General features: G+C 44.5%; 52 protein-coding genes, 1 tRNA gene and 1 riboswitch (1 of these 54 running past the window's edge). Of the genes, 21 read left to right on the forward strand and 32 right to left on the reverse strand.

Features of this window, described 5'->3' with window-relative positions; genetic code table 11:
- The 7 genes from ACVBDU_RS21370 to ACVBDU_RS21400 all read right to left on the reverse strand — a co-directional run.
- Positions 1–2,144 (reverse strand): ABC transporter permease (locus ACVBDU_RS21370; protein WP_447181726.1); only part of this gene is annotated, 2,144 nt, incomplete at its 3' end.
- A gap of 70 nt (positions 2,145–2,214) precedes the next feature.
- Positions 2,215–4,605 carry an ABC transporter permease gene (locus ACVBDU_RS21375; protein WP_447181727.1) on the reverse strand — a complete coding sequence of 797 codons (2,391 nt, stop codon included), beginning with the start codon at positions 4,603–4,605 and terminating at the stop codon, positions 2,215–2,217.
- A gap of 231 nt (positions 4,606–4,836) precedes the next feature.
- Complete coding sequence (locus ACVBDU_RS21380) at positions 4,837–7,182, reverse strand: ABC transporter permease (protein ID WP_447181728.1); 2,346 nt, start codon at positions 7,180–7,182, stop codon at positions 4,837–4,839.
- Positions 7,183–7,193: 11 nt separating this feature from the next.
- Positions 7,194–9,587 carry an ABC transporter permease gene (locus tag ACVBDU_RS21385; RefSeq protein ID WP_447181729.1) on the reverse strand — a complete coding sequence of 798 codons (2,394 nt, stop codon included), beginning with the start codon at positions 9,585–9,587 and terminating at the stop codon, positions 7,194–7,196.
- 24 nt (positions 9,588–9,611) lie between these two features.
- The gene (locus ACVBDU_RS21390; RefSeq protein WP_447181730.1) at positions 9,612–10,289 is read right to left on the reverse strand and encodes an ABC transporter ATP-binding protein; all 678 of its coding nucleotides are present in this window, start codon (positions 10,287–10,289) and stop codon (positions 9,612–9,614) included.
- Positions 10,290–10,373: 84 nt separating this feature from the next.
- Complete coding sequence (locus ACVBDU_RS21395) at positions 10,374–10,622, reverse strand: four helix bundle protein (RefSeq protein ID WP_447181731.1); 249 nt, start codon at positions 10,620–10,622, stop codon at positions 10,374–10,376.
- Positions 10,623–10,788: 166 nt separating this feature from the next.
- The gene (locus ACVBDU_RS21400; RefSeq protein WP_447181732.1) at positions 10,789–12,039 is read right to left on the reverse strand and encodes an efflux RND transporter periplasmic adaptor subunit; all 1,251 of its coding nucleotides are present in this window, start codon (positions 12,037–12,039) and stop codon (positions 10,789–10,791) included.
- Between the two features lie 260 nt (positions 12,040–12,299).
- Between ACVBDU_RS21400 and ACVBDU_RS21405 the strand changes: the two genes are divergently transcribed.
- From ACVBDU_RS21405 to ACVBDU_RS21460, 12 genes are all read left to right on the forward strand, one after another.
- A complete protein-coding gene (locus ACVBDU_RS21405; RefSeq protein ID WP_447181733.1) occupies positions 12,300–12,695 on the forward strand; it encodes a four helix bundle protein in 396 nt (131 codons plus the stop codon).
- A gap of 121 nt (positions 12,696–12,816) precedes the next feature.
- Positions 12,817–14,163, forward strand: a complete 1,347-nt coding sequence (locus tag ACVBDU_RS21410; protein ID WP_447181734.1) for a sigma-54-dependent transcriptional regulator — start codon at positions 12,817–12,819, stop codon at positions 14,161–14,163.
- Positions 14,153–15,496, forward strand: coding sequence for a sensor histidine kinase (locus ACVBDU_RS21415; protein ID WP_447181735.1), 1,344 nt, complete (start codon positions 14,153–14,155; stop codon positions 15,494–15,496). Before ACVBDU_RS21410 ends, ACVBDU_RS21415 begins: the two co-directional genes overlap by 11 nt.
- A 535-nt stretch (positions 15,497–16,031) precedes the next feature.
- Positions 16,032–16,448 carry an SRPBCC domain-containing protein gene (locus ACVBDU_RS21420; protein WP_447181736.1) on the forward strand — a complete coding sequence of 139 codons (417 nt, stop codon included), beginning with the start codon at positions 16,032–16,034 and terminating at the stop codon, positions 16,446–16,448.
- A 6-nt stretch (positions 16,449–16,454) separates the two neighbouring features.
- On the forward strand, positions 16,455–17,966 hold the full coding sequence (locus tag ACVBDU_RS21425) for an MFS transporter (protein ID WP_447181737.1): 1,512 nt from the start codon (positions 16,455–16,457) through the stop codon (positions 17,964–17,966).
- A gap of 492 nt (positions 17,967–18,458) precedes the next feature.
- Positions 18,459–18,851 carry a DUF5684 domain-containing protein gene (locus ACVBDU_RS21430; protein ID WP_447181738.1) on the forward strand — a complete coding sequence of 131 codons (393 nt, stop codon included), beginning with the start codon at positions 18,459–18,461 and terminating at the stop codon, positions 18,849–18,851.
- A gap of 74 nt (positions 18,852–18,925) precedes the next feature.
- The gene (locus ACVBDU_RS21435; protein ID WP_447181739.1) at positions 18,926–19,249 is read left to right on the forward strand and encodes a DUF2752 domain-containing protein; all 324 of its coding nucleotides are present in this window, start codon (positions 18,926–18,928) and stop codon (positions 19,247–19,249) included.
- Between the two features lie 269 nt (positions 19,250–19,518).
- A complete protein-coding gene (locus tag ACVBDU_RS21440) occupies positions 19,519–19,875 on the forward strand; it encodes a nuclear transport factor 2 family protein (RefSeq protein ID WP_447181740.1) in 357 nt (118 codons plus the stop codon).
- A 175-nt stretch (positions 19,876–20,050) separates the two neighbouring features.
- Positions 20,051–20,247: riboswitch (cobalamin riboswitch) on the forward strand.
- 120 nt (positions 20,248–20,367) lie between these two features.
- Positions 20,368–22,368: a TonB-dependent receptor plug domain-containing protein gene (locus ACVBDU_RS21445; protein WP_447181741.1), complete on the forward strand. Its 2,001-nt coding sequence runs from the start codon at positions 20,368–20,370 to the stop codon at positions 22,366–22,368.
- On the forward strand, positions 22,365–23,570 hold the full coding sequence (locus ACVBDU_RS21450; RefSeq protein WP_447181742.1) for a DUF5074 domain-containing protein: 1,206 nt from the start codon (positions 22,365–22,367) through the stop codon (positions 23,568–23,570). Before ACVBDU_RS21445 ends, ACVBDU_RS21450 begins: the two co-directional genes overlap by 4 nt.
- A gap of 47 nt (positions 23,571–23,617) precedes the next feature.
- Complete coding sequence (locus ACVBDU_RS21455; RefSeq protein WP_447181743.1) at positions 23,618–24,793, forward strand: cell surface protein; 1,176 nt, start codon at positions 23,618–23,620, stop codon at positions 24,791–24,793.
- A gap of 21 nt (positions 24,794–24,814) precedes the next feature.
- Positions 24,815–26,182, forward strand: coding sequence for a DUF5074 domain-containing protein (locus ACVBDU_RS21460; protein WP_447181744.1), 1,368 nt, complete (start codon positions 24,815–24,817; stop codon positions 26,180–26,182).
- Positions 26,183–26,268: 86 nt separating this feature from the next.
- On the opposite strand, the gene ACVBDU_RS21465 is transcribed toward ACVBDU_RS21460, so the two are convergent.
- The 4 genes from ACVBDU_RS21465 to ACVBDU_RS21480 all read right to left on the reverse strand — a co-directional run bounded on the left by ACVBDU_RS21465 (position 26,269) and on the right by ACVBDU_RS21480 (position 29,352).
- Entirely contained in the window at positions 26,269–27,060 is a 792-nt protein-coding gene (locus tag ACVBDU_RS21465) for an anti-sigma factor (protein ID WP_447181745.1), read from the reverse strand.
- Complete coding sequence (locus ACVBDU_RS21470) at positions 27,060–27,590, reverse strand: RNA polymerase sigma factor (protein WP_447181746.1); 531 nt, start codon at positions 27,588–27,590, stop codon at positions 27,060–27,062. Before ACVBDU_RS21470 ends, ACVBDU_RS21465 begins: the two co-directional genes overlap by 1 nt.
- A gap of 145 nt (positions 27,591–27,735) precedes the next feature.
- Positions 27,736–28,578 carry a ferritin-like domain-containing protein gene (locus ACVBDU_RS21475; RefSeq protein WP_447181747.1) on the reverse strand — a complete coding sequence of 281 codons (843 nt, stop codon included), beginning with the start codon at positions 28,576–28,578 and terminating at the stop codon, positions 27,736–27,738.
- Between the two features lie 33 nt (positions 28,579–28,611).
- Entirely contained in the window at positions 28,612–29,352 is a 741-nt protein-coding gene (locus tag ACVBDU_RS21480; protein ID WP_447181748.1) for a ferritin-like domain-containing protein, read from the reverse strand.
- A gap of 494 nt (positions 29,353–29,846) precedes the next feature.
- Here ACVBDU_RS21480 and ACVBDU_RS21485 point away from each other — a divergent pair, with 494 nt between their 5' ends.
- Complete coding sequence (locus tag ACVBDU_RS21485) at positions 29,847–30,626, forward strand: hypothetical protein (protein ID WP_447181749.1); 780 nt, start codon at positions 29,847–29,849, stop codon at positions 30,624–30,626.
- Positions 30,627–30,799: 173 nt separating this feature from the next.
- Entirely contained in the window at positions 30,800–32,824 is a 2,025-nt protein-coding gene (locus tag ACVBDU_RS21490; protein ID WP_447181750.1) for a sensor histidine kinase, read from the forward strand.
- Positions 32,825–32,835: 11 nt separating this feature from the next.
- Here the strand turns inward: ACVBDU_RS21490 and ACVBDU_RS21495 are convergent, their stop codons facing one another.
- From ACVBDU_RS21495 to ACVBDU_RS21515, 5 genes are read right to left on the reverse strand one after another with little or no spacing between them, the layout of a single operon-like run.
- On the reverse strand, positions 32,836–33,552 hold the full coding sequence (locus ACVBDU_RS21495; RefSeq protein WP_447181751.1) for a sterol desaturase family protein: 717 nt from the start codon (positions 33,550–33,552) through the stop codon (positions 32,836–32,838).
- 1 nt (position 33,553) lies between these two features.
- Positions 33,554–34,456, reverse strand: coding sequence for a DUF6999 family protein (locus ACVBDU_RS21500; RefSeq protein WP_447181752.1), 903 nt, complete (start codon positions 34,454–34,456; stop codon positions 33,554–33,556).
- A complete protein-coding gene (locus tag ACVBDU_RS21505) occupies positions 34,453–35,265 on the reverse strand; it encodes a fatty acid desaturase (protein ID WP_447181753.1) in 813 nt (270 codons plus the stop codon). Before ACVBDU_RS21505 ends, ACVBDU_RS21500 begins: the two co-directional genes overlap by 4 nt.
- A gap of 32 nt (positions 35,266–35,297) precedes the next feature.
- Positions 35,298–37,169 carry a beta-ketoacyl-ACP synthase III gene (locus tag ACVBDU_RS21510; protein ID WP_447181754.1) on the reverse strand — a complete coding sequence of 624 codons (1,872 nt, stop codon included), beginning with the start codon at positions 37,167–37,169 and terminating at the stop codon, positions 35,298–35,300.
- Entirely contained in the window at positions 37,166–37,972 is an 807-nt protein-coding gene (locus ACVBDU_RS21515) for a sterol desaturase family protein (RefSeq protein ID WP_447181755.1), read from the reverse strand. Before ACVBDU_RS21515 ends, ACVBDU_RS21510 begins: the two co-directional genes overlap by 4 nt.
- A gap of 131 nt (positions 37,973–38,103) precedes the next feature.
- Here ACVBDU_RS21515 and ACVBDU_RS21520 point away from each other — a divergent pair, with 131 nt between their 5' ends.
- On the forward strand, positions 38,104–39,375 hold the full coding sequence (locus tag ACVBDU_RS21520) for an IgaA/UmoB family intracellular growth attenuator (protein WP_447181756.1): 1,272 nt from the start codon (positions 38,104–38,106) through the stop codon (positions 39,373–39,375).
- Positions 39,376–39,430: 55 nt separating this feature from the next.
- A complete protein-coding gene (locus tag ACVBDU_RS21525; RefSeq protein ID WP_447181757.1) occupies positions 39,431–39,769 on the forward strand; it encodes a hypothetical protein in 339 nt (112 codons plus the stop codon).
- Between the two features lie 209 nt (positions 39,770–39,978).
- Here the strand turns inward: ACVBDU_RS21525 and ACVBDU_RS21530 are convergent, their stop codons facing one another.
- Together ACVBDU_RS21530 and ACVBDU_RS21535 are read right to left on the reverse strand one after the other, a co-directional pair.
- A complete protein-coding gene (locus ACVBDU_RS21530) occupies positions 39,979–40,602 on the reverse strand; it encodes a response regulator (RefSeq protein ID WP_447181758.1) in 624 nt (207 codons plus the stop codon).
- 189 nt (positions 40,603–40,791) lie between these two features.
- Positions 40,792–41,151, reverse strand: a complete 360-nt coding sequence (locus tag ACVBDU_RS21535; protein WP_447181759.1) for a winged helix-turn-helix transcriptional regulator — start codon at positions 41,149–41,151, stop codon at positions 40,792–40,794.
- Between the two features lie 193 nt (positions 41,152–41,344).
- Between ACVBDU_RS21535 and ACVBDU_RS21540 the strand changes: the two genes are divergently transcribed.
- The 3 genes from ACVBDU_RS21540 (at position 41,345) to ACVBDU_RS21550 (ending at position 43,699) form a co-directional block, all read left to right on the forward strand.
- Complete coding sequence (locus ACVBDU_RS21540; RefSeq protein WP_447181760.1) at positions 41,345–42,406, forward strand: NADH:flavin oxidoreductase; 1,062 nt, start codon at positions 41,345–41,347, stop codon at positions 42,404–42,406.
- Positions 42,407–42,826: 420 nt separating this feature from the next.
- Positions 42,827–42,911 (forward strand) — tRNA-Ser (locus ACVBDU_RS21545).
- Between the two features lie 191 nt (positions 42,912–43,102).
- Positions 43,103–43,699 carry a hypothetical protein gene (locus ACVBDU_RS21550; protein ID WP_447181761.1) on the forward strand — a complete coding sequence of 199 codons (597 nt, stop codon included), beginning with the start codon at positions 43,103–43,105 and terminating at the stop codon, positions 43,697–43,699.
- Between the two features lie 101 nt (positions 43,700–43,800).
- Here the strand turns inward: ACVBDU_RS21550 and ACVBDU_RS21555 are convergent, their stop codons facing one another.
- Together ACVBDU_RS21555 and ACVBDU_RS21560 are read right to left on the reverse strand one after the other, a co-directional pair.
- Positions 43,801–44,223: a hypothetical protein gene (locus tag ACVBDU_RS21555; protein WP_447181762.1), complete on the reverse strand. Its 423-nt coding sequence runs from the start codon at positions 44,221–44,223 to the stop codon at positions 43,801–43,803.
- Positions 44,224–44,363: 140 nt separating this feature from the next.
- Positions 44,364–44,759: an acyl-CoA thioesterase gene (locus tag ACVBDU_RS21560; RefSeq protein ID WP_447181763.1), complete on the reverse strand. Its 396-nt coding sequence runs from the start codon at positions 44,757–44,759 to the stop codon at positions 44,364–44,366.
- Between the two features lie 151 nt (positions 44,760–44,910).
- Here ACVBDU_RS21560 and ACVBDU_RS21565 point away from each other — a divergent pair, with 151 nt between their 5' ends.
- Positions 44,911–45,543: an NAD(P)H-dependent oxidoreductase gene (locus ACVBDU_RS21565; protein WP_447181764.1), complete on the forward strand. Its 633-nt coding sequence runs from the start codon at positions 44,911–44,913 to the stop codon at positions 45,541–45,543.
- Between the two features lie 78 nt (positions 45,544–45,621).
- On the forward strand, positions 45,622–46,818 hold the full coding sequence (locus tag ACVBDU_RS21570; RefSeq protein ID WP_447181765.1) for a DegT/DnrJ/EryC1/StrS family aminotransferase: 1,197 nt from the start codon (positions 45,622–45,624) through the stop codon (positions 46,816–46,818).
- Positions 46,819–46,922: 104 nt separating this feature from the next.
- Here the strand turns inward: ACVBDU_RS21570 and ribB are convergent, their stop codons facing one another.
- The 12 genes from ribB to ACVBDU_RS21630 form a co-directional block, all read right to left on the reverse strand.
- Positions 46,923–48,071, reverse strand: coding sequence for a 3,4-dihydroxy-2-butanone-4-phosphate synthase (ribB, locus tag ACVBDU_RS21575; protein ID WP_447181766.1), 1,149 nt, complete (start codon positions 48,069–48,071; stop codon positions 46,923–46,925).
- Positions 48,072–48,170: 99 nt separating this feature from the next.
- Positions 48,171–49,658: an LptF/LptG family permease gene (locus ACVBDU_RS21580; RefSeq protein WP_447181767.1), complete on the reverse strand. Its 1,488-nt coding sequence runs from the start codon at positions 49,656–49,658 to the stop codon at positions 48,171–48,173.
- Positions 49,659–49,724: 66 nt separating this feature from the next.
- Positions 49,725–50,387, reverse strand: a complete 663-nt coding sequence (gene lolA1, locus ACVBDU_RS21585; protein WP_514372391.1) for an outer membrane lipoprotein periplasmic chaperone LolA1 — start codon at positions 50,385–50,387, stop codon at positions 49,725–49,727.
- A 69-nt stretch (positions 50,388–50,456) separates the two neighbouring features.
- Positions 50,457–52,934, reverse strand: a complete 2,478-nt coding sequence (locus ACVBDU_RS21590) for a DNA translocase FtsK (RefSeq protein ID WP_447181768.1) — start codon at positions 52,932–52,934, stop codon at positions 50,457–50,459.
- 84 nt (positions 52,935–53,018) lie between these two features.
- Complete coding sequence (locus tag ACVBDU_RS21595; RefSeq protein WP_447181769.1) at positions 53,019–53,378, reverse strand: diacylglycerol kinase; 360 nt, start codon at positions 53,376–53,378, stop codon at positions 53,019–53,021.
- Positions 53,379–53,461: 83 nt separating this feature from the next.
- Positions 53,462–53,962 carry a thiol peroxidase gene (tpx, locus tag ACVBDU_RS21600; RefSeq protein ID WP_447181770.1) on the reverse strand — a complete coding sequence of 167 codons (501 nt, stop codon included), beginning with the start codon at positions 53,960–53,962 and terminating at the stop codon, positions 53,462–53,464.
- Positions 53,963–54,125: 163 nt separating this feature from the next.
- Positions 54,126–54,383: a DUF6952 family protein gene (locus ACVBDU_RS21605; protein WP_447174297.1), complete on the reverse strand. Its 258-nt coding sequence runs from the start codon at positions 54,381–54,383 to the stop codon at positions 54,126–54,128.
- A 38-nt stretch (positions 54,384–54,421) separates the two neighbouring features.
- Entirely contained in the window at positions 54,422–54,727 is a 306-nt protein-coding gene (locus ACVBDU_RS21610) for a thioredoxin family protein (RefSeq protein WP_447181777.1), read from the reverse strand.
- A 166-nt stretch (positions 54,728–54,893) separates the two neighbouring features.
- Positions 54,894–55,532, reverse strand: coding sequence for a peroxiredoxin (locus ACVBDU_RS21615; RefSeq protein ID WP_447181771.1), 639 nt, complete (start codon positions 55,530–55,532; stop codon positions 54,894–54,896).
- A 283-nt stretch (positions 55,533–55,815) separates the two neighbouring features.
- Positions 55,816–57,270, reverse strand: coding sequence for a Na+/H+ antiporter NhaC (gene nhaC / locus ACVBDU_RS21620; protein ID WP_447181772.1), 1,455 nt, complete (start codon positions 57,268–57,270; stop codon positions 55,816–55,818).
- Between the two features lie 155 nt (positions 57,271–57,425).
- Positions 57,426–57,554 carry a hypothetical protein gene (locus ACVBDU_RS21625; RefSeq protein ID WP_447181778.1) on the reverse strand — a complete coding sequence of 43 codons (129 nt, stop codon included), beginning with the start codon at positions 57,552–57,554 and terminating at the stop codon, positions 57,426–57,428.
- Positions 57,515–57,671, reverse strand: partial view of a four helix bundle protein gene (locus ACVBDU_RS21630; RefSeq protein WP_447181773.1) — the 3' portion only. 113 nt of this gene lie beyond the right edge of the window; 157 of the gene's 270 nt are visible here — the last part of the coding sequence; its start codon lies off the right edge, out of view; its stop codon occupies positions 57,515–57,517. The genes ACVBDU_RS21625 and ACVBDU_RS21630 overlap by 40 nt, the downstream gene beginning before the upstream one ends.

The raw sequence follows: 57,671 nt of genomic DNA on the forward strand, positions 1-57,671 counted from the left end.
ATATCAATAACGCGGCCTCCTAACACTTTCCGGATGCCTACTTCTTTGGTTTTCTGGGCAACAAAGAAGGAAACGAGTCCGTAGATACCCAGGCCACCGATAAAGATGGCCAGGAGGGAAAACAGTTTGGTCAACGCCAGGAACTGTTGTTCTGATTTGTACATTTCGGCTACGCGGTCGTCCAGGAAGGCGTATTCGAAAATAAAATCGGGGAAATAAGGTCTCCATTGTTGTTCGATATACCGGAGTGTTTCTGGGGTATTAGCCTGATTGATTTTGATTCCTAATTCCATATACCATTGATCTGGATCGTATGCGATAAATACAGGGCTTATGGCATCCTCGAAGTTCTGATCGTGAAAATCTTCTACTATCCCCACGATGCGAGCATGGTAATCATTACCGATATTTATGGGTTTGCCTACTAACTCTTCAGGGGAATTTATTCCTACTTTTCTGCCGAAGGTTTCATTGACCAGTACTTCATCTAAAGAATCTTTTTGAATAAAATTCCTGCCCGCAATGAGATTAATGCCAAAAGTATTTAAGTAGTCCTTATCCGCAAATTTTGACTGAATCAGAAAGTCTTCTTTTTCAGGGTTGTTATTAAAATAAACGCTCTTACCTAAACTGTTAACAGGCGCTCCCGGGCTTGTAAAGCAAACAGAAACCTGTCTGATATTAGAAGACCGGACAATCTTGTTTTTTAAGGACATTAATTTAAAAGATCCTATATCATCTACAGGAAGTTTTACCATAACGATTGCGGTAGTATCGTAACCTAAATCAGTACTTGTAGCGTATTTAATTTGTTTTCCGATGACCAGCGTAGCGATGATCAAAACCATGGAAATAACAAACTGACTGGTGACCAGTATCTTTCGGGTCAGCGAACCACCGGTATCTTTCTGAGTCAGTTTTCTTTTCAGGGCGAGGACAGGGGCGATCCTGGCCAGGATAATCCCAGGATAGCTTCCGGCCAGAAAAGCAACGCCTACCAGGAGTATAGCGATAAAAGCGGCAAACCGGAAATTTAACAAGGCGGATGCCGAAAGGGAAAAGTTGAAGGTGTTGTTAAAGAGTGGTAGAAAGAGAAGACTTAACCCGAGCCCGATGACCAGGGCAATAAAAGTCATGAGAAATGTTTCGGCCAGGAACTGCCGGAAAAGTTGGTCCCTGAAACTTCCCAAAACCTTTCTTATGCCAACTTCCTTCGAGCGGTAGACGGATTGGGCCGCGGAAATGTTGATAAAGTTAATACAGGCAATAAGGATAAGGAAAAAGCCGATAGCCCCGAGGATCCAAAGCAGTTTTACATTGATGCCACCACTGTAGTGCGAATCGAAATGGATGTCCTGGAAAGGCTGTAGTTTATAATAGTCTGTACCCGTGGGTTCAGCGTGGTATTTAGTGGGCCATTCCTTCATTTCCTCCTCTATTTTTAAGGGATCCTGATTGGGCCTTAACCGTGTAAAACACTGTAAACTGGTGCTTAATCCTGTCCAGTTTTCACGGGAAACCCATGCAGTTTTAAGGGTGTTGAAGGAAATAAAGATCTGGGAAGTTACCATGGTGTTCTTTGGAAGATCTTGTAAGATTCCTGTAACCCGGATCGTTTCCTTATTTTCCCACACAAAGGTTTGATTGATGGGATCGGTATCGCCAAACAGCTTTTTTGCCATTTCCCGGGTGATAATAGCCGTATTTGGAGCCGCCAGCTCATCCGAAAAATCCTTATCGAGAAGGGGGTAATTGAATATCCGGAAAAAATCCGGTTCGACGAAAGCAACATCCTGTTTATAACGCAGGGGGGATTCTCCCGAATTTACGGTAATTAACCGCCCGCTCCAATTTACTATCTTGGCTACCTTCTCCGCATAATTGTAATCGTTCTTAAAAACATTGGGCAGTGCACGGGGAACAGTTGCCGTATATTCAATATTGTCTTTGTGCTGTTCAGTTACGAGCCTGTATATCCGGTCTGCATTTTTGTGAAAATTATCGAAAGTCAGGTGAAACTGGACAAACAGAAAAATAAGAATAGCACAGCCAAAACCCAGGGCCAGCCCCAGGATATTGATCAGGGCTACGCTTTTCCTCTTCCGGATACTTCTCCACGCTATTTTGAAATAATTCTTGATCATAGTTTTTCAAGTTTTTGTTCCCATTTCTACTTATTCTCCCCCTTGGGGGAGATGCCGAAGGCAGAGGGGACTATTCGCTCCGCAAACTTTTTACCGGATTTGCGGTCGCAGCCCTATACCCCTTGTAACTGACAATAAGTAGCGTTAAGACCAGAACACAGCCTATAGGGAGGGCAAAGACCCACCAGTTTATCGATGTTCTGTAGGTATAGTTCTGTAACCAATCGTTCATAAAATACCAGGCGATGGGGGAGGCGATAAGCCCTGCAATAGCAATCAATTTGAAAAAATCTTTGGAGAACAATCCGAGAATATCAATAACGCGGCCTCCTAACACTTTCCGGATGCCTACTTCTTTGGTTTTCTGGGCAACAAAGAAGGAAACGAGTCCGTAGATACCCAGGCCGCCGATAAAGATAGCCAGGAGGGAAAACAGTTTGGTCAGCGCCAGGAACTGTTGTTCTGATTTATACATTTCGGCTACGCGATCGTCTAAAAACTTATGCTCAAAAATAAAGTCGGGAAAATAGGATGACCATTGCTGTTCGATGTGATGGAGAGCTTCTTTGGTGTTTGCCCGGTTGATTTTGATCCCTAATTCGTTATACCAGTCTTGCCGCGGATCCGGGGCTATAAATACAGGGCTGATGGTTTCGTGAAAATCCCGGTCGTGAAAATCTGCCACAACGCCTACGATTCGCCCTTGAATATAATCATGGCTTATATTTATTGGCCTTCCCAGTAACTCTTCAGGAGAGTTCAAACCCAGTTTCCTGCCGAAGGCCTCATTGACCAGTACTTCGCTCACAGAATCTTTTTCAAAGAAATTTCGGCCTGCAACAAGTTTTAGATCAAAAGTGTTGAGGTAATCCTCATCACCCATTTTTGCCTGAATGGAAAAATTCTCATCTTCAGGGTTATGATTAAAGGTAACACTTGTTCCCCAATCGCTGATTGTCGCTCCCGGGCTCGAAATGCAGGCGGAGACCTGCCTTATGTTTGCGGATTGGGAAATCTTATTTTTCAGGGCTTTTAATTGTATGGGTTCTATATCTTCCGGAAGAGATACCATAACGACAGCCGAGGTATCATAACCCAGATCGGCATTTACCCCGTATTTAATTTGTTTTCCGATAACTATAGTTACAATAATTATGACCATAGAGATGACAAACTGGCCGGTAACCAGCACTTTTCGGGTTACGGAACCGCCGGTATCCCGCTGTGTAAGTTTTCTTTTTAAAGCCAATACAGGAGCGATCCTGGCCAGAATGATTCCGGGATAACTCCCTGCCAACAAGGAAACACCTACCAAAAGAACCAACATAAAACCGGCAAACCGGAAATTTAAAAGTCCATCTGCCGAAAGGGGAAGATCAAAAGTGTTATTAAAAAAAGGAAGGAATAACACACTTATACCCAATCCGATCATCAGGGCGATAAGTGTAATAAGAAATGTCTCGGCCAAAAACTGCCGGAAAAGTTGATTTTTAAAACTTCCCAAAACTTTCCTTACGCCAACTTCCTTGGAACGGTAAACCGATTGGGCGGTGGAGATATTTATAAAATTGATACAAGCGATAAGAAGCAGGAAAAAACCGATACATGCCAATATCCAAAGCAACCTGGTATTTATGCCGCTATAGCGCGAATCGAAATGGATGTCCTGGAAAGGTTGCAATTTATAGTGGTGTACGTTTTTAGAATTAGGGCGGTGTTTGAGTACCAATTCTTCCATTTTCCGCTCTATTTGCAGCGGGTTTTGATTGGGCCTTAGTAATGTAAAACATTGTAGACCACCGATTATACCACCCCATAGTTCCCCGGAAAGAAGATCATTGTAACTTGAAAGGGTTTTAAAGGAAATAAAAATCTGAGGGGTTATCAGAGTATTATTTGGCAGGTTTTTCAGCACGCCCGTAACCCGGATAGTTTCCTTGTTTTCCAGAACAAAGGTTTGGTTGATGGGGTTGGTATCACCAAATAGCTTGTGAGCCATTTTTTGGGTTAAAATCGCCGTATTGGGCTCGGCTAATTCATTCGAGAATTGCTTGTTGAGAAGAGGGAAATTAAAAATATAAAAGAAATCAGGCTCCGTAAAAGCGATATCTTCTTTAAGGCGAAGGGACTCTTTGCCTGAATTTAAGGTAATATGTTGCTCTTCCCAACTTACTATTTTCGCAACTTTTTCCGCATAATTATAATCGGTTTTAAAAGCATTCGACAGGCCCGGGGGGACGCTTGGATCGTATTCAATATTGTCTCTGTGTTGTTCGGTTACGATCCTGTAGATCCTATCCGCATTTTTGTGGAAGCCGTCAAAAGTCAGATGGTAGTTAATAAAGAGAAAGATAAGAATAACACAACCAAAGCCCAGGGCCAGTCCCAGGATATTGATCAGTGCTACGCTTTTCCTTTTACGGATACTTCTCCACGCTATTTTGAAATAGTTTTTGATCATTTTTTAGCTTTTTAGTTTGGGAGTTATGGAGTTCGTTCTCCCCGGACTTCCCAACTTTATAATCTATTAGCTGTACCGCGGTAAAACCGTACACGGAACTTAACATCTTCTTTCAATAACTCCTCAACTCCAAAATTCATTTCTTCTTAGTTGTCAGGCTAACCGGTTGTTGTGCTGAGCAACCGGATAACCCAACAGGTTTTTAAACCTAATTAACTAAACTAAAATCTTTCATTCGCTCCGTAAGCTTTTTACCGGGTTGGCCGTTGCGGCTTTTATGGACTGTGCGCTCACCGTTATCCCTGCTATGAGTATTGCGACAGATCCGGCCAGGATGAACATCCACCATTGCAATTCAATACTATAGGCAAAGCTGTTCAGCCATCGATGCATTGTATACCAGGCGACCGGTGAGGCGATTACAATAGAAATAAGTACCAGCCTGGTAAAGTTTCCGGACAATAAGGTGACAATATTGGTTACGGAAGCACCGAGGACTTTCCGGATACCGATCTCTTTGGTGCGCTGTTCGGCAGTAAAGGCCGCCAGGGCCAATAGTCCCATAACGGAGATCACCATGGCCAGGATACCGAAATACCTGATTAATGTACTGATCATGGTGTCTGTTCTGTATAGTTTTTCGTATTCCGTATCTAAAAAGTGATATTCAAAAGGGTAATTGGGATTGAATTTTCGGGTCAGTTTTTCAAGGTCTTGTATGGCTTCTGCAGTTTTTCCGGCACGGGTCTTTACCAGCATTTGGGAAGAGTTCTGAGGATCCAGACAAAGGACCAGGGGAGTTATGGGCATATGTAATGACTGTATGTGAAAATCTTTCATCATACCTATTACCGGAGCTTCTCCGTTCCAGAAACTGATCTGTTTGCCTACCGGGTCTTCCATTCCCATCAATTCTGCCGTTGATTCATTGATGAGGTAGGCCAGGGTATCGGTCCGGAAATCTTTGGAGAAGTCTCTTCCCGCGGCGAGTTCTATATTCATAGTTTTTATGAAATCATATCCTATATGCATCACCGATACATTGGTTTGCAGGTCCGGGTCTTTTCCGGGCCAGGAAAGATCACCGGAAGACGAACCGATATCAATGGGAAGCATAGCCGAGGTCGTAGCGTTTTCTATTGCCGCAGATCGTAATACTTCCTGTTTAAAGGGTTCCATCTTGTTGTATAATTCTCCTTCCAGTGGTATAGAAAGGACCCGTTCCCTGTCCAGCCCGAGGTTCTCAGAACGCATGTACTGCATCTGTCCGTTAATGACGATCATGTTGATAATCAGAAAAATAGATAGGGTAAACTGGAACACCACCAATGACTTTCTGAGAAAAGCAGCATTGAGAAATCCGGGTTTCAGTTTGTTCTTTAAATTGTGAATAGGGGATATGGCAGAGAGGTACAGGGCCGGATAACTACCGGACAGGAATCCCGTAATCAGTAGTAATGCAATAATACTTATCAGAGTGGTTGGGTCGGTAATGTCCATTTCTATCGGCCTGCGTAGGAATCTGCTAAATGCTGGAAGCATAAGCTTTACGAGACCAAGTGCCAGGAGCAGCCCCAGCAGACTGGTCAATATCGATTCACTTATGAATTGTTTGAAGAGGGAGTTTCTGCCCGCTCCGACGACCTTTCGTATTCCCACCTCTTTGGCCCGCAGGGAAGAACGGGCAGTAGCCATATTCATAAAATTGATGCATGCAATAGCCAGGATAAAGAGGGCTACGATCATAAATATACGTATGTATTCGATCCCTCCGCCACTGGGTTTGCCGTTTTTGTAATCGGAATACAATCGCACGTCTTTAAGCGGTTGCAGGATCGGGAGAACATCCATATCGGCATATTTCGGATAGATCCCTTTCATATTGGTTTCGGCGTTCTCCGGGGTCGCTTCCGGATGCAGGCGTACATAAGTGCGAAGCATCGTATTCCCCCATAGTTGCATCCATTCCTGTTCCGTTTCCTTAAAGTTTATAACCCAGTCCAGTTGTACCGTAGAGTTGGAGGGAATATTTTCGATAACCGCCCCCACGGTATAGTCCTTGTGATTATTGAGCCGTATTGTTTTTCCAAGGGGGGAAATGTCCCGGAAATATTTTTCGGCCACATTACGGGTTATGACAATGTGGTCCGGAGAGGTGAGGGCTTCTTTCGGGTTACCCGCTATTGCCGTAAGCCGGAATACGTCAAAGAAGTCATCTGAAGCATAAAGTCCGTTTTCCTTGCCGGCCTTTTCCCCGAAATTGATCAGGAGGTCCCTGTTATACGCAAGTTTGGTAACAAAAGCGACTTGGGGAACATCTTTTTTCAATGCTTCAGCAAGAGGAGAAGGGGTAACGCCACTGGTAACGATCTTTCCGTTAAAGTCAGAATTACATCTGACAAAATAAATATCTTCATAACCGGGATAAAAGCGGTCATAACTCATCTCATCCTTTACCCAAAACCATATCAGAAGGCTGCAAAACATCCCTAGGGCAAGCCCTGCAATGTTGATCATGGAATAGAATTTATTTTTCCAAAGATTCCTCCACGCTATTTTAAAATAGTTTCTGATCATAACGGTTTGGTTTATTCGGTTCGCAGGCTTTTTACGGGGTTCGCGGTGGCAGCTTTTATGGATTGGCCGCTTACGGTAGCCAAAGCAACGATCACGGTGATGATCCCTGTTGGGATAAAAATCCACCATTGCAGTTCTATCCGGTAGGCAAAATTCTCGAGCCATCGGTTCATTGCATACCAGGCAATAGGAGAGGCAATGATAATGGCTATCAGTACCAGTTTTATAAAATCTTTGGACAGTAAGGCAACTATATGGCTTACGGAAGCGCCGAGGACTTTACGTATACCGATCTCTTTGGTACGTTTGCTCACTGTATAAGCCGTTAAGCCGAGTAGTCCCAGGCAGGTAATAAACAGCGTAAGGATAGAAAATACCGAAACGATCTTCCCGAACCGTTGGTCGGCCTTGTATTGCTCGTTAAACATCTGGTCGTAAAAATAAAAGTCGAAAGGATGGCCGGGAAACTGTGCTTTCCAGGCCGATCCTATTCCGGCTACTGTTTTTTGTATATCTTTTGTGCGAAGCTTCACGGCGTAAAAACTTGCCCTGTTACTATGCCAGTGTACCATGGGGAGTACGGCTTCTTTTAAAGACTGTTGATGATAGTCTTTAATCACACCTATGATCTCCGCCTGTTTGGAAAACCAGACACTTACTTTTTGGTTCACTGCTTTTTCAGGGCTTTCAAACCCTAATAGCCTGGAAGCTTCTTCATTGATGATCAGTTCGTTCAGGCTTACAGATCCCGGCCTGAAGTTTCTTCCGGCGGCCAGTTCGATCTCCATCATGGGAATAAAATCGGCATCGATACTATAGAGATAATAAGTGTAACCCTTGCCCTTTTCGGAGTTGTGTTGTGTTATGCCGGTGGAGCTCAGTTCATGAAGGCTGATCCCCGGAAGTGAGCCGGAAACCGACACTTTTTCCACATCAGTAAATTGTAATAGTTCGTTTTTAAAGGCCCGGCTCTGGGCCAGGCGCAAGGAATCGGTTCCAAATTTCGGTGCCCTGATCACCAGTGTTTCTGATGTGTTTATCCCCAGATCCTGGTTCTGCATATAGGAAAGTTGCTGGAACACAATAAATGCGGCCGACAGTACGATCAGTGCTATGGCGAACTGCCCGACCACGAGGACTTTTCTAAACAGATTGCCTTCCCTGGACCCTGTGAATGATCTTTTAACAACAGAAGCAGGCCTGGCGGAAGAAAGATTAAACGCAGGATAAAGCCCGGACAGCAGGCAGTTAAAGAGAAATAGTCCGGCACAGGTGATCCAGAACATGGACGTCGTGAAAAAATCGACTTCAACAGGTCTGCCGATCAACCGGAAATAGAAGGGGAGTACCCCCCAGATGAGGAGTAAGGCCAATACCATGGCTGTCAGGTTGATCAATAGTGTTTCGGTGAGGAACTGGCCTATCAATGATCTCCTGTTGGAACCCAATACTTTCCGCATGCCCACCTCGCCAGCTCTTTCGGAGGCACGTGCCGTAGCCAGGTTCAGATAGTTGATCGAACCTATTAACAGGATGAGGAAAGCTGTGATAAACAGAAAACGCACCGTTCTTATATTCCCGTTGACCTCAGGCTCCCAGCTTTTATGAGAGTGTAGGTGTATATCCTTGATCGGTTCTGCTACTGCAATATTATCCGGATCGGGGTCCTTTTGTTTTTCCCTGGAAAAATGGAGCAGCTTTCTGTTAAATACTTCCAGGTCGGGGTTTGGGGCCATCAATACATATGTGTAATTGTTAGCGGCTTCCCATGAATTTAGATCCCATCCCATATTGGTATAAGAAGAAAAAGAAAGCAGCATCTCGATCTTCAGGTGGGTGTTAGGTGGAGAATCCTTAATAACCCCGGTAACGGTGAATAAATGCTCCCCGTTTTTTACGGTTTTCCCTTTTGCAGGTTCATTACCAAATAAACGTTTGGCCAGGGATTCAGTCACCACTGCTTTCATGGGAGCGTCTAATGCGGTGGAAGGGTCGCCCTGGATAAATTCATGGTGAAAAATGTCGAATATAGAGGGGTCTGCAGCATAGATCTTATCGATCCGGTAAATCTGGTTGTTATATTCTATTTCATTGTCGTCCTCCATCAGTTCTACCCGGACATAATCCAACACCTCGGGTATTTTCTCTTTTAATGCCGGGGCCAGGGGAGGTACGGTTTCACAGTCTGTAGTTATAAGCTGTGAGCCTTGATACTCCTCAGAGGTAACCCGGTAAATACGATCTGCATGTTCATGGAAGTCTTCATAACTATACTCAAACTTCACGAAATTGATGATCAACAGAAAAGCAGCCGATGCTATAGCCAATCCCACAATGTTAATCAGGGAATAGAACCTGTCTTTCTTCAGGTTTCGCCAGGCGATTTTGAGATTATACTTTAGCATGATGTTTTGGTTGGTCGTTTTATTTTACACCAGGATATTCTCCGCTACTTTCTGTCCGTCCAGCATCCTGATGATCCGGTGGCTGAACTTGGCATCGTGTTCGCTGTGCGTTACCATAATAATGGTAGTTCCCTGCTGATTCAGTTCCGTAAGGAGGTCCATTACCTCGTTACCGTTGCTGCTGTCCAGGTTTCCCGTGGGCTCATCCGCCAGGATAAGTTTGGGACTGTTCACCACAGCCCTGGCTACGGCCACCCTTTGCTGCTGTCCGCCGGAAAGCTGTTGCGGGAAGTGATTTTTCCGGTGCATGATCTGCATTTTTTCGAGGACTTCGTGTACCCTTTCTTTACGGTCTGCGGCTTTTACTCCGGTATAAATAAGCGGTAATTCCACATTTTCAAATACGGTAAGTTCGTCGATGAGGTTAAAGCTCTGGAATACGAAACCGATGTTGTGTTTGCGAAGGTTGGCCCGTTTGCGTTCGTTAAAACCGGCGACTTCGATGCCGTTGAAGATAAAACTGCCCCCGTCCGGGTCATCGAGCAACCCCAGGATGTTCAACAGGGTCGACTTTCCGCAACCGGAAGGACCCATAACCGCTACAAATTCCCCTTCCTTTACGTCAAAGGAAAGTTTGTTAAGCGCAACTGTTTGTACCTCTTCCGTGCGGTAAAACTTTTCTAAGTCGGTAATTTTTATCATGGATGTGTTTTTTTAAAGTTGGAAGCTCGAAGCACGGAGCACGAAGTGGCTTTTTCTTCATACTTCATGCTTCGCACTTCGTGCTTATCTAATTTTCTTCCTGAAAGCGACAGTCATGTTCATGAGGTCGAAGCAATTTTTATAAAAAGTATTAAAATTTTCATTTGAAATGTATTTTCTCCTTTTAGCTTTGTATAAACAGGTTACGACTTCCGCTATGGAACGTATGGAATAGCCTAAAAACTTTTGGTATTCGGCTTTTGATTGTAAAATGGAGCCTTCCGAAATATTCAAAGCAACGGAGTCGGCTGCCCTTCTGATTTGAGAAGACAAATGGAAATTTTATGGCAAGTGCATTCATTTCTTCTCCCAGATCCATTCCTTTTTGCCAAATAATCAAATCTTCAAACTTAAATTTCATGGTGTTAGCTTTAAATTAAACTTTGGATGTAGAACTCCTGACTTCGAACTTCGAGCTTCGTGCCTCAAGCTTAGCCCATCAATTCAAAACCAATTCCTGTATATCCCCAAAGTTATCATATCCGGAGGTAACTACCTTATCTCCGGGCTCTAAACCTTCCAGAACTTCGTAATATTCGGTGTTCTGGCTGCCGAGGCGTATTTCCTGTTTGTAGGCGCTCTTGCCGTCTTCACTGACCTTAAATACCCAGTTGCCGCCGGTTTTCTGAAAAAATCCGCCTTTGGCCAGGAGCAGCGCTTCTTTTTCCTGGCTGAGGGCCAGGCGGATCTGCAGTGTTTGTCCGCGGCGTATACCTTCCGGTATTTCTCCTTCGAAATGCATGTCTACCTGGAAACGGCCATTGGTAACCTGTGTATATACTTTTCTGATGACCAGGGTGTAGGTTTCATTTTTAAAGGTAAAAGAACCGAACTGCCCGTTGTATATTCTCGAAATATAGTGTTCATCAATGTCGGCACGTACCTTAAAACCGCTGAGCACATCTATTTGTCCCAATCGTTCACCCTTGATTTTGGATTGCCCTATTTCCGCGTCGAGGGAGGTTAACTGTCCGTCCACAGGTGCTCTTACCACCAGGTCCCCCACTTTTTTGCGCATCAGGTCGAGGGCGTTACGGGTCCTGTTATACGAGCTTTCCGCCTGGTCCAGTTCCTGCCTGGAAGCCATGGAATCCTGTTTAACGACTTCTCTGGCCAGTTTCATTCGTTCTTTCTGGTAGTTATAATTGTTTTCGGATTCCAGTAACTCCTGTTTACCAAGAGCTTTTTCGTCGAAGAGTCTTTTATTCAGTTCGTAAACCCTTCTGGCTTCGACAAGGTTGTTTTCCACATCTGTTAATTGATTAAGCCGGTTTATAGTGTTCTGTCTCGCGGCATTTTGTTGTATCTGCATCTGGGTGAGTAGGTTGTATACTGACGTTTCCTGGTTTACCAGGCTGAGTTCCAGGTCGGTGTTGGACAAGCGCAGGATAGGATCGCCTGCTTTCATCACGGTCCCGTCTTCCACAAATTTTTCTTCTACCCGTCCGCCTTCCACGGCATCCAGGTAAATAGTGGTAATAGGTAGTACGATACCGTTAACCGGAATGTTTTCCTGGAAAACCCCGCTTTTTACTTCACTTATGGTAATACGTTCCGTATCCACATTGAGTTTGGACCCTCCCGTGGAGGAGATGATCGTAAAGATAATAAGGGATAAGAGTAAAACACCCCCAGCCAGCATAATAATACGGGAAGTGGTAAAACGTTTCTTTTCAATCGGAATGTCCATAAAGTGCAATTTGATTTACCACTATAGCATTATCGTGCCAAAAATATAAAATGCTGTTTTATAGTTTATTGATTCTTTTTTCAATAGAAAAGGTGTTCGGTTTCGATACACTTTATGTTCGCTGGCAATACACTTTTGTGCTCCGGGAAATTAGGATTGGTACTTTTTTCATTAAAGGGGATTATATTGTAATATTGTAGAGATGAGTTGCAGGTTACAAGTTTCAGGTTGCAGGTTGGTTTGATCAAATACAGAATATAATGGCCGGTATTAAAAGGTTTGAAGATTTAGAGGTATGGCAGCTTGCCAGGGAAATCTGTAAAGATATTTGGAACCTTATAGAGTCAACACCACTTAAAAACGATTATAAATTAAGAGAGCAGATGAATGGCTCTTCAGGATCCATAATGGACAATATAGCAGAAGGGTATGAACGTGATGGAAATAAAGAATTTATTCATTTTCTCAGTATTTCAAAAGCTTCCTGTGGAGAGCTACGTTCTCAATTATATAGATGTCTGGACAGAAATCATATTAATTCAGAAACTTTTGAAAGAACGTACGATAAGTTAGTTTTAACCAGCAAAAAAATAAAGTATTTTATGACCTATTTACAAAAATCAAACAGAAAAGGCTCTAAATATAATTACGATTAAATTACAAACTGCAACCTGCAACCTGCAACTTGTAACTGAAACTTGCAACCTGCAACTTGTAACCTGTAACTTGCAACCTGCAACTTGTAACCTGTAACTTGCAACCTGTAACCAATAAACAATGCAGCTAAAAGACGCCCGAATATTAATCATAGATGACGATACCGATGTATTGACTGCCATGCGGTTATTGTTCAAATCGAAGGTAAAGGAAGTGGTGACGGAGAAGAAGCCCGATCATATCCTGTCCATTCTCAGTAAATCCAGTTTCGATGTCATTATACTGGACATGAACTTCAACGGGCTGGTCAATACCGGTAATGAAGGCTTGTTCTGGCTTCGTAAGATCCGGGAGGCAGATGAGAAGGTAGACGTCATTCTTATTACGGCTTATGGAGATATTGACCTGGCCATACGTTCCCTAAAAGAAGGAGCTTCCGATTTCCTGGTAAAACCCTGGAAAAATGAAAAGATATTGCAGTCCGTCCAGGACCTTCTCGATAAAAAGAAATCCCGTAAAAACCCGGTAAAGCCCGTGAATTTGGAGGGCGACAGGATACTGGGGGAAAGCGATGTGATGCGCGATGTTTTCCTGAAACTACAAAAAGTAGCGCCCACCGATGCCAATGTGCTGATACTGGGAGAGAACGGGACCGGGAAAGACCTTATTGCAAGGGCACTGCACGACAATTCCCTGCGAAAGGACAAGCCTTTCGTTAAAGTGGATCTCGGAGCGCTTACTCCTTCACTTTTCGAAAGCGAATTGTTCGGTTATAAAAAAGGCGCATTTACCGATGCGCGGGAAGATCGTAAGGGTAGGTTTGAAGCGGCTTCCGGGGGAACACTTTTTCTCGATGAAATAGGAAATATCAGCCTGCAGCAACAGGCACGTTTGCTTACCGTATTGCAAAACAGGTATATTACCCCTTTGGGCTCCAATGAGACCGTCCCGGTAGATATCCGGCTTATCTGTGCCACCAATACGGAACTTTCGGAACTGGCCGATGAGAACAGGTTTCGCAAAGACCTTATTTACCGGATAAATACCGTGGAAATAACCGTTCCGCCGTTGCGGGAACGCGGAAAAGATATCCGGGTACTGGCCGATTATTTCGTACAGCTTTATGCCGAAAAATATATGAAAGAACCGTTTTTACTGGACAAAAGTTTTGTAGAAAAACTAAAAGACTACTCTTTTCCGGGAAATGTACGGGAACTACAGTACGCCCTGGAACGCGCGGTGATTATGGCCGAAGGTGAAACCCTGTTTGCAGATGATCTGGTGTTCTCCCCCATAGAAAAGTACCAGCAACCGGAAAGCCCCCGCGATCTGAAGCTGGAAACCATTGAAAAGAATACCATTCTTAAAGTGGTGGAGAAAAACAACGGCAATATTTCCAAATCTGCCAAAGAACTCGGTATCACCAGGGCTGCCCTGTACCGTAGATTGCGCAAATATGACCTTTAGATCCTATAAAAAGGCCCTCCTGTTACGAATAAGCATCCTGCTTGCTTTTCTCGTTATGCTCGCTTTTGCCATAAGCAAAGGCAATGTGTATTATATTATTCCGGCCTGCTTGTTAAGTGCCTGGTCCTGCAATTACCTCTACACATTTTGTGTAAAGCGGTTTAATGCGATAGACGATTTTTTTGAAGCCGTAAAATACAGGGACTTTTCCCGCTGGTACCCGGAGAAGAACGGTACCGGGGATATCCGCACCCTGCATACGGGCTTTAACGAAGTAAACCGCACCGTAAAGGAAATGAACAGCGAAAAGGAACGGCAATACCTCTACCTGCAAAAAATACTGGAAATGGTAGATGTGGGCATCATGGCCTATGACCAGGAAACCGGAAAAGTATTGTGGGATAACGAATCTTTGCGAAAACACCTGGACATCCCCTCCGTAAAAAATGTCCGCTTCATATCCAGCAGGAAACCCGCCCTGTTCCGGGATATATTCGAAAAAGACCATTCCAGGGAAACATCCGTGACCGTAGATGCAGGCCATCAGAAAAACAAGATGCTGGTATCCAATGCCGTTTTTCATGTGGGAGAAAATACCTTTAAACTGGTTGTCCTTCAGAACATCGAAGATACGCTCAACCAGAATGAGTCCGAAGCCTGGAAAAAACTGCTCAGCGTTATGACGCACGAAATCATGAATTCCATAGCCCCCATATCGTCCCTGGCCGAAACCCTGAAATCCAATATGCAAATGGCTATAGACCATCCGGATGAATATCCGCTGGAAATGGAAGATATGCGGATGGGAATAGAAAGCATAAAAAAACGAAGTGAAGGGCTGATGAAGTTTGCCAAAACCTACCGGAGCCTGAACAAAGTGACCAGTCTTAACAAAACCCGGGTCCTGTTATACGAATTCTTCCGCAATATAGACAAACTGATGTCGCCCTCCCTGCAGGCAAAAAAAATAAAAGTCGATTACAGGACAGAACCCCACGACCTGGAAGTACGTATAGATACCTACCTGATAGAGCAGGTGCTCATTAACCTGATTTTGAATTCGGTAGACGCATGTGAAGGAAAGGATGATGCCCGGATTATAATTTCTGCCGACCGCCACCTGAACGGCAATGTAGTGATCCAGGTAACCGATAACGGAAAAGGCATACCCGATGAGGTGATCGATAATGTATTTGTTCCGTTCTTCAGCACCAAAAAGAAAGGCAGCGGGATAGGGTTGAGCCTGTGTAAGCAGATCATGCTCCTGCACGAGGGGAGGATACAGATACGTAGCGTGGAAAAGGAGGGAACGGTGATGAGCCTTATTTTCTGAGAAACCATTCGCATCTTACCGGTTAATCTCCCTGGCCAGGGGGGCACTGTGACTTCTTTTTTTAATATCTACGGTATAGGGAAATACTTTTTCCAGCCCTCTACAGACAGGGCAAGGCCCGGAAATTTACCGGGACACCAGCCAAAATACAGGACCAAATTCCTGGAGTTGTATTTAAGCAGTCTCTGAGATGCGGATGTATTAAAAACCCTAGCCAAATGGCACTCCGTTGTCGGGTTCGTTCTATTTTGATAAATATCTGCTATGTATGTGTGTTTTGGCGATAAGGAGGAAGTATGTCGCATTTACCCCTCTAAAAAGTCTTTTTTGCACGCCTTATATGTAAAACAGATCGTTGAACTTTGTTATAGAACCAAATACTAACCATGAGTAATTTATGATTCGCGTAAAGATTTGGAAGCAGTAATCCGGATGGGGACGCAGGAAGGACTGAAATCAATCCTTGAAAGGCTGAATTATTTTTAAACCTATCCGAAAGCTAAAACTCAAACAGTTTCTGATTAAAAAGAGGAAAATGGAAAATAAATTCTTAACAGCTAAAGTCATCATTAATGAAGGCCTTGAAAGGGTTTGGGAGCACTGGACAACACCTGAAGATATTATGTGTTGGAATATTCCTTTTGAAGACTGGCATTGTCCGAAAGTGGAAAATGAAGTGAAAAACGGCGGAAGCTTTAACTTCAGAATGGAAAAGAAAGACGGAAGTGAAGGCTTTGACCATAAAGGAAAATATGACAAGGTAAAGCCCTTAAAGGTTATTGAAAATACTCAGGAAGATGGTAGAAAAACAATTACCGAGTTCAGTTTTGAGGAGGGGAAAACAGCCATTACGGAATATTTTGAACCTGAAGACGGCACTCCTGCGGACGTACAGCAGGACTTTTGTCAATCGGTCTTAAATCGTTTTAAAAAATACGTGGAAGGAAAATAGAACGCAATGATACGAAAAGAGCTTACCATAAAAAGAGCAGGAACAAAGGAGTGGATCGGACTTGCTATTATTGCCCTGCCATGTATGCTTTACTCCATGGATCTCACTATCCTTAACCTGGCAGTACCCCAGTTAAGCGAGGATCTGCAACCCACAAGTACACAGTTATTATGGATTGTAGATATTTATGGCTTTGTCATCGCGGGGTTGATGATCCCGCTGGGAGCGTTGGGTGACAGGATTGGCAGAAAAAAACTGCTGTTGATCGGTGCTGTTGTCTTTGGCCTGGCTTCTGTGCTGGCCGCCTTTTCAAACAGCGCCAATTCCCTGATCGCATCAAGAGCTGTTTTGGGAGTGGCCGGAGCTACTCTGGCTCCATCTACCCTGTCCCTTATAAGAAACATGTTTGAAGACCCGAAACAGCGAACCCTGGCTATCGGAATATGGATCACCAGTTTTTCCATAGGAGGTGCCATAGGTCCGGTAATCGGTGGGATTATACTGGAATATTACTGGTGGGGGGCGGTCTTTCTGGTGGCCATTCCCATTATGATATTGTTATTGATCCTGGGGCCTTTTCTGCTTCCCGAGTTCAAAGATCCTGATGCCGGAAAAATGGATTTTATCAGTGCTTTGATGTCATTGGCCGCAATTATATCAGTAGTATTTGGCATCAAGACCGCTGTAAAAGAAGGCTTTGATTTTCTGCCGGTTTTCTTTATACTTCTGGGTATACTGATCGGCAGGCTGTTCATAAAGCGGCAACAGAGATTGGATAAGCCACTTATTGACCTTAAGCTATTCCGCAACCGGAAATTTTCCGTTTCACTGACCCTGCAATTATCGGCCGCGTTTATGCTTTTCGGAATGTTTTTGTTCATTGCCCAGTATTTTCAGCTGGTCATGGACTTTTCTGCATTCGAAGCGGGTCTATGGGGCATTTCATCCGGAATCGGTTTTGTCATCGGCTCACTCTCCACCCAATATCTGACCACTAAATTCAGGCCCGTGTTTATCATGGCTTCGGGGTTTGTACTGGCGGCCCTGGGTTTTGGATTACTGCTTTTTCTCGGTAAAAACTTTGACCTGTTTTTTATCGTAAGCGGTTTTGCCATTTTTTCCGTTGGAATTGCGCTGGTCTTTACATTGGTGACCGATGCCATTGTGGGAAGTGCTCCGCCGGAACAAGCCGGTCTGGCCTCATCAATGTCGGAAACAAGCTCGGAACTGGGAGGAGCATTGGGTATTGCTATTTTGGGAAGTGTGGGCGCACTGGTGTATAAAAACAAAATGTCCGGGTCCGCTTTTCAAGACGAATGGAACGTGACTGATTCCCTGGGAAGTCTTATTGTTCGTGCCAATCAATTACCAACAGATTCGGCAGACCTTATCGCCCTGGCAAAAGAGGCATTTACAAGCGGCATGCATTGGGCTGCCGGCATATCTATGATCTTATCGTTAATACTTGCCTTTTTATGTCTGAAGATTTTGAAGGAAACAACATCATCTCAGACATAGATTTACAACAGGAATCAGAGTATCTTTAAAGGAAGGCCGCACTCAAAAAATGAATAATATCCGTTCCGGAAATGTTTGTCGTAAGCAATTTTAGCAATGAACTCGTTTAAACTTTTTTGATTGAAGCGAACCTGCCTGGCCGGCGGGCAGGAAATAGAGATTTTTGTTCCAAATTTTGGGTTTTTTGCGCTGCATAGCAGAGCTACGGAGTAATAAAAAGGCAAAATTTGGGGCAAAAAGATCATTTTTCAACCTCCCGATATTTATCAGGATGAAATCAGTTTAAACAAACTCTGAAATTTATGTCTTTCTGCGAATTTTTCAAACTGTTTTTTCTTTTCCGGGCTGGCCAGGTAATGGTTTCCATACGGATTTTTTCTTTAAAATCCCGGTTTTCGGGGATAGTATCGGACAGCCTGTTTTTACTACTTTTGCCACACAGAACTACAAATAGTAGTTATTAATTTACAAAACCAATAAACAAGAATTTAAATGAACACAAACGATCAAATCGGAGCAGGGATAGGTCTCTTGGCCATATTGTTTTATCTAGCCTTAATAGTCCTCACCATTGCCGGAATGTGGAAAACATTCGAAAAAGCCGGAAAACCGGGCTGGGCTGCAATTGTACCTATTTATAATATTGTTATACTTGTAGAGATTGTGGGAAAACCGATGTGGTGGATAGCATTGTTGTTTGTACCATGTGTAAACATAGTGGCTAATATCTGGCTAACCAACCTGCTTAGCAAAAGTTTCGGTAAGAGCGAAGGATTTACAATCGGACTTGTATTATTGCCCTTTGTTTTTTATCCGATGCTGGGTTTCGGAGATGCAAAATACGAAGGACCTTCGGCGGCGGAAGCCAATACTCACGTAGTTTAGTATTTCCTTAAAAAGCAATATATTGTGAACCCGGAACCGCAAGGTATCCGGGTTTATAGTAAAATAAGATATATATGCACGGAAGTTTCTGGCATTGGCTGCAACATCATCTGATTCCCTGCCCGTTGAAATGGCTGACGGGTATAGATTGTCCCGGGTGCGGTTTTCAGCGTTCGTTTATGGCCCTTCTGCAGGGAGATTTACAAAAAAGTGTGGAACTATATCCGGCTACCGTACCTCTCCTTATTCTTTTTGCCGTAGCCTTCTGGCACAAAAAGTTCGCCCCGGAAGGAAGAAGCATCATGCTGAAAACACTTCTTTTCCTTACCGGAAGTATTATTATCATATCTTATATCCTGAAAATGTACCGCTTGTATAACGCTATGAGTAGATCGTAGTTTTCTGTACAACTTTCGTATTCTTCATTTCCCCTGTTTTATTCCCATCTGATCCGGTATTCGGAAGGTCTTCTCGTGGAAGATATTCATTTTCAGTGGTTTTTCCCGTAATTGTCACAAAACACCCCCCTTAATGTCCCTATATCACCCTTTCCGGGTGAAAAGGAATCCGCAATTTTACATTACGGTTACAGGATAGATAAAGATCCGAAGGATAAAATCAAAACAGTTTCTGGAATGAAACATAACGCTTTTAAAATCAGTATATCATGAAAAACAAAGAAGTAGTACAACAGGTTATACAGGCATTCCTGGACAGCGACACGGAAAAAGCCTTGTCTTATATGACAGAAGATATAAAAATGGGATGGCCCGGGTTTTTTGACCTGGCCCCGGGAAAAGATGCCTTACGGGAGTTTTTTGCCAATATCCCTGAAATGGTGTCCGGTACCGTCGGTGATTTCATTGAAGAAGGAAATAAGGTGGCGGGTACCGGAACCGTTACTTCCAAAGGAGAAGACGGATCGCTTAAAAAAAGTTTTTTCTGTGATGTTTACGAACTGCAGGACGGAAAAGTAAAGGAAATAAAAAGTTATATGGTCTTTGAACAAAAGCAGGAAGCATAGTACCGGGCAGATTACTTACCGCCATACCATTTTTCCCTTCTCCGGTAAAAGTGATATGGCGGTTTTTTATTGTTATGTGCCGGTATGCCTGCGTGATATTTATCAAGTTGAATTACATGTGTTTGTAGTGATTTAACAATGCAGATCATTCTTCTTCGCTATTAAAGAAATAAAAGTATCTTTGCCGCAAATCGGTTACCGGTGTTTTTTGCATCGGTATTAAAAGGGAATCCGGTGAAAATCCGGAACTGTCCCGCAGCTGTAAGCTCATAAACCGAAGCCCGTTTTTATGGTCACTGTCCCGAGTTATCGGGATGGGAAGGCCGGGTGTAGGGAGCAAGTCAGAATACCTGCCGATGGATTGTTTATTCATGGCTTTCGGGGATTGAAGCCGGAATAGAGGGTATTTTGTATGCTTTCTTCTTCGTTTTTCGCATATACCATGCGAAAAACATCTCCCTGATGCCGTGATCCGAAAAAAGGATACGGGAGATGTCAACTTACAAAAAACAGAGTCTATTTATTGTAATCCTCTTGCTACTGGTAGCACCGCTGGTCTGTGCCCAGGAGAAAGATAGTGTCCGCTACCGGCAACTGGAAGAGGTGGTCCTTGTAAAGGACCGCAAACAACGGCAGCACACTTCCGCAGTTCCCGTACAAATACTTTCCGGTGAAGAATTACAAAAACTGAACAGCCTGTCCGTGGCAGAGGCTGTCAGGTATTTCAGCGGCGTACAGATCAAGGATTACGGTGGAGTAGGAGGACTAAAAACCATCAACGTCCGCAGTATGGGAACGGAACATACCGGGGTTTTTTACGACGGTATCCGCCTGGGGAATGCACAAAACGGGCAGGTTGACCTCGGGAGGTTTTCCCTGGAAAATATGGAAGAGATTGCCCTCTACAACGGGCAACGTTCCGATGCCGGGCAATCCGCCAAAGCCTATGCATCTGCAAGTACCATTTATCTCCGGACCAGGTCGCCCGAATTTACTACCGGAAAACGGGTTCATCTCAAAGCGGGAATAAAAACAGGTTCTTTCGGGTTGGTAAACCCCTCCTTAAATGCCGATTACAAAATAAACGAACACCTCGCGGCCCGTATTAGCACCGGTTATATATACGCGCACGGCCGTTATAAATTTCGCTATACCAACGGAAGCTATGATACTACAGCCACCAGGCACAATGCCGACATCCGGTCGTACCGGCTGGAAACGTCAGTTTACGGAGCCACGGGCTTCGGAAGTAAGTGGAATGTAAAGTATTACCACTATGATTCGGAACGGGGATTGCCCGGTGCCGTAGTAGCCAATCGTTTCCGCCGTCCGCAACGGTTATGGGATGAAAACAACTTTATCCAGGGAGAGTTCCGGCAACAGGTAGGAGATCGCTATTTCCTTGTAGTAAGAGGAAAATATGCCAAAGACCACACCCGCTACCGCGATCCGGAAATCGTGACCACCTCCGGTTTCCTGGATAACCGCTACGACCAGAAAACCTACTATCTCTCCCTGGCAAACAATTTCCGTATTTATGACTTCTGGAAAATCTCCCTTGCTACCGATTATGAAAACAATACACTTGATGCCAATCTCTATCGCTTTGCATATCCCGAACGCAATACATTCCTGGCGGCGCTGACCACGGATTTTGACTGGCAACGGCTTCGGGTACAGGCAGGGATTCTGAGTACCACCGTTCGCGAATCCGTCAGATATTACGAAGGAGCGGAAGACAAACAGGAATTTACCCCGACGGTGACGGTAAACTGGCAACCCCTGGAAACAAAGGATTTTCGACTCCGGGGATTTTACAAACGCATTTTCCGTATGCCCACGTTCAATGATCTGTATTACACATTCATTGGCAATACACTGTTACAACCCGAGTATTCCAGCCAGGTAAACGGTGGTTTTTCATATCAACATATTTTTGGCAGGCATTTTCTGGAGTTTCAGGCGGATGTCTACAAAGTGTGGATAACCGATAAAATTGTTGCGGTCCCCGGAGCAAACCTTTTCCGGTGGACCATGCTCAATCTCGGAAAAGTGGAGACTACAGGGCTGGAAATAAGTGCCGGAACTTCCGGAAGAACAGGTTTCGGCCTGGGGTATTCCGCACAATTTAATTACACCTGGCAACAGGCATCGGATGTTACTCCCGGAGGGTCGAGTTACGGGGACCAGATTCCGTATATGCCAAAGCACAGCGGCAGTATAAACCTGGGCACAGACTATAAGCGTGCGGAACTGAATTACAGCTTTATTTACACGGGAGAACGGTACAGTCAGAAAGCGAATATCCCTTCCAACTACCTGCAGCCGTGGTATACGCATGACCTCGCCCTGCGGTACAGGATAGCACTTTTTGGTGACGAACTACTGCTCGGAGCCGAAGTCAATAACCTTTTTAACCAATACTACGACGTTATAAAGAACTTTCCCATGCCGGGGCGTTCCTATCGTTTCACTTTAAATTATACATTGTGACAGAACAGAAAAAACAAACATCATGCTTTGCGGTATACTTGCTATGCCTTTCGATAATACTGCTCGGTTCCTGCCGTAATGATGATATAACTGATTTTACAGAAGACGATCAGGTCCCGGAAGTTCCCGTAGAACCAGGAGAGCCTGAAGAACCCGGGGAACCTGAAGAGCCTGATATGGAATTAAGAGTCGAAGGCTTTTTTCTTCTGAATGAGGGAAATATGTTCCAGAATAAAGCTTCACTGGATTATTTTGATTCTTCCGCAGGAACGTATAGACGGAATATATTTTCCCGTTCCAATCCCGATATGGTGGGAGGCCTCGGAGACGTAGGGAATGACATCGGGATCTATGGTTCCAAGCTATATGTAGTGGTCAATGCCTCCAATAAAGTGGAGGTACTTGATGTAGAAACCGGCAAAAGGCTGAAACAAATAGAAGTGAACAATTGCCGGTATATCACTTTTTATGAAGGCAAGGCTTACCTCAGTACTTATCTGGGTACCATAGGAGACCCGAACGCACCGAATGGTATCGTGGCCGAGATAGATACCACGAACCTGAGTATTACCAGGACTGTGGAAGTAGGCCGGCAACCGGAAGAACTGGTGGCACATGAAGGAAAGATATACGTAGCCAATTCCGGCGGTTACAGTCCGCCCGATTACGAAACCACCCTCTCGGTTATCGACATAACTTCTTTTACGGAAATAAAACGGATAGAAGTGGCGGAAAACCTGCACCGGGTAAAGATCGACGATGAAGGAGACCTGTACGTCTCCTCCCGCGGAGATTATTTTGATATACCTTCCCGGTTGTTTGTGGTGGATACGGAAAAAGATTCTGTAAAACACCACTTCGATCTCGCTGCCAGCGATCTCGCCATCCACAACGGTATTGCCTATGTCTACAGTACGGAGTTCAGCTATATCACCGGGACCAATACAATATCCTATAACAAGATAGATGTCCATACCGAGGAAATACTGGAAGGCTCTTTTATAACGGACGGTACCATAGAAGAGATAGAAACTCCCTACGGCATTGCCATTCGCCCCGATACCGGGGAAATACTGCTCACTGATGCAGGGGATTACGTAACCCCCGGAACGCTGTACTGTTTTAACCCGGACGGAACTTTTAAATGGTCCGTGAAAACAGGCGATATCCCTGCGCATTTTGCTTTTAAAACCGCTAAATAACAATGTAACTAAACTAAATGATCATACCTATGCACACCTTAAAAAGAATGAACCGAAGTGTCCCGGCTGTTTTGTGCAGCCTGGCATTATCCCTGTGTTTTTTATCCTGTTCTGACGACGATGATATCATTGTACCCGAAGAACCTACGGAAGAAGTGCCTGCGGAAGAAGAAACTCCCCCGGAAGAAAGCGAAAAAGTACCGGAAGTAGGATTTACTACGGAAGAAACCGAATTCTTTCTGCGTGTCGGAGATACCCTGACCCTTGCTGCAGGTAACGCCAACGAATCCGAATACGAAGAAGAATGGAGCCTTAACGACCTGGTGGTGTCCACTACCGGGGAATTAGAATTTATTCCCGAAGAAACCGGGGAGTACACATTGCGTTATAAAGCGTTTAACAGTGCCGGGGATTTTGAGAAAGAATTCCGTATTGAAGTAGCTATACGCCTGCGGCCCATAACGGAGAACGGCAGCTCTTATGTAACCGAATTGTTTGAATTTTTGCCTGCGCCCGGGCAGTTTATCAATAAAAATCCGGGAAATATGGAAAGTGCGGAAGGAATTGTAGGTAAAAAAGGACTGGTAAGCCTGGGAGGCTGGGGAGGTACTATTGTTCTCGGTTTCGATCATACCGTTATCAACAAAGAAGATACCGGGGATATTATGATATACGGCAATGCCATGCCCAATTTTGCCGAACCCGGGGTTGTATGGGTGATGCAGGATGAAAACGGTAATGGCCTGCCGGACGATACCTGGTATGAGATTAAAGGAAGTGCTCATGGTATGGAAGGCACTATTAGAAATTATGAAGTAACCTACTTCCGTCCGGGAGATGCATCAGAGAGTGTGCCGTGGGAAGATAACCAGGGAAACAGCGGGGTCATCGCTACCAATGCCTTTCACAAACAGCCATACTATCCGGAATGGATAGAAGCGGATTCTTACACTTTGAAAGGTACGTTGTTATCTTCTGTGAACATTGATATGAGTAATCCGTCCTATATCACCAGCACGCCTTTTGAATACGGGTATGCCGATAACACCATGGGAGGCGATGCCATAGATATTGCAGATGCCATAGACGCAGCCGGCAATACCGTATCCCTGGAAGGCATAGATTTTATAAAAATACAGACCGGCATCCAGGCCAATATGGGATGGCTGGGAGAATTGTCTACGGAAGTAGCCGGTGTGGCTGATTTGGGTATTACAAATTAACCAATGTATCTGATATTAAAAATGAAAAAAAGAAAATACGTAATTCAATTACTATGTCTACTGGCTTTTGCAGGTTTTATCGGCTGTAATAGTGATGATGATTTTTCAAATACTCCGCCATCTTCTGAAGATCCCGGGAAAGAAGTAGAAATACCATGGGACTCCATTATTTTCCTTGAGGAAAAATTACAGGATACTTTAACTTTGGGACAGCTAATTATGCTGCAACCCCAATGGGAATCCACCAGTGAGGTTACTTATAGCTGGACGATAGCTGATGAAGAGGTCAGTACGGATTCCATTTTCAGTTTTGAACCTTTAGACCGGGGTGATTACGAAATATCCTTTACCGTGGCAAATGATGAAGGAGAAGCCGGTATCGTGTATAAGATTCATGCCCGGGGAGCTTATGAAAACGGATTTTATATTGTAAACGAAGGTTGGTTCGGGCATGGAACAGGTACGGTGAGTTTTTATCGTTACGATACCGGGGCAGTGGAAGACAGTGTATTTGTAAAGACCAATCCGGACAAAGACCTGCTTCCGGTGTTATCCACTTTGCAATACGGAACCATACATAACGAACAGCTTTTTCTCGTTTCCAAAGCCGGTGGTCCCCTCGTGGTTGCAGATGCCTATTCCCTGAAAGAAAAAGGAAGAGTATCTGCCCAGGGCGGTAGCGACTGGCGTGCATTTGAAGGACTGGATGACAGCCACGGACTGGTCAGCGCCCGGGACGGACTTTACAGGTTAAATCTGGACCCGGTTGAGGTAGGCAGTAAAGTAGAAGGTATCAGCGGACAGACCGGAGATCTTATGAAAGCGGGAAATCGTGTTTTTGTCCTTTCGCAAAGTGAAGGGGGCCTGGTGCTTAATGCGACCAGTCTGGAAATAGAAAAGACTATTCCGGGAATGCAGATAGGCTTTGCCCGAACTGCGGATGGTATGGTATGGATGGCTGGCGGAAACAGTCTTATAGGTGTAGATCCCGGGACACTGGAAACCGTAGAAGTAGATCTGGGCTTTCAGGCATACGGCACCTGGGGAGCCTGGCATCCCGGATCTATAACGGCCGGCGATACCGATGTATACATTGCAAAGAATGCGTCGTTCAGCGGGGGGAATGAAATTTATCGTTATACCGGGGATGCCAGGTCGTTGTTGTCTCCTTTTATAACCCTGCCCGGGGAGAAAGTAATGTACGGCTCCGGGATAGGCTATGACCCGCATACCGGCACGTTGGTGGTCAATACCGTAAATAAAGGTTTCGGGGATAGTTTCAGTAAAAATGTGCTCTTCCTTTATGACGGGCAAACCGGTAACAAAAAAGAAGGGAAAGCATACGAAGGTTATTATTTCCCTTCCGTTTCTGTTTTCCATGGAGAATAAATAACGGATAGAAATGGAAAAACAGCCTGAAAAGCAGCATTACTTTTCAGGCTGTTTTTATTATTGGAGAGCAAACGGGTTTATTTTCAGGAAGAAACCACTCCCAGGGTATATAACCTTTCCAGCGTCGGTGCTTCACTTCCTCCTTCGGGCTCCAGGGTAATACCGAAACCTTCGGATACGTTGGCATTGCTCAATTCGAATATTTTATTTTCGTCCGTTTCAAAACCGTCAAGCAATCCCATACTGGTCGGCGTTAGCGGGTCCATTTTCAGTGACCATATTTGGTATACCATGCCTTCCGGCGGATCGGGAAGTCCCTGAGCATCTATATAAGTCACGTTTTTTTCCTTATCCCAGTAAATGGCAGCATAAGCTTCCGGAGCAGCCTGTTGTCCTTCCAACGGAACTTTCAGAATGTTCCTGTCCCGTAGGATTTCCAGGAGTTCCCTGGTTTTCTCCACATTCTCCCTGGCATCTGCAATCCGGATCTCCAACTGTATATTCCTGTTGCGGGTTTCCTCCAGCGATTCTTCCAGGTTTCGGTTCTGATTAAAGAGGAAAAACAGTCCGGCAAGCAGAATAACACTTGCTGCCCAACCGGTATAGGTAAACCAGTTGCTGCGTTTCCGTACGAGTGGTCCTGTCACGGCTCGCGCAGATAATTTTTCTTTTATAGATTGCAACAGGAGTTCCGGGTTCTTAGGAGCAACGGCTCCTGACAACTCCATTAACGCCTGTTCAATTTCCTCTACCTCGGTCCGGATTTCCGGATATTGTTTCAAATGACGGGTGATTTCCCTGTTTTCCGCTTCAGGCAGGGCACCGTACACATACAATTCGAGAATACCGGAGGCTATAAATTCTTCTGTGTTCATTATCTGATGACGTTAGCACGTAGTTTATTAATACACATCCTGTTCCTCGTCTTTACGGTTCCCAGTGGAATTTGTAACTTTTGGGCGCTCTCTTTTTGGGTAAAGCCTTTAAAGAATAACAGGTCTATCAACTTTTTACACATAGGCCCGAGAATGTCTATATATTTTTGCAGCCCGATGGCGTCTATTTTACCGGTAGCCGAATTTCCGGATTCCAATACATCCGAAAAATACTCTTCCTGGACATTCCTCCGGCTGTTTTTAAATTCTTTGGATCGCAGCCGGTCAATCGATGCGTTTCTCGCAATGTTCAGTATCCAGGTAAAAAAGCGCCCCTTCTCCGGATCATAGGAGTGAGCTTCGTGCCAGATTTTCAAAAAGACATCCTGGAGGATTTCTTCGGAGACCGCTTCGTCACGAATGATACTGTAAATAATTCCGTAAAGGCTCTTGGAGTAAAGCTCGTAGATACGTTCAAAGGCTTGTTCGTTACCGTCCCGGAGTCGGGAAATCAAAAGATCTTGTTGCATAGATGAGGCATTACAGTTTAAATTTAAGTGTTAAATGACAAAGTGCCAAGTAAAAAAACATTAAAAAGCGAAAAAGAAAATAGCCTGAAGTTGAACTTCAGGCCATTTCCTTCGCTTACAACTAACTTAGAAACTACCGTGAATTTCACGAAACTATGAATAACCCTGCTATTGCCGAAGCGGTATCGCCGTCCATCGGTTCATCATAAGACTGGGATACTGCTATATTGTCAAAATCTGTTGCGTTAACGAGGTTTACACCTCCCTGGGTCACGTTTTCTTCTCCGTCATACACGGCTTGTGTAGCCTCGGGCATTCCGGGACCTCTTTCATTTAATGTAATCCATCCCAGTGCATTCTGATCCAGGTCCATATCCATTACATGTGCCCGAAGCCTTCTTATTTCGGATGCGTGACGTGCTTCTACGGAGTGAATCTGCAGTGCGGGGGTGAGGAAAGGGGTGCCCATCAGGTTTCCGGCCTGCCCTTTATAGGCCCGGACACCGGTGTCTTCAAATGCCTGGGCAAGAGCGAGGAGTTGCGCATAGGCTACTTCCTGTCCCGTGCCGTTTTCGTTAAAAGGGTCAAACATTCCCCCTGCCGTAAAGTCAAAAACAGGAGAGTCTACGGCATCATCACCGAGCCCGGCCATCAGAAAATCGACATGAGCCGATTCGTGTTTCGAAATTTGCTCATAAATGGCTTCTGCATTGCTTCCGGAAGGAAGTACTCCTGATTCCAAAGCCTTGATATAAAATTCGGCTTCGAGATATTCGAGGGTAAGGGCAAGTTGAAGCGCCCCTATGGCTGCATTCTGATCCTGAAAAGCAAAACTCCTGGTAGGTGCTACGGCCAATCCGAAAGGAATAGCTGCCAGGGCGGCTTTTTTACCAAGTTCACCGAAAGTACCGAAAACAGCTCTCCTGGAAGAAGTTTTAGCCAGAAGGTTATCGGAACTGAAGGCTTCTAAAAATTTTATGATTTCCATAATTTTTCTGTTTTAAATTAATGATCGGGCAAACTATTCTTCGGGTAGCTGGTTGGCAGTGAATTCGGTTTTGATAAAACCTGTTTGGCCTACAGCATCCAGAATTTCGGAAGGCGGTTTTGCCAGATCCAATCCGTTGGAATCAATAATGTCGTCCCCTGCAAATGCTGTAGGATCATCGATATAGATAGATCTTATTGCGGCTGCGTGCCTGGCTTCGACAGAAACAATTTTCCCGGCTATAACAAGGTAGTCCGGTGTTTGAATGTATGCCCCGGCTCCATTATAAGCTGCTACCCCGGTATCTTCCAGTACTCTTGCCGTAGCAAGAACAGAGTTTCTGTCACCGAAGTTGACAGAGGAAAAATCGAATTCCAGTTCAGGTAAGACTTTGCTGCTATCCCCGTTCACGGCGGCAGTAATAGCGGCTTTGAAGAATTCGCGATGAATCACCTCGTGCTTATAAAGGTCTTCGAGGATCAGCTTTTCTTCGGCACTTGCACTCATCCAGTAAGAACCGTCCAGAACACTGGTGTAAAAAGCAGCTTCCAGTTGTTCCAGGGCATAGGCATAATTCAGTATTCCGAGATCTCCGCTTCCAAGGTCAAAAACATCATCCGGATCTGTCATACCATTGTCGTCGTCATTGTTACAGGACAATAACAGACCGGTACCCACAACAGCCAGACTTCCGATTTTCAGGAATTGTCTTCGGGAGTTTGACTTCCCGTTTACGGATTCCCGAAGATTTACTTTAACAGGTATTTTTTTCATAATTCCGTATTTTAGTTACGCCGAGACTTACGCAGTTATTCGGGGGGAGGTTTTATTTTTAATGTTAAAATTATGTTAAAAATAAATAACTAACGACGAAGAAATATAAAGGCTTTGCAGAAGTTGAGGAGTCCGGATATATCGGGATGGCGTTGGAGGTATTATTTCTTTGTTACAGGTTCCAAGTTCCAGGTTTCAGTTTGGTTTTGTTGCCAGTTGTCGGCTTTCCGATCACGGTATTTATATTTCACCTCTAACTTGCCCCTTTACTGAGTTTATCGAAGGGCTCAGGGAGCTATAAATATGTAACCTGTAACCTGGAATTTTAAACCTGGAACCATTAAACGTTGCAATTATAGTTTTTTTAGTGCGTTTGCCCTGGTTACCGCTATATTCCGGTTGTATATTCCCTGAAAAACAAATAATTTTGGTCCGTGTTTACGAGCAATAACAAAAGCCTTTTTTTTAGTAGTGTCATACAACGGACAGTTGTTATGCGTTCTCTTTTTTCGCTGCATCGGGGCTGGCCGCTGGTGTTGTTGTTATTTTTTGCCTGTCAACCGGAGAAAGAAGTCCCGGATATCTATGTGGACCAGGTTCTGGAAACCCTGAATGAAGAGGGAGAGAATATGATAAAAGAACAATATATCAATGCCGTAGAAATATGCAGATCTTTGGATAAAGAAATTCGGGGGCTATCTAAAGAAGATATGGAAAAATTAGGGAAGAGAAGGCACCAGCTTGCCATTACTTCCGAAAAAATGGTGATACGACAGGAGTCCTGGGGTTTTCGTATGACAGGACATCATGTAAATCCGGGAGAGTGCCGTTTTGTTCTGGTACACGAGGGAGAGCTGACTGTTAAGATCCCGGGGCGCACTATTATTTACGATCTGAAAGAAAATACCCTTGTCCAGGAAGAACAGGGTATTCCGGAAGCTTTTGGCCTGCCTTTTCAGGCGCTTATCGAAAACGGGGAAGAACAGGATATTTCTGGCTTTAGTTCCACCCGAAGGGAATTTATGGGACAACCCGTGGTGCAATGGTTACACCCGGAAGGGAAAACCGAAACCCTGTGGACCGGAGGCAGGGAATGGGGATTCAGTGAAATGCCCTCGGGACACATGTTTGCAGTTCCGGGTAGTATGGTGTTGCAAAAAGAGCAAAAGAAAGAAGGCTATGTTTTAAGGCTGAGAACCAATGCGTTTACCGTTGGTATTCCTGTAGACTTCGAAACTTTTGCCATTCCGGAAGAAATCCTTTCCGCTCCCTGATCCGTATTCCGGAGAGTTTTCCTGTTTGTCATAAAATCCCAGTTTTTCGGTATTGCGGGCTATCGTTTGATATAGCTATTTTTGTACTGTGCCCGTCTGTAAAGTTTTAATAAAATAGCATGCTTTTTACTTCTGTATATACCGGTTTCCGATCACACGGGAAAAACTTTTTTTTGCTGCTACTCATTGCCGGAAGCTGTCTGGCGACGGTAAGTCCGGTACAAGCGCATATTGTGGAAGATTCCCTGAAACTGGTACTGTCTCGAAAAGATCTTTCTGTTCCGGAAAGGGTAGATGCGATGAAAAAGCTTGCGGAAATAAAATTCTATCGCAGGGGACATGAAGAAGGTTTTGCGACACTGTATAAAGCCATTAAGCTTTCCGGAAAACTGGAAGACAGAAAGTATACAGCGAGGTTATATGCTGTTTTGGCCAGGTGGTATGTAGAAGACAACCAGTTCCTGCAGGCAAACGGAAGTCTGGACAGTGCGGTGTATTACAGCAATAAGACAGGTGATAAGGAAACAAGGGGATATGTAAAGTACACCAGGGGATGGCTCCGGCTCCGGCAAAATAAACCCAGGGAAGCCATAGAGGATCTCCTGGGGGGATTACACCTGGTGGAGAGAGAGGAAGCACACGAATTAAAAAGTGCGATATACGGCGAAATGTCCGATGCGTACGGACAGTGGAGCGATATACAAAATCAACAGAAATATGCTGTTTTGTGCCATAAAGAGGCGTTGAAAACCAAAGACCCCGATATGCTGACCTATGCAGACCTGTCCGTAGGCAACAGTTTTGCCGACAGATTTAAAAAAGATACGACCCGGCAGGTATTTCGGGACTCGGCTATTTATTATTACAAGCATTCCGTTTCCTTTCTGGAAAAAAACAGGGACCGTGTGGTCCATCTTACCCGGTTGCCCATAGCGGCATATAACATAGCAGAACTGTATTCCCGGTATATGTCGTCCTCTTATGAAGAGAAGGTTCGTTATTACCTGGATCTTGCCGTGAAGGAAGCACAAAAAACAAAGGAATATTCCGTTCTGGCACAGAGTTATATTATGCTGACGGAATACGCTATTATGGAAGAAGATTATACCAGGGCGGAATTTCTGATCGGTAACGCGGCTCTTGCGACACATGAAGAACCTGTGGTGAACCAAAGAGTACTTCCCAGTATACCCTGGTATTTTTCGGTAATACGGGAAAAACAGGGAGACATCGGGGAAGCGTTACGATACTACAAGCAGTATATCCGCGAGTATACCAACCGCTTTGATATGGAAAAAATGGCGCTTGGCCAAAAGCTGGAAGCACAATATGAAGCGAGCAGGAAGGAAAGGGAACTGGCCGTCTTACAGGAAAAAATAATCTATAGCAAAAAGCTTAACCGCCTGTATATAGGGCTTGCCCTTGTGGGGCTTATCGCCGTTATAATCCTGATCTATGCCAATAAACAAAGGACCAGGGCAATGAAGCAGCAGCAACAGTTGCACCAGCTGGAAGTGAATAAAATAGAACAGAAAAACCGCATCTCCCTCCTGTCGGCAATGCTCGAAGGACAGGAGCAGGAGCGGAGCCGCCTGGCACGGGACCTGCACGACGGGCTTGGCGGATTGCTTTCCGGGATAAAAATAGAAATGTCGGCCGTAAAAACCATACTATCCAACCCCGAAGGACTGGGGCTTATGGATAAAACGATGGAACACCTGGACGATGCCGTGAACGAACTACGCCGCATAGCCCACAGCATGATGCCGGAAATACTGATCCGGTACGGATTGGGAGAAGCGGTGAAGGAGTACTGCCAAAGGTTCCGGACTTCCGGAGTTCGAATAGAATGCAGGGTGTTTAATTATACCAACGAAATGGACCATTCCCGTCAAATGGTATTATACCGCATTATGCAGGAGCTGGTAAACAATGCTATAAAACATGCGGAGGCCTCTCTTATCTATGTACAATTACAACAGGTCGAGGACAAGATATTCCTGACGGTGGAAGATGATGGCGTTGGTTTTGATAAGGACAAGATAGCCGGTACCGGTAAACAGAGTGCCGGGTGGACCAATATCCGTGCGCGGGTGGAGTTTCTTCACGGTTCTATGGATATCCTCTCCGAAAAAGGTTCGGGGGCAACGATAACCGTCGAATGTTTTATGCATACGGATGGGAGTGTGGAAAAATAATACATTCCTGTTTATTCCGGATCTGATTCTTTCTTCCAGGTGCCGAACAGGCGGTCCCAGATATTGGTGTAAAATCCGAAATTATAACGGATGTCCAGGTGATGATCGTGATGGAATGAAGAAGTACCGATATACTTTACTAATGGCCAATTACGGATTCTTCCCGGCAGCGGTTCTATTCCCAGATGCCCCACCAGCCCGAAAATAACATTTGCCGTAAGATACAGGATTATAGCATAAAAACTTGCCGGGTACAGCATAAGCAAAGACAGCCACATAAACCCGAAACCGATAGTTTCCAGCGGATGCAGTACAAAAAGGTCGAGCGGTACCGGGTTTTCCGATGCGTGATGCAACCCGTGTATGGCCCGGTACAGGAAAGTACGATGGATAAACAGGTGAAAAATATACATCAGAAGGTCCATCCCCAGAAAAAGTACCGGGAAGTCCAAAATAATGGAAGTCGCGTTTCCGGAAGCAATGGTAATCCATCCGTTTTGCCATAACAGGTAACCTACATAGGTTATGACCGTGTTGATCCCCACGGTAAGGAACGATATACCTGTTTTTTTTAAGGAATTCCGGGTAATATGCAATGCCTGTCTTTTCCCGAAAAACCGCAATAACAACCATCCCGTAGCCAGTGTACCGATATATATGGCCATGTTAATAAGCAACAGTATCCACCATACATGAGCGGCAGAAGATTGTTCCAGGTAGGTAAGCATATCAGGAATGCGGATTTAGTGCCTGTTCCTGTTGTTTTAATTTGGCTTCCACGAGCAAGGCATGTAACACCTCGGTGGAAAAACCGTGTAACAACAACCGGAAAGCAGCCCCGGCAGTAGGTAATGGTATCATGGGATGCTTATTGTTCAAAGCTACCAGTTTCTCGGGGCAATCCATAATGGTAGCGGCATATAATCCTATGACTTCATCCAGTTGCAGGGAATTGGTGGCACGCCAGAAATCGTTGTCCGTAAGGAAAAACTGGTAGACGGGAGTAAAAATCTCGATAGCCGTACCCAGGTCGAGAAAATTAGTCCACCCGTTACGGAACTCTTCAAAGGGTATAGGCTCCGTGGAAATGGCGCTGAAATCGGGATTTTCTTTTTTCATTACCATTTTACCGCTTTGTTCCAGGGCCTTGTTCAGATTGATGATAAAATTGTAGAGGTTGAGATCGTGTTCCAGGAAAAGATTGTCCTTCACTTCACTCACCGAAACGGGTTTCAGCGGGTTCATGGGAATTTCTTCGGCTCCGTCCACATTGTCCTTTATAAAGCGGAGCACTTCCGATCCCAGGTAAAAATGGCGGAGAATAAGGAAATTTGCTTCCGGGGTAATAAAGTATTTCATTCCCATATACAAGCTCCAGTGTAATGCCTTGGGAGCATTGACCAGATTGGGAATAAATATTTTCAGGACCTGCATGATGTGAATGGAAAGGCGGGCCAGCACCCGTACTACCGGGTTCAGGAATTGGCGGGTCTTGCTGCTCGCATCGTATAAAAAAGCCGCTTTGGCATCCCGGCTAAACGGTATACTTTGATCCAGGTACAGGGCATGCCAGTGGCTGGGGTCCTTCGGATTGTTTTCCAGGGATTCGAAATATTCGGAATAATTTTTCATCTCAATTGTTTTTTTACGGTTTCCGAAGAAGCTACCCGTATGTCATAAGCGATCTTTAAAAATCTCAGCAACCGAATAAAGTGCCAGGATATATCGACCCTCCCTTTTTTGAACCCTACCTTCGCACTGCCGGGAAACTGATGGTGATCGGCATGCCAGCCATCCCCGAGAGTAAATATAGCCATTATAAGATTGTTACGGGCGTGATCCTTTTTTCTGTAAGGCTGTTCGCCGTACAAATGGGCTACACTGTCTATGGCATCTCCGAAATTGAAAATGATAATAAGTGTAATCCACAAAGCGAAAAAACCGGTTAATCCCCAGAAATAAAAGGCCAGTCCGAAGGCGATGACAGCATGCATCCAGAGAGCAATAAAGTAAGGCCACGGTTTGCTGATAAAGCTGTAATAAGGATCACCCGCCACATCCTGTGCCAGGTCATTGTATTGCTGGTTGGTCCTGGGACGGTTCCAGGCATCTACCAGGAACCTGATAGGGCCTGCAATGGCATAAAAAAAGCAAAGCAGCCGGTTCGCGGATTGGATATACCAGCCATTATGAGCATACCAAAAGCCTTGTATAACCGGGGAATGCGGGTCGTTTTCCACATCCGTATGTGCATGGTGATACCTGTGATTGCCTACCCATTGTACGGGAGTTCCGGCCGGCAACCCGGCGGTAACGATGAGGTAGGCAAACCACTTTTTAAGTTTTAAAGCGCGGTGGGATAAATGACGATGGTACCCGATAACAATAGCCACCCCGGCAGCGAGGTAATATATGGTACAGTATATGAGTAATCCTGTCATTTCTGAGCTTTACGGAAACCGGGAGTTGTATTTTAAAAATTGTCTATTTCTTCCAGTTGCATTTTGTATAGTCTGGCCACTACTTTGGCCGTTTTGACGATCTTTTCGGCAACTTCCTTCGTTAACAGGTCACTTTGGATGGCCTTTTCAAAACGCTCAAAGTGATTTTCGTTACTGTCACTGCTCTCGTGATAGATCAGAAACGATACCTGGTCGTCATTTAGTCCCAGTTGTTGTTTTATGGCGCGTCCCCATTTACCGGCCACCCGGTTTCCGAGCCCTTCTATGATGAACATGCCGCCCAGCAGATCGAAAGGATCGGGCTGGCTGGCCCGGTGAAACATAAAGGCACTCAGGGCTTCGCTACCGATATTTTTATTCCCGGTGAGGATATCTTCTTCCTTACCGCCACACCGGAGATAATTTTTTTCCAGGAGCTGATAATCCCGGTGTTCGTCCGAAGAATGGCGGATAAAGGACGAGCGTACGGGAAAATGTTCCATACTTACGTTAGATGCCGCCCGGGCGATCCATTGCGAACCATCGATGACCTGTTGCCGAAGGTTTACCAGCAAACGCTTGTATTCGTCCAGGGTAAGCGTTCCGTTGTAGATCTTTTGCACCATTGGCACATCCTGTAAAGAACGTTCGAAATCAAACCAGGTATTGGTAAGTTGCCGCACCAGCCATTCCTGCACCGGCTTTCCGTCCGTATGGATCTCCGGGGCCAGTATTTCCCTGTTCAGTTCATCCGAAGGCATTTGTTTTTTCCCGGATACCACTTTCAGTGACATAAAACCTGTTATAAAACGGCCGCTTTCCGGTACCATACACAGAATGTTTTGTCCTTCCTGTAATCTGCCACTGTCCATCAGTTCTTTTATGGTTACGAAAATAGAAGCCGACCCCATATTACCTTTGTCATACAGGGTGGTATACCATTTTTCATCGGAGATATCGAGGCCTCCTTTGTGTAGTAGGTCCACGATCTGGGGTTTAAAGTGATGGGACGAATAATGACACAGCAACCAGTCGATGTTTTTCGGGTCTATCTTTTGGAGGTCGATGAGTTCAAAAAAGCGGTTTACCCCGAGTTTTACGATATTTTCCACCAGTCCCATATCCTGGCGCAGGTTTATCATACCGTCGCGGTCGGCATCGGATACGGAATCGTAGTCGAGCCAGGTTGCGGATACGGAACCATCCTTGTTTTTCTGCGTACCTGTATACATACAAACATCATAGGCATTGGCGTGCGACTGTAAATCCACCCAATTCACTTCCAGCGACAATCCGTTTGCCGCGGGTTTGTCCTGCAGCAATAAAGCCCCTGCGCCATCGCTCAGCATCCATCGCAGGAACTCGGTCTCCAGGGGAATTTCTTCCTGTTGAAGTATGGAAGACTGGTATTTGAACCGTTTGGACTTGAACATCCTGCTCGACAGCTCCGCGGCACAGCATACGGCATTTTTCATTTCGCCGGACTGTACGTGCATATAGGCATTTTTAATGGCCATAAGCCCGGAGGCGCATACGCTCTGGTGAGAAGAAATGCCACAACGGTCCAGTCCGCTTTCCCCGTGAACCATACTGGCAAATCCCGGGACGGGGAGGTCGCTTTGTGTAGTGCCGGCGCTAAGAAAATCGATATCCGATTTCGGGATCCCCGCACCGGAAAGGCAGTTTTCAATGGCCAGCGCTGCCATTTCATAGGCTTTATGTGTGGTTTTCTGTGATTTATCTATAGCGTAAAAACGAGTTTTGATACCGTTTTTACGCAGGAAAACCGCTTTTTTACGCGAAGGGGTTCCGTTTATAGTGCCGAGGAAATCTTCCATTTCCTCGTTCGTTACCGCGGTATTAGGCAAAAAAGCCCCGGCGGAAGTAATATATACTTTGTTCATTTTTCTTTTGGTTTATAAGTGGTGTGAAACAACCGGTCGAACCAGGGTAGCATAAATCCGAAATTTCCCCTGCCCGTTTTGTGATGCATACTATGACGATAGGAGAATTTAAGCAGGTGATTGTTATTGGCGCCCCGGTATAACTCGTAATTACTGTGCCCCAGCATATTGATGAGTATGCTCATTACGGGCAGGGAAAGGGCGGATACCACCTGGAACGGATATACCATAAGTGGGGGAATAATAACCGTGCCCAGCAAAAAGGCTTCGAACCAGTGAAAACTATAGGTAGAAAATACCGTAGGTTCTTTGGAACGGTGATGTTCGGCGTGAACGTGGCGCATAAACCATTTTCGGTGCATCAGGGCATGGCACAGGTAAAAATGAACCTCATTCCAGAGAAAAAGAACAGGGATTTCTATAAGGCACATCCAGTTGAATGCATAGGAAAGATGCAGCCAGCCGTGCTGTATCCCCTGCTGAAAAATAATGCCCTGCAGGCTGAAGACTACAATAGAAGTCATTGATTTTGATATTTCCCGTTTTACCTGTCCCGGGCGTATGTTGTCGTTGTCTACCGTACTTATTACAGCTTTCCGGTGGAAAAACTTCAGGAGTAACTGTCCTCCCAAAGCGCTGCCCCAGTAGAGGAGATTAAAGAACAGGAACATGCTGATAACCGTATGATACCATGTTTCAAAACTCCATATGATTATTTTTTCCGGCATATGATACAAAAATACAGTGTCTCCCCACGGCATGGAATCCCAGAAAACCAGGATTTTTCGGAAATGTGCCAGCACCTGCTTGTAAATATATAAAAATAAGTCTCGTTACAATGGAGTATTTAACCTTCGGAAAATCCCTGTTTTCTGGGATTGCAGAAATTCATGGAAACTTTGAAGTTTGTAGTATAAGTTAAGGAATAAAAGTTATGGGTGTTTTATATTATGTGTTGGTATTCGGGATTCTGATCTATTCCCTGGTCAACGCCATTACTTATTTTTCCCGGCGTTCAAAAGACCGTTCTTCATCGCGTGAAGCGGAAAAGGAAATGGTATTTCACCGGAAACTAATCCCGGAGGAATGTAAACTTCTCGATCGCCTGCAACAACAGAAAGGACAGAGAAAAAAGTTTTATAAACGTACCGGGGATGATGTGTATATCATGAAAGGGTTGTTCGATCGCCACGGAATTACCACGCGGTATAATACGGAATGGCATAATATGATAGGCGGACTCGAAGTGACCCTGGAGGATGAAGGGCTTAATTACGTACAGGAAATTAATACGGCGGAGGTGGTTAAAACGGAGAAGAATCCGTTGGTACTTTCCTTGAATGGCAGATATTCCCTGTCGCACAGTATGCACACCAAAGAACAGATGGAGAAGGGGGAGACCGGAAAACTGCCGGGAGGGAATGAAGAAGGCACGGAAGTAAGGCTTATTTCCAATCGTAACCAAACGCCCATGGAAATAGAGGCTGCGGAAAAAGCAGCAGCGGGGGTGGGCGGAGCCCTATTGCTTTCGGTTGCTTTTTTTCTGCTTGGACTTAGTGCTGTATTGGGACAATACGCTCATTGGGGAGTTATTTCGGGTGTATCCCTTTTTTTGTTTTGTCTCTGGAGACTTTGGCGGGTCCCTAAGTGGCCTTCTCCTGCCCCGGTGCGGGTTTTACATGGTGTTCCTACATTCCTGGCCCACTTGAGCAATGCCTCCTCTCAAATAGAAGGTATGGTAGCCCGTATGGGAAGCCTGGAACTGAAGTTTAACCGGGACTGGTTGCCTTTTATGCTGGCTTATAGCGAAAACCCGGTAAATGCCGAAGTGACAAAGGAAGGCTGGCTGATGCGTTTTGGTCCGCATCTGTCCTTAGATGAAGAAGAGAAGAAGTTTCCGTCCGGACAGTGGTTTCGTCATGTGGCCGCAGCCATAGTGGGAGTGGCTACCGTAGTCCTGGCCCTGGTTTTCAGCTCCGGGATATCTGTGAGTATGCAGAAAAGCAAATGGTGGATACAGGGAGCTTCGGCCGATTCGTTTGCACTGGCCTGGGAATATATGGCTGCTCCTTTCCTGGTGATTTCCGGGATGTTATTGTTACTGGTGCATGTGCCCCTGGCCCTGAACGGGTATATTAAAGATAAAGAAAGAAAACAAAAAATAAGGGAGTATTATTCCGCGGTAATCTATCCGGGCGAGCTCTGAATTTTAGTATATTGTGATCTGCCGGAGGGCCGGCTTATTGTAAAAGCGAATGAAAATGTGGAGAAACTTTTGTTTCGGATCGATTACGGCATTATGTCTTTTTTCCTGCGATTGCATGCAGAGTTTACAGTGTATGGTAGTCGATGCCGAAACGGGAAGGCCCGTGCGGAATGTAACGTACTATGAAAACGATCCGCAATATGCTTCGGTTACCGATAGTACCGGTTATTTCTGGGGGCATCGTATCAGTAACGGGCTTACCTGTCGTCCACGCCTTAAGTTTCACATCGAAAAGGAAGGCTATAAGCCGGAAAAAATATTGTGGAAATCGGGGCAGGATAACAGGGATACCATTGTCGTACGACTAAAAAAGGCCGAAGAAATGAAACGGTAGCGGTGACAAAACGGATTTTTAGTCAACTCCAAACCGGTGAACTTTAAGCCGGAGTGGTTGGGGTCTTCATATCATACCGGGTGAAGGTAATCTACCCGCCCCTTGATTTGGTTTTATCCCGTCGGGATGAAGGTATTTCATGTAGCTTACATGATGATGTTACATGAAGGCCTGTTTGTTGTGGAACATGGGAGTTCCGGATCTGCCGATCAGAGCAATTTGAATTCGGTAGCGTATTTGATAATGGCTGTCATGTTGCTGACGTCAAATTTCTCCATCAGGTTTTTACGATGAGTTTCTACCGTATACGGGCTGATAAACAGTTTTTCCGCAATCTGTGAGGAGGTGAGCCCTTCGGTTACCAGTTGCAGGATCTCCTTTTCCCTACGGGTTATTTTGGGGATAAAATCCGGGCCGTTGTTGTCCTGGTTTTCATAAATTTCCTTCGTTTGCCTGCACATATACAGTTCACCGTCTATAACTTTATGGATGGCCTGGATAATTTCATCGCCTATGGAATTTTTAAGGACATATCCGTTGACCCCGTTTTGCAGCACACTGCTTATTACCGCTTTTTCATTATGTACGCTAAGCACGATAATTTTCAGCTCCGGGTAAGCATCACGTATTTGTTTGCTCAGCTCAATACCGCTGATATCCGGAAGGTTGATGTCCAGTAACAGTACGTCCGGTTCTGCCTTTGCAAGGGCATCCACAGTGTCTTTGCCATTCTGGAAAACTCCTTTAAGGGAAATCTCATCCCTGGTAGCCAGAAGGTTTTTAAGGCCTTCCTGAACAATGGGATGATCGTCTGTGATATATACTTGTATCATTTCTGTTTTTTTTAAACTTTCCTGTAACGGAAAGTGCCTGCCTGTTTACCTGAAATATGTGTACGAAGATACGGTACAAATCGTTTTTCTTATATCCCGTATTTCAGGTATTTTTTGCATGTTCAGAGCCCGGTATTCAGGAACAGGGCCGGAGAAGGAAAGGTATGGTGCGGGACATGGACGGATTTCTTATCCGGCCACTGCTTTTACAACGTATCCGGATTTATCGTATTCGTAATGGCTGTTGTCCCATTTTATAAGTTCTATCATTATGGGAATCAGTGCTTTTCCCTTTTCGGTAAGCCTGTATTCTACCCGTGGCGGTAATTCCTTAAATTCCTGTCGCAGTAGTATGTGGTCTTCTTCCAGTTCTTTCAGCATATCGGTAAGTACTTTTTTGGAAATAGTACCTATAGCGGCGTGCAACTGGCCGAAACGTGCTTTCCGGTCTCTGAGCGCGTAAATAATGATGGGTTTCCATTTAGAACCCAGGATGGCCATAGAGCGGTGCATCGGGCAATCGCTATATTTAAATATTTCTTTTTTCATATACTCTAATATTTATTTGTTTTCAAAAGTCATCCCGATGGTTATCGGGAGGTGTCTGAAAAATTTGGTTATGGGCATTTCATAACTGGTTACTTTATGGTTACCACTATAAACCGATATAGGTTACAAAAATAAACTATTAGTCTTAATTTTGTACGGTATTTTAGTTGGAATTAAAAAAAAGAAAACAGCAATGAATGTAGAAACACTTTTTAAGCCTTTTGTTTACAAAGGATTATCTTTAGACAACAGGTTTGTTATGGCCCCGATGACCAGGGCTTTTGCCATAGATGGCATACCTGCCGGAAATGTGGCTGATTACTATAAAAGGAGGGCGTTGGGAGAAGTTGGCCTGATTTTAACGGAAGGAACGGTAATTAATCGTCCTGCTTCGAAGAACCTGAAGGATATTCCGGATTTTTACGGGGACCGTGCCCTGGAAGGATGGAAAAAGGTTGTGGAAGGAGTACACGCGGCAGGTGGTAAAATAGCGCCCCAGATATGGCATGTTGGAGATACCATTGCAGGAGAATGGCGTCCGGATGCCCCCATGGAAAGCCCGGACACCATGTCTGTTGAAGATATAGAAAATACGATCGGGGCTTTTGCCGAATCTGCCCGGTATGCTAAAGATCTCGGTTTCGATGCCTTGGAACTTCACGGGGCTCATGGTTATCTTATAGACCAGTTCTTCTGGGAAGGAATGAACCACAGAACAGACGATTTCGGAGGGAAAAGCATAAAAGAACGCAGCAGGTTTGCCGTGGAAGTAGTCAAAGCCGTTCGTAAGTCTGTAGGCCCCGATATGGTGATTATCCTGCGTATTTCGCAATGGAAGCAGCAGGATTATACGGCGAAACTGGCGTATACACCCGAAGAACTGGAAAGCTGGATAGTTCCTTTGGCCGAAGCCGGGGTAGATATCTTTCACGGGTCACAACGAAGGTACTGGGAACCGGAATTCGAAGGTTCGGACCTTAATTTTGCCGGATGGTTGAAAAAAGTATCCGGGAAACCTACCATTACCGTGGGGTCGGTAGGGCTTTCCGGTGATTTTATGGGAGTGTGGAATGGAGAAGGGGCATCTGCTACCGGAATCGAAGAGCTGGTGAGAAGGCACGAACGGGGAGATTTTGACCTGGTAGCCATAGGCCGTTCTATATTGCAGGATCCCAACTGGGTACTCAAGGTTAAAGAACGTCAATTTGAGGAAATACAGACTTTTGAAGCTTCCAGCCTGAAAAAGCTGTATTAAATTCCATTAAATGAGTCTTATTCCTCAACACCTGTCCTGATCCCGATATTATCGGGATATCGGAGGACTCCGTATTGAAATGTGCTAAGGTTTGCTGGTTTGACTACCTCTTGTCCCGAGAATTATCGGGACAAGAGGTATTTTATTGGTATGCATTGTAAAATGAAAACCCCTATTTTGACCGGAAAACGCACCGGTAATTGAGCCGGCTACTATGATATAAAGTCCGTTGCGGAACACGATGACGCCTGTAATCCCAATCGTAAATTTTATGAAAAAGGCGGATGTACCGGGAGATGTGAATGTCTCCTGTATATTTTATCCGATAATTCTCAGTTCAAAGTAATATCCCGGGAACTAAAAAACCAAAAAAAATCTTTTGCCAGAACAAAAAAAGCTTTCTATATTTGCATCCGCTAAGGAGAAATGGCAGAGTGGTCGAATGCGGCAGTCTTGAAAACTGTTGAGGGTCACACCTCCGGGGGTTCGAATCCCTCTTTCTCCGCGAAAAGCCCTTACAGATGTAATATTTGTAAGGGTTTTATTTTTTATATTCTTATCGGGATTGCCCCGAGGTAGTTGACTTGTGATAACCGATACATAATTGCAAAATGGAAATCAAGCAACTTCTGTTTTTTTTCTTACCCTAAACCTTATGGCTTAATTATGTATATTTACTTCAATTAAGTTTCTACTATGCCAATTCCGAACCCCATTATTTACTTTGTATTTTCCATTCTGTCACCAATAATATTAAGCGCTCAGGCAGAAAAGGATTCTTTATTGAAGCAAAATGCAGATGATTTGATTAAAGAATTAAAATTGATGTATAAATTAGATCAAAGCCTTAGGAATTATGTGGAATATGGTGTTTTTAAGTCAAATTCGGATAGTATAACTATGTCTGATACAGACACTTTGTCGGAAAAGCTAAAAAAAGATATATGGAGAACTATTATCAGCCCTAACGATTCTGTCCAAGTGCAAAGGATGATCTCCATAATTGATGAATACGGATTTCCGTCAGCAGACCGACTGAAGGGATTGGGAGAAATCGATATAGATTTTAACCCTATAGTAATTCTTTTACATACACCATTCACCATGGCAGATAAATTAATCCCTGTAATTGAAAGGGAATTCAAAAACGGAAACTTGAAAAGCAGGTGTGAGTACGGGTATTTATTATGGCACTTACATGGCAGATCTGACTTTAAATATATGCTGGAAAACGGATATACTATGGAAACGGATAAGGAGGGGAAATTTCATTTGAAGAGTACATGCAAGTAAAGGCTTCCAATAAAAAAAGCCCGGTACAAAAATAGAATACCGGGCTTCTGGTTTATATTGCTATTCAGGAAAATCGAGGGCAATCATGCTTATTTTTCTCGTTATTCCTCCCAGGCGATATCGAGGTACAGGGTAATGTAACCCGACTCATCATCCATACCCGAACCGATAGTCACTGTTTTCGGGCTAACGGCCATCCATCCGCCCTGTCCCTGAAACGCACCGAATTCGTAAGTACCTTCGGGGAGGTTGTAAATAAAAGCGGGCAATTTAAAAAAACCGTTTACCCTGTTCGGATAGGAGTAATAGTAATCCCCGGTTTCCATATTCATGGCATAAAACCCTCCCAGGTCATAACTTCCGGATAGTGTAGGGGTACCGGATGTTGTGACAAGGCCCAAACGGATGTCATGAGTTTGCACGGGATTTACCGGATCATTTGAAATCTCTTCTGTCGTAGAATTACCATGGCCGGTAAACGACATGGTAAAAAACAGGATCGTCAATAGAACTAAATTTTTCATACGTGTTAAATTTAATAATTGACGTGTAAGTTATTTCTTTTGTTTGAAATAATCACTTAATTGGTATTAATAAATGGTTAACCGGATAGCAGGGATTGTCCGGCCGGCACATAAAAAGGACAGGAGTGATTTTTCCGGTCTTATTCATCTACGATCGGCGTAGGATTTTTGTCATCATCTACTGCTACAAAAGTAAATTTACCGGAAACGGCTTTTTCACGTATATCTTCGTACATGTTTTCCATGAAAATATCTACCTGAACAACGCAACTGGTCCGGCCTACTTTGGTAATGTGAGCTATCAGTTCTACTAATGTCCCTTGTGGAATGGGTTTGGTAAAATCTATTTTATCTGTAGATACGGTGACTACTTTTTTACGGCTAAACCGGGTGGCACATATAAAAGAAGCCTCGTCCATCAGTTGGAGGGCAGTACCTCCGAAAAGAGTGTCGTAATGATTGGTGGTATTCGGGAAAACAGCTTTGAATATATGGGTTTCCGCATTGTTAATACGTTCTTGTATGCGATCGTTCATTCGTATGATATTGTTAATTTGAAGTTCAAAAATACTATTTCTTTACCCATTATTCTTACATTTGTTATGTATTTATCCGAATGGGGTTTCCGGCAAAGGATGTGGATAAAGAAATCTTATTGGACCTCAATTTTATCCAAAATGATATAAAATGAACACTATAGACCAGTTACGATGGCGCTATGCCACCAAAAAATTTGATGCTGCACGTAAATTAGGCAACGACCAGGTGGAAATACTGAAAGAGGCCTTTAATCTTACAGCGCTTTCCTTTGGTTTGCAACCTGTAAAACTTGTTATAGTAGGTGATCCGGACAAGAGAGAGGAACTGCTTCCCCATGCATTTGACCAGAAACAGGTAACCGACGCTTCCCATTTGTTGATATTCTGCATAGAAACCGTCATAGACGAAGAGTTCATCCGCAGTTATTTCGATAAAGTAAAGGCCGTTCGCAATACTTCGGAAGAGGTATTAAAGCCTTACCGGGATTTTCTCATAGCCGATTTTAACAAAAAAACCAGTGAAGAAATCGAATCCTGGGCCAAAAACCAGGCTTATCTCGCCATGGGTAACCTGCTCACCGTATGTGCCATGGAGAAAATAGACGCCTGTCCGATGGAAGGCTTTCTGCCGGGAGAGTTTGATAAAGTACTCGGACTGGGCCACGAAGGACTGAGATCTGTCCTTATTATGCCCGTAGGCTATCGTGCGGAAGACGATATTTTTTCTACGATGGAAAAGGTGCGTAAAGAAATAAGCGAAAGCGTGATCGAAATAAAATAAACGCCCTGATTTCAGCCACTTTTCCATACATCCTGATAAAACACAAAAAGCAAGATAACTTTATAAATTATACGATTTATGCCCGGATTTGAACTCTTTGGAGATACGGAACGAAAACATCTGAACGATGTACTGGACAATGGTGTCCTGATGCGATACGGCTTTGACGGTATGCGTAAAGGCCACTGGAAAGCAAAAGAACTGGAAGCGGCATTATGTGATAGAATGCAGGTGCAACATACCCAATTGGTAAGCAGCGGAACGGCAGCCTTAACGGTAGCCCTGGCCAGCGCCGGTGTAGGGGCGGGGGATGAGGTGATTATGCCTGTTTTTACTTTTGTGGCCAGCTTCGAATCCCTAATGGCCGTGGGAGCTGTTCCGGTACTGGTGGATATAGACGAAACCCTTACCCTGGACCCGGCAGCAGTGGAAAAGGCTATTACCCCGCGTACCCGGGTAGTAATGCCCGTACACATGTGCGGCTCCCCGGCACAGTTGCGTGAACTAAAAGCCATATGCGATAAGCACGACTTACTTTTGCTGGAAGACGCCTGCCAGGCCATAGGAGGAACATACGACGGTAAACCGTTGGGAAGCTACGGGGATATGGGGTGCTTTTCTTTTGATTATGTAAAGACCATAACCTGCGGGGAAGGTGGTGCTGTGATTACCAATAATCCCGACTATGCAAAACATGCCGATCATTATTCCGATCACGGGCATGATCATGCCGGTAACGATCGCGGAGCGGAACAACATCCTTTTCTCGGGTACAATTATCGTATCTCCGAACTGCACGCGGCAGTGGGGCTGGCACAGGTATCCAGGCTGAATGATTTCCTGGAAATACAGAAAAAGAATTACACGGTTTTACGACAGGCCCTGGAGGCTATTCCAGAAATAACATTTCGTAAAGTGCCGGAAGGAGCGGAGGAAAACTACTCTTTTTTAAGTTTCTTCCTGCCGGATGAGCTTGTAACCCGTAAAGTACACAAAGCACTGGGAGAAGCAGGCGTAGATGGCTGTTTTTACTGGTATGATAACAACTGGCACTATATCAAAAAATGGGAGCATTTAAAACAGTTGAAATCTCTTGGAAAAATGCCACGGGAAATCATTGACGGTATGCAGGATTACGACAAAATTGATTTTTCTGCTTCCGATGCGATAATCGGACGTACTGTTTCCGTGCTCATCAAACTCGGCTGGACCGATGAACAAACGAAGGAAAGGGCTGAAAAAATGGTACGGGTGATTAAAGACAATATAGGGTAGAACCTGTTTTTATACGGAATATAAAAGGCGCTAAAAATAAAACTGTCATTCCGGACAAAAGTTTTATCTTATCCGGAATGACAGTTATTTGTTTATAGATATTTCTAGTAATTCACATATTCGACAATCTCCAGTCCATAACCGATGATACCTACCCGCTTGGTCTGTTCCGAATTGGATACCAGGCGAATCTGCGAAATGTCCAGGTCGTGAAGTATCTGGGCACCGATACCGAAATCTTTCTGATCGAGCACTACCTTCGGTGCTTTTACAATGCCTTCTTTTTGTAATTCCTTTAAACGGCCCAGTCGCTGAAGCAGGTTGAGGGATTGGTTCTGCTGATTGATAAAGACAATGGCACCACGGCCTTCTTTATTGATGACGCGGAACATGCCGTCCAGTTTTTTGTCCAGGTTATTGGTAAGCGTCCCCAGTATATCGTTATTCACCAGTGTGGAATTGATCCTGGTAAGTACGGGATCGCCAAGTTTCCAGCTACCTTTGGTAAGTGCTATGTGGACCTGCTTGTTTGTCGTTTGCACATAAGCCCTTAAACGGAAATTTCCGAAGCGTGTCTCAATATCGAAGTCCTCCTTTTTTTCTATCAGGCTGTCGTGCTGCATTCTGTAGGCAATAAGGTCTTCGATAGATACTATTTTCAGATCCATTTTTTTCGCGATCTCCAGCAGTTGTGGTAACCGGGCCATAGAACCGTCTTCGTTCATCACTTCCACGATAACACCGGCGGGTGCCAGTCCGGCCAGGCGGGCCAGGTCTATGGCAGCTTCCGTATGGCCTGTTCTGCGCAATACCCCACCTTCTTTTGCGATGAGGGGAAATATATGGCCGGGCCTTGCAAGTTCAAAAGGTTTGGTGTCCGGATCTATAAGAGCCTTTACGGTCTTGGCCCTGTCTCCTGCAGATATTCCCGTGGTAACCCCGTTACCCCTCAGGTCTACCGATACGGTAAACGCGGTTTCCATAGGGTCCGTATTGTTGTGTACCATGGCAGTCAGCCCTAATTCCTTACACCGCTTTTCCGTAAGCGGGGCGCATATAAGGCCACGACCATGAGTGGCCATGAAATTGATCATTTCCGGGGAAACCATTTCCGCAGCTGCGACAAAATCCCCTTCATTTTCCCTGTCTTCGTCATCAACTACAATTACGATCTTACCGTTGCGTATATCTGCAATGGCCTCTGCGATAGTATTCAGTTTTATTTCGGGTTCTTCCATTGTTGTGGTGTTCATCTTTACTGGATTAAAAGGTACAAAGATACCTAATTTTTATGGGTTGATATCATGGTAAGGGTATGGCTTTTCAGGCCTTAAGGGCATGGAGATGATTTCTTATTTTTCCTTTTTCCGCAATCTGCCTATGAGGTTTCGGACCGGGTCCATGATACTGTCTAAATTCAGCAGACCTTTGTCTGCCGTTGCCCTTCGGGTAAGAAATATGCCGAGGGGGAGCATAACAATGGTAGATAACCATGAACCCAGGATAGGAGGTATGCTGGCATCTTTGGCGTAATTCCTGGCAAACATACCCAGAAAGTGATAAGAAAGGAATAATCCGATACCTACTACCATGGGAAGTCCGAGCCCTCCCTTGCGGATAATAGCCCCGAGCGGAGCTCCTACAAAGAAAAGGATAACACAGGCAAAGGCCAGGGCGTATTTACTGTGCATAGCCATGATATAATAGTTAAGTACCATGTCTTTTCGCTGCAATTCCGCCTTCCTGCTGTCTATGGTGTTGACAATGTTGGTTATATTGCTAAGGGCGGTTTCCACTACCTGTTCTCTTTTCCTTCCTTCAAAAAGACTCAGGATATCCTCCGGATTTTTCGAAACCGGAGCTTTTTCTTCAACGACTACGACTTTCTTTTTATTTTTCGTGCTGTCCTGTTGTTGCGTATCGGCTCCGGAAGAACGGTTCATAGAAGTAATTCCCGTACGCTTATATATATTGTCGCTAAAGTTTCGTACGGTAGTACTGTTGTTCTGTTCGATAGAATCGATAAGATAAGCGAGCTCGGTTACGTTATACATTTTGTATGTATTGTAACTCTCGTCTTCCAGGTTCATCTCGTTCATATCGGACAGGTCTACATTTATCGTATATACTTCGAACTCTGCTTTGGCATGCGGATAATTGTCCAGGTTTTTCGGGTTGGAGGGTGTCTGGTCCTCATAATAATACCCATCCATCAGTTTGAGCTTCAATATATCGGATTTCTCATTGCTGATGAGTTCTCCTTTCCTGGCTTTAATTACTGTTTTGTTCTCTCCTTTGGAATTTTTCTGATGTAAAATGACATTGTCGAGAAGCCTGTCATCCTTTCCGTGTTTTTTTTCCACTTTGATGTTCATGTCCTGTATGTCGTTAAACATACCTTCGGAAATGGCCATAGCGGGTTTTACTTTGGCAATGTTCTGTTTGAGGTTATAGGCTTTGAACTCTGCTCTCGGGATGATACTGTTGGCAAAGTAGAAGGTAAAGGCGCCCAGGGCAATCATAAATACGATAAGACTCCGCATGGCCCGGTACAGGGATATCCCTGAAGATTTCATAGCGGCAAATTCATAATTTTCCGCAAAACTGCCGAATGTCATCAGGGAAGCCAGCAAAACGGTGAACGGCAATACCGTAGGCACCAGGCTGGGTGAATAATACAACAGGAACTTTCCGATAACCCACAGATCGAGCCCTTTCCCGGCAAGGTCATCGATAAAGAGCCATATAGCCTGGAAAATAAAGATGATCATCAGTATGGTAAAACAACTGATGAAGTTGAACAGGAATCGGGATAAGATATATCGGTCTAAGATCTTCAATGTACGGAAATTCCATGTCCGGTGTTGAAGTTTTATGGACTTCCGGAACCGGTGTTAGTCTTTGAATTATTGCTCTATAATGTAATACCCGTCGTCTTCGTACTTTTTGGCGTTGAACTTGAACAGGTTTCCGGACAGGGGTTGATTGGTTTTAAACGAATTTACCGTTATGGTGGTCTTCGTTCCGTTCTGCCCCGTCTGTATCAGGTTGTATATATGCTTTGTTTGTGCATCGATACCCAGAAGTATTTCTTTGGCTTCCGCTTCGGTATCTATGGGAATGAGCTTTATATACTGGATCTGCCTTCCTCTTACATTTTGCAAAATATCCCAGCTGTAGTTATATCCCTGCCGGTAAAAGGTAAGCATTTTGGAAGGGGTAATGGTATTTTCGTCCTCCACATCCGGGCTTTCGATCACTACTTCTTCGTTTTCGGGAATAATGGTAATTACTTTATTACCATCGAATATTTTAGTGGCACCCAGATAGTTGAAAAGATATTTTTCACCCTGGATGGTTACATCTCCCCGGGTTTCCTGTTTAATATTTTCCGCTTTGTTTTCCAGGGCATACTTGAAATCTACATGGATGTTATCGTAGCTTTTCACTTTTTTATACACCTCGTCGAGCAGGGTTTTTGCTTTATCCGGATTTTGCGCATATCCCAATCCGACCACCATTATAGCTATTATAGTAACTATTTTTCTTATTTCATATATTGTCTTCATAACAGTCAATTCAAATTCATTTCTATTACATCAAGCCTTTTTGCGTATGAATATATAATACAGCCGGGCCTAGTTATTTCCTTGTTCGTTGTTAAAGAACTGTTCCAGGGCATAGGTGTCGGGTATGAGTACCTGTCGGGCTTTGCTGCCTTCGAACGGGCCTACGATACCTGCGGCTTCGAGCTGATCGATAATTCTTCCCGCCCTGTTGTACCCCAGTTTCAGTTTTCGTTGCAGGAGAGATGCCGATCCCTGTTGGGCAATAACAATAACTTCTGCCGCCTCTTTAAAAAGGGCGTCTCTCTCCCCTGGATCTATATCAAGACCCGTGCCAGATTCTTCTCCGACATATTCCGGGAGCAGGTGTGCGTCCGGATACGCCTTTTGAGATCCTATGAAATCGGTTATTTTACTTACTTCCGGGGTGTCGACAAAAGCACATTGCAGGCGAACGAGATCATTGCCCTGGGTGTAGAGCATATCCCCGCGACCTATAAGCTGATCCGCACCCTGGCTGTCCAGGATGGTCCTGGAGTCTATTTTTGACGTTACCCGGAAAGCTATCCGTGCCGGGAAGTTCGCTTTGATGATACCGGTAATCACATTTACCGAAGGCCTTTGGGTGGCAATGATAAGATGTATACCGATAGCCCGTGCAAGTTGTGCCAATCTGGCAATAGGCGTTTCCACTTCTTTCCCCGCTGTCATGATCAGGTCGGCGAATTCGTCGACTACCAGCACGATATACGGCAGGAATTTATGTCCGCTGTTAGGGTTGAGTTTACGTGCTTTGAACTTGGTATTGTATTCTTTTATATTACGCACCATGGCGTCTTTCAACAGCTCGTAGCGGTTGTCCATTTCAATACAAAGGGAATTCAGGGTATTGATCACCTTGTTGTTGTCGGTAATAATAGCTTCTTCCGTATCGGGAAGTTTGGCCAGGTAATGCCTTTCTATTTTATTGAAGAGGGTAAGTTCTACCTTTTTGGGGTCTACCAGTACAAACTTCACTTCGGCCGGGTGTTTTTTATACAGCAATGAGGTGAGTATGGCGTTAAGTCCCACCGATTTACCTTGTCCGGTAGCCCCTGCCATGAGCAGGTGAGGCATCTTGGCCAGGTCTACCACAAAAGTTTCGTTGCTGATATTTTTTCCCAGGGCAATGGGAAGTTCCATTTCGGCATTATGGAAGCGGGTGGATGCTATAACGGACCGCATGGAAACGGTAGTGGGATTTTTGTTCGGCACTTCTATACCTATGGTGCCTTTACCCGGAATAGGAGCAATAATACGTATGCCTAATGCGGCGAGGGACAGTGCGATATCGTCTTCCAGGTTTTTTATCTTGGAGATCCTTACACCGGCTGCCGGGACAATTTCATACAGGGTCACCGTCGGCCCGATCGTCGCCTTTATCTGGGATATATCTATCTTATATTGTTTAAGGGTCTCAACGATCTTGTTCTTATTTTCTTCCAGCTCCTCCTGGTTGATGGTAATACCGCTTTGTCCGCCGTGCTCGACGAGGAGGTCGAGGGGAGGGAACTGGTAGTTTCCGAGTTCGAGCTTAGGGTCGAATTCACCGAAATCCTGTACCAGTTTGTCCGAAAGAATATCCGTTTCTTCTTTTTCTTCTTCTATTTTTTTTATCTCCATCCGGATATCGTCGTGTTTCTCCTCTTTAGCAGGGGTATGGGAAGTTGTTGAAGAAGTAGTGGGTATTTCACTTTCTTCCTGTCCTGCTATTTTTATTTCAAAGGAGTTTTCGATATCTACATCCGATGTTTTGTCTATACGTGAATAGTTGGAAATCGTATTTTCTTTTTCCTTGTTTTCCAGGGCAACTTCAAAAGGGGAAGGCGATTCGTTACCTGTAGTACGTATAGCGGGTTCGTCCTTGTTTTCGTCAGCAGGATTTTCCCGTTGCATCCTGTGAAGGTCCTTGCGCATACCTTCACGCATTCCTGCGAATTGGGCGCCTATTTTCTCCGGAGTGACTTTCAGTTTTTTCACGGCAAATACGATAAAACCGAAAAGCAATATTAAAATAACCCCGGCTTTACCGATATAATCCTGTAAGAAATCGTTCATCTCATAACCGACAACACCACCGAGGAGAGGTGCTTTTGCAGCAAAAAACCCGAAAAACACAGAAAACCATAAGATAGCCAGAAGTCCCCAGACCCAGCGGTTGACAAGTTTTTTCCTGTCCAGGTTAATAAACCAGTGCAGTCCGGAAAGGAAAAACAGGTAGATGAAAATAAAAGCTGCAACACCGAAGCCTTTGTAAATAAAAAAATAACTTACCGATGCCCCGAATTTGTTCAGCCAGTTTTCCGCCTGGGCATTCCTGTCACTAAACTCGGATAGCAGGCTTTGATCCTGTTGCCAGGTAAAGAAAAAAGAGACAAAAGCAATGCACAGGGCAACGCTTAACAACATACCCAGACTCCCGAGAATGATCTTATTTTGTTTTGAAAAGGTAAATCTTGAGGTTTTGGGCTGTGTTGAGGTAGCTTTTTTTCTGTTCCTTTTTTTAGCCATTATATACGTTCGGTTTATGGTACTTGCCCAGCAAGTTTAAAAGCAAAAATACAAATTACAAACGTACAGGATCAAAATATATTTTTAAAATATTTTGGGAATATAGATTATACATCCGATAATAATGGCAGTGACGGCAGCGATAAAAACGGCTCCCGCAGCAATGTCTTTTATAATGCCTATTTTATGATGATGGTCCGGATGTACGAAATCTGCCATTTTTTCTATGGCGGTGTTTATACCTTCTATACTCATAATAACGGCTATGGTGAGTATTTGCAGTATCCATTCCGTAGTAGAAATTTTGAAGTAAAAACCGGCGGCGGTCACGATACAGGCTATGGCAAATTGCGCCTGTATACTGGCCTCCGTACGAAACAGAAGTAAAGCCCCTTTGGTGGCATACCGAATACTTTTTACCCTGTTTTTGAAGAAAGAACTCATGTTCCTGGTGTTGGTAAACAACTGAAAACGGCAGTTGACAGAAATAATAAAGCTGCCCGCTGCCGTTTTTTAATATAGTCTGATTATTTCAAGGCACGGATGGCAGCTTCGTAATCCGGTTCATCTACGGTCTCTGCAACCTGCTGGGTATAGACAACCTTACCTTCTTCGTCAATGACCACTACCGACCTGGAAAGCAGCCCGGCCAGGGGGCCGTCTGCAAATTCCACCCCGTAGTTTTTTCCGAAATCCCTTTCCCGAAAATCGGATAGGGTAATTACATTGTCCAGTCCTTCCGCACCACAAAAACGTGCCTGTGCAAAGGGAAGATCCCTCGAAATACACAATACGGCCGTATTGTCCAGTTCGGATACTTCCTGGTTGAATTTGCGTACGGAAGCGGCGCAGGTACCGGTATCTACACTCGGAAAGATATTCAGTACGACCTTTTTACCTTTGAAGTCATTAAGAGAAGCAGAAGAAAGATCGTTTTTAACGAGTGAAAAATCCGGTGCTTTTTCGTTTTTTCCAGGTAATTCTCCTGTAGTTTTTATTGCATTTCCTTTAAGGGTTACTGTTGCCATATTTATTTCTTTTTTATGTATTTGCTTATGCTGTCCGCGCATGGGACAAAGTATGGTAAAGATAGCCAATCTTTAGGGAAAAACCCGGAAGGCCGGAAAGAAAAAATCCCCTTTCTCCGAAGAGAAAGAGGATCATCAGCAATTTTTTCCCAACCGGGTACGCTTATTTGTCGATGGAGCCGAGAACCCTGCCCATAAAAGCATTGAGAGCTTCTTTTCTGGACATGCCTTCTTTTACCATTTTATCTACTTCAACAGCACCATACATGTTGGAGATAAGTTCTCCTATTACGTCCAGTTCCTCGTCTTTAAGGGAAGGAACTTCCGTAAGTGCTTCCAGGGTTTCTATGGCTTCGATGACATAGTCCTGGTCGTTTTCTTCTATAAAATTCGCCAGATGTTTTATTATAGGTAACTTCATATTTCCGCTTTTTAGAAAGGGCAGTCCCGGTCAGCCTGTTATTTGTTGTCTTCGATAAATGATTTTAAAACATCTGTCTTATTGGTCTGAACCTGGTTTACCAGTTTTCCGTTTTTAAAGGCGGCAAAGGTTGGCAGATTATCTACATTTGCCAGTTTTCTGGATTCCGGGAATTTTTCGGCATCGGCCACTACAAAGGAAGCATGTTCCGTTTCGGAAGCGAATTTCTTAAATTTCGGCTTCATAATACGGCAGTTGCCACACCATCCGGCAGAATACTGAACAAATACCGTGTCATTTCCGGCAACAACTTCAGGTAAGTTGTCTTTCTCTAATTCCTGTATCATAACACTCTTTATTACATTCGGTTTTACAGTTGTGCCGGGATTTTTCGTGAAGCGGAGTTCGGACCCCCGGCGAAAGTATCCCGACTTTACCCGTAGTAATTCTAACCAGTAAGGGTAAAGTCGGGAATCAAACACCAAAAAATAAGAACTTCAGTTCTGTTTGTTAGTTGGCGCTAAGGTACTCGGCAACACCTTGTCTGTTGGCAGACATGGCTTCTTTACCGTTTTCCCAGTTAGCGGGGCATACTTCTCCATGTGTTTGTACGTGGGCGTAAGCGTCGATCAATCGCAGGAATTCGCTGACGTTACGTCCCACCGGCATATGGTTTACACTTTCGTGGAATACGGTACCTTCTTCGTCGATAAGGAATGTAGCCCTGTAGGTTACATTATCTCCTTCATAAACGTAAGAATCGGTTTCTTCGTTGTATACTTCAGACTGCAGGTCAAGAATACGAAGCATGTTGGCCAGGTTCCGGTTGCTGTCTGCAAGGAGCGGATAGGTTACACCTTCGATTCCCCCGTTATCTTTGGCTGTGTTCAACCAGGCAAAGTGTACTTCGGGAGTATCGCAGGAGGCACCTACTACCAGTGTATTCCTTTTGTCAAACTCCGGCAAAGCGGCCTGGAAAGCGTGTAATTCCGTAGGACATACGAAAGTAAAGTCTTTCGGATACCAGAACAGGATCACTTTTTTCTTATTTTTTATCGCTTCTTCCAACACATTCACTTTGAATGTATCACCCATGTCGTTCATAGCGTCTACTGCTATGTTAGGAAACTTTTTACCTACTAATGCCATAGTTGTTATTTTTACTGTATTAATAATTTTCTGATGCAAAAGTAGGCATAGTATTCCGTCTGTTTGCATCGGGATAGATTATAATATTTTATAGTTTGATAGAGGTTCTTAATGGCAATAGAAAAGGAGGTGTTTTTTTGGGTTCTTCTTAATTATGACAGCCTATGTTTGTTGGATTGGTAATTTTTTATCCAAACCCCGGGGATATTATTTTTATTTGTGATTTCAGCAGTATTCCGCCCGTTTTTCTTTGTTTCTGACAAGCTGTTTACGGGCTTTTTACCTATTTTTCACCGAGTTGTCTGATTTTAATACGGAAGGCAGCAAAGAGAAGTGTCATAAACGGGCTCAGATAGTTAAATATGGCATACCCGCCATATGCGATGGGCGATACTCCCAGGACGCTGCTGTGGTATGCCCCGCAGGTGTTCCACGGTATAAGTACCGAAGTGACCGTACCGGAGTCTTCCAGGCTCCTGCTGAGGTTCTCGGGAGCAAGTCCTTTATCTTTATAGGCTTTGGCAAACATCTTTCCAGGTACGACGATAGCCAGGTACTGGTCCGATGCTGTGGCGTTCAAAGCGAGACAACTGGCTACCGTACTGGCAAAAAGTCCGAATGTTGTATGGAAAAGTTTCAGAAGGCTTTCCGTTATTTTCGCCAGTGCACCGATCGCTTCCATAACACCGCCGAAAACCATGGCGCAGATAATGAGCCATATGGTCCCCATCATGCCAGACATACCACCGGCAGAAAAGAGCTCGTTGAGAGAAGGATCGGTAGTTTCTACCGAAGTATCTATAGTAATGGCATCCATAACACCGCGATAAGCAGAGTGAAAATTAAGGGTATCTTCCCCGGCAATCCGGGTTACTATATCCGGCTGAAAAATTATAGCAAAAGCACCCCCGAGAAGTGTCCCGGTAAGCAATGCTATAAGCGGTTGGGTTTTTTTTACGATCATCAGGATAACCAGGGCAGGAACAACAAACAACCACGGCGATATATAAAAAGATTGGTCAATGGCAGCGAGAATTCCTTCGGTGTCCGGTTTCCCGGTAGTATCTATGGTAAAGCCTAATATTATAAATACGATGAGCGTTATAATAATGGTAGGAACCGTGGTATAAGCCATGTAACGGATATGGGTAAACAGGTCGGTCCCGGCCATGGCGGGAGCAAGGTTGGTAGTATCGCTCAGCGGGGACATCTTATCCCCGAAATACGCGCCGGAAAGCACCGCTCCTGCGGTCATACCCGGTGATATACCCAGTGCATCGCCGATACCTATAAGGGCAATACCTACGGTTGCCGAGGTGGTCCAGCTGCTTCCGGTAGCCACAGAAATAATGGCACAGATAATAACACAGGCGGCGAGAAAAATTGTAGGATTGAGTATCTGTAAGCCGTAATAGATCATGGAAGGGATAATACCGCTAATAAGCCATGTGCCGGAAAGCGCCCCTACCATAAGCAATATGAGAATAGCCCCGGTAGTAGATTTTACATTCTGCGCCACTTCTTCCATCATAAACTCATATGACACTTTGTTGAAAAAACCAACTATGGCTGCTACGGCTGCCCCGAGAAGGAGGATAAACTGGTTAGATCCCGACAGGGCATCGTCTTTATAAACGAAAAGAACGTTGTAAGCCAACATTCCTATAAGAGCAAATATAGGAATAAGAGCTTCCCATATCGATAGTTCCCTGTTTTCAATGACCTTGTTTTCTTCCATAAAATTAAAGTTGTTCCCGGATTCTCATGTTCCGAAATACGGACTGCCTTTCAGTATTCCGAACCGGATGCTTACAGATTGTAATAATACGATTTTGCCTAAACGTTTACAAATTTTATTAGAGGGTGAGAGGGTCAGAAGGTGAGGGGTGAGAATTATTTTTCATAGGTGGATTTGATTTTTGCTACGATTTTTAATATTTCAATGCCTTCGGCAGATAACGCATTCGATTCTGTAACGTTGCCTATGCCGGATTTTTTAACAATTCCATCCAATACGGGCATTCATCAGCTCCTTTTGCTACGATGCAAATCTTGGTATAGCATTCCTTTGCGGAGCGTCCTCGGCAGAATGCCCTGAAATTTACTCCTACCGAAGTGGACGACTTAGCCAACTGATAA

The organism is Sinomicrobium endophyticum, assembly GCF_052983315.1.

Excerpts from the sequence above, each read along its gene's own strand:
- ACVBDU_RS21375 (WP_447181727.1), bottom strand. The coding sequence starts at position 4,605 with ATGATCAAAAACTATTTCAAAATAGCGTGGAGAAGTATCCGTAAAAGG.
- ACVBDU_RS21380 (WP_447181728.1), bottom strand. The coding sequence starts at position 7,182 with ATGATCAGAAACTATTTTAAAATAGCGTGGAGGAATCTTTGGAAAAAT.
- ACVBDU_RS21385 (WP_447181729.1), bottom strand. The coding sequence starts at position 9,587 with ATGCTAAAGTATAATCTCAAAATCGCCTGGCGAAACCTGAAGAAAGAC.
- ACVBDU_RS21390 (WP_447181730.1), bottom strand. The coding sequence starts at position 10,289 with ATGATAAAAATTACCGACTTAGAAAAGTTTTACCGCACGGAAGAGGTA.
- ACVBDU_RS21400 (WP_447181732.1), bottom strand. The coding sequence starts at position 12,039 with ATGGACATTCCGATTGAAAAGAAACGTTTTACCACTTCCCGTATTATT.
- ACVBDU_RS21405 (WP_447181733.1), top strand. The coding sequence starts at position 12,300 with ATGGCCGGTATTAAAAGGTTTGAAGATTTAGAGGTATGGCAGCTTGCC.
- ACVBDU_RS21410 (WP_447181734.1), top strand. The coding sequence starts at position 12,817 with ATGCAGCTAAAAGACGCCCGAATATTAATCATAGATGACGATACCGAT.
- ACVBDU_RS21415 (WP_447181735.1), top strand. The coding sequence starts at position 14,153 with ATGACCTTTAGATCCTATAAAAAGGCCCTCCTGTTACGAATAAGCATC.
- ACVBDU_RS21420 (WP_447181736.1), top strand. The coding sequence starts at position 16,032 with ATGGAAAATAAATTCTTAACAGCTAAAGTCATCATTAATGAAGGCCTT.
- ACVBDU_RS21425 (WP_447181737.1), top strand. The coding sequence starts at position 16,455 with ATGATACGAAAAGAGCTTACCATAAAAAGAGCAGGAACAAAGGAGTGG.
- ACVBDU_RS21430 (WP_447181738.1), top strand. The coding sequence starts at position 18,459 with ATGAACACAAACGATCAAATCGGAGCAGGGATAGGTCTCTTGGCCATA.
- ACVBDU_RS21435 (WP_447181739.1), top strand. The coding sequence starts at position 18,926 with ATGCACGGAAGTTTCTGGCATTGGCTGCAACATCATCTGATTCCCTGC.
- ACVBDU_RS21440 (WP_447181740.1), top strand. The coding sequence starts at position 19,519 with ATGAAAAACAAAGAAGTAGTACAACAGGTTATACAGGCATTCCTGGAC.
- ACVBDU_RS21445 (WP_447181741.1), top strand. The coding sequence starts at position 20,368 with ATGTCAACTTACAAAAAACAGAGTCTATTTATTGTAATCCTCTTGCTA.
- ACVBDU_RS21455 (WP_447181743.1), top strand. The coding sequence starts at position 23,618 with ATGAACCGAAGTGTCCCGGCTGTTTTGTGCAGCCTGGCATTATCCCTG.
- ACVBDU_RS21460 (WP_447181744.1), top strand. The coding sequence starts at position 24,815 with ATGAAAAAAAGAAAATACGTAATTCAATTACTATGTCTACTGGCTTTT.
- ACVBDU_RS21465 (WP_447181745.1), bottom strand. The coding sequence starts at position 27,060 with ATGAACACAGAAGAATTTATAGCCTCCGGTATTCTCGAATTGTATGTG.
- ACVBDU_RS21470 (WP_447181746.1), bottom strand. The coding sequence starts at position 27,590 with ATGCAACAAGATCTTTTGATTTCCCGACTCCGGGACGGTAACGAACAA.
- ACVBDU_RS21475 (WP_447181747.1), bottom strand. The coding sequence starts at position 28,578 with ATGGAAATCATAAAATTTTTAGAAGCCTTCAGTTCCGATAACCTTCTG.
- ACVBDU_RS21480 (WP_447181748.1), bottom strand. The coding sequence starts at position 29,352 with ATGAAAAAAATACCTGTTAAAGTAAATCTTCGGGAATCCGTAAACGGG.
- ACVBDU_RS21485 (WP_447181749.1), top strand. The coding sequence starts at position 29,847 with ATGCGTTCTCTTTTTTCGCTGCATCGGGGCTGGCCGCTGGTGTTGTTG.
- ACVBDU_RS21495 (WP_447181751.1), bottom strand. The coding sequence starts at position 33,552 with ATGCTTACCTACCTGGAACAATCTTCTGCCGCTCATGTATGGTGGATA.
- ACVBDU_RS21500 (WP_447181752.1), bottom strand. The coding sequence starts at position 34,456 with ATGAAAAATTATTCCGAATATTTCGAATCCCTGGAAAACAATCCGAAG.
- ACVBDU_RS21505 (WP_447181753.1), bottom strand. The coding sequence starts at position 35,265 with ATGACAGGATTACTCATATACTGTACCATATATTACCTCGCTGCCGGG.
- ACVBDU_RS21510 (WP_447181754.1), bottom strand. The coding sequence starts at position 37,169 with ATGAACAAAGTATATATTACTTCCGCCGGGGCTTTTTTGCCTAATACC.
- ACVBDU_RS21520 (WP_447181756.1), top strand. The coding sequence starts at position 38,104 with ATGGGTGTTTTATATTATGTGTTGGTATTCGGGATTCTGATCTATTCC.
- ACVBDU_RS21525 (WP_447181757.1), top strand. The coding sequence starts at position 39,431 with ATGTGGAGAAACTTTTGTTTCGGATCGATTACGGCATTATGTCTTTTT.
- ACVBDU_RS21530 (WP_447181758.1), bottom strand. The coding sequence starts at position 40,602 with ATGATACAAGTATATATCACAGACGATCATCCCATTGTTCAGGAAGGC.
- ACVBDU_RS21535 (WP_447181759.1), bottom strand. The coding sequence starts at position 41,151 with ATGAAAAAAGAAATATTTAAATATAGCGATTGCCCGATGCACCGCTCT.
- ACVBDU_RS21540 (WP_447181760.1), top strand. The coding sequence starts at position 41,345 with ATGAATGTAGAAACACTTTTTAAGCCTTTTGTTTACAAAGGATTATCT.
- ACVBDU_RS21550 (WP_447181761.1), top strand. The coding sequence starts at position 43,103 with ATGCCAATTCCGAACCCCATTATTTACTTTGTATTTTCCATTCTGTCA.
- ACVBDU_RS21555 (WP_447181762.1), bottom strand. The coding sequence starts at position 44,223 with ATGAAAAATTTAGTTCTATTGACGATCCTGTTTTTTACCATGTCGTTT.
- ACVBDU_RS21560 (WP_447181763.1), bottom strand. The coding sequence starts at position 44,759 with ATGAACGATCGCATACAAGAACGTATTAACAATGCGGAAACCCATATA.
- ACVBDU_RS21565 (WP_447181764.1), top strand. The coding sequence starts at position 44,911 with ATGAACACTATAGACCAGTTACGATGGCGCTATGCCACCAAAAAATTT.
- ACVBDU_RS21570 (WP_447181765.1), top strand. The coding sequence starts at position 45,622 with ATGCCCGGATTTGAACTCTTTGGAGATACGGAACGAAAACATCTGAAC.
- ribB (WP_447181766.1), bottom strand. The coding sequence starts at position 48,071 with ATGAACACCACAACAATGGAAGAACCCGAAATAAAACTGAATACTATC.
- lolA1 (WP_514372391.1), bottom strand. The coding sequence starts at position 50,387 with ATGAAGACAATATATGAAATAAGAAAAATAGTTACTATAATAGCTATA.
- ACVBDU_RS21590 (WP_447181768.1), bottom strand. The coding sequence starts at position 52,934 with ATGGCTAAAAAAAGGAACAGAAAAAAAGCTACCTCAACACAGCCCAAA.
- ACVBDU_RS21595 (WP_447181769.1), bottom strand. The coding sequence starts at position 53,378 with ATGAGTTCTTTCTTCAAAAACAGGGTAAAAAGTATTCGGTATGCCACC.
- tpx (WP_447181770.1), bottom strand. The coding sequence starts at position 53,962 with ATGGCAACAGTAACCCTTAAAGGAAATGCAATAAAAACTACAGGAGAA.
- ACVBDU_RS21605 (WP_447174297.1), bottom strand. The coding sequence starts at position 54,383 with ATGAAGTTACCTATAATAAAACATCTGGCGAATTTTATAGAAGAAAAC.
- ACVBDU_RS21615 (WP_447181771.1), bottom strand. The coding sequence starts at position 55,532 with ATGGCATTAGTAGGTAAAAAGTTTCCTAACATAGCAGTAGACGCTATG.
- nhaC (WP_447181772.1), bottom strand. The coding sequence starts at position 57,270 with ATGGAAGAAAACAAGGTCATTGAAAACAGGGAACTATCGATATGGGAA.
- ACVBDU_RS21625 (WP_447181778.1), bottom strand. The coding sequence starts at position 57,554 with ATGCCCGTATTGGATGGAATTGTTAAAAAATCCGGCATAGGCAACGTT.